The sequence below is a fragment of the Rhodococcus sp. NPDC004095 genome (assembly GCF_053604015.1).
This window is the reverse complement of sequence record NZ_JBSGGS010000019.1, coordinates 1-56,638: the sequence shown is the minus strand read 5'-3', so window position 1 is coordinate 56,638 and position 56,638 is coordinate 1. Positions and strand designations below refer to the sequence as shown.

General features: G+C 70.5%; 55 protein-coding genes, 1 pseudogene and 2 riboswitches (1 of these 58 cut by a window edge). Of the genes and pseudogenes, 26 read left to right on the top strand and 30 right to left on the bottom strand.

Features of this window, described 5'->3' with window-relative positions:
* From ACWEPG_RS25925 to ACWEPG_RS25910, 4 genes are all read left to right on the top strand, one after another.
* Positions 1-350, top strand: partial view of a CDP-alcohol phosphatidyltransferase family protein gene (locus tag ACWEPG_RS25925; RefSeq protein WP_450116661.1) — the end only. It extends 502 nt beyond the left edge of the window; the window shows 350 of its 852 coding nt (coding positions 503-852); the start codon falls outside the window, past its left edge; the stop codon is at positions 348-350.
* Between the two features lie 27 nt (positions 351-377).
* Positions 378-1,475 (top strand): serine aminopeptidase domain-containing protein, encoded by a 1,098-nt coding sequence (locus ACWEPG_RS25920; protein ID WP_450116662.1) that lies wholly within the window; start codon positions 378-380, stop codon positions 1,473-1,475.
* 23 nt (positions 1,476-1,498) lie between these two features.
* Positions 1,499-3,676 (top strand): AAA family ATPase, encoded by a 2,178-nt coding sequence (locus ACWEPG_RS25915; protein ID WP_450116663.1) that lies wholly within the window; start codon positions 1,499-1,501, stop codon positions 3,674-3,676.
* Positions 3,677-3,738: 62 nt separating this feature from the next.
* Entirely contained in the window at positions 3,739-4,746 is a 1,008-nt protein-coding gene (locus ACWEPG_RS25910; protein ID WP_452595689.1) for a DUF3089 domain-containing protein, read from the top strand.
* A 233-nt stretch (positions 4,747-4,979) separates the two neighbouring features.
* Here ACWEPG_RS25910 and ACWEPG_RS25905 read toward each other — a convergent pair whose 3' ends face one another.
* Positions 4,980-5,732, bottom strand: a complete 753-nt coding sequence (locus ACWEPG_RS25905) for an isocitrate lyase/PEP mutase family protein (RefSeq protein ID WP_452595688.1) — start codon at positions 5,730-5,732, stop codon at positions 4,980-4,982.
* Between the two features lie 97 nt (positions 5,733-5,829).
* On the opposite strand from ACWEPG_RS25905, the gene ACWEPG_RS25900 reads away from it, so the two are divergent.
* Entirely contained in the window at positions 5,830-7,179 is a 1,350-nt protein-coding gene (locus tag ACWEPG_RS25900) for a hypothetical protein (RefSeq protein ID WP_452595687.1), read from the top strand.
* Complete coding sequence (locus tag ACWEPG_RS25895; protein WP_452595686.1) at positions 7,176-8,459, top strand: hypothetical protein; 1,284 nt, start codon at positions 7,176-7,178, stop codon at positions 8,457-8,459. Before ACWEPG_RS25900 ends, ACWEPG_RS25895 begins: the two co-directional genes overlap by 4 nt.
* A gap of 27 nt (positions 8,460-8,486) precedes the next feature.
* Here the strand turns inward: ACWEPG_RS25895 and ACWEPG_RS25890 are convergent, their stop codons facing one another.
* The gene (locus ACWEPG_RS25890; RefSeq protein ID WP_452595685.1) at positions 8,487-9,155 is read right to left on the bottom strand and encodes a TetR/AcrR family transcriptional regulator; all 669 of its coding nucleotides are present in this window, start codon (positions 9,153-9,155) and stop codon (positions 8,487-8,489) included.
* A 185-nt stretch (positions 9,156-9,340) separates the two neighbouring features.
* Here ACWEPG_RS25890 and ACWEPG_RS25885 point away from each other — a divergent pair, with 185 nt between their 5' ends.
* Positions 9,341-10,834 (top strand): MFS transporter, encoded by a 1,494-nt coding sequence (locus ACWEPG_RS25885; protein WP_450117099.1) that lies wholly within the window; start codon positions 9,341-9,343, stop codon positions 10,832-10,834.
* Positions 10,835-10,855: 21 nt separating this feature from the next.
* On the opposite strand, the gene ACWEPG_RS25880 is transcribed toward ACWEPG_RS25885, so the two are convergent.
* The 3 genes from ACWEPG_RS25880 to ACWEPG_RS25870 are packed head-to-tail and all read right to left on the bottom strand — an operon-like array spanning position 10,856 to position 12,781.
* Complete coding sequence (locus ACWEPG_RS25880; RefSeq protein WP_452595684.1) at positions 10,856-11,689, bottom strand: O-methyltransferase; 834 nt, start codon at positions 11,687-11,689, stop codon at positions 10,856-10,858.
* A 26-nt stretch (positions 11,690-11,715) separates the two neighbouring features.
* Positions 11,716-12,336: a hypothetical protein gene (locus ACWEPG_RS25875; RefSeq protein ID WP_452595683.1), complete on the bottom strand. Its 621-nt coding sequence runs from the start codon at positions 12,334-12,336 to the stop codon at positions 11,716-11,718.
* A gap of 37 nt (positions 12,337-12,373) precedes the next feature.
* The gene (locus tag ACWEPG_RS25870) at positions 12,374-12,781 is read right to left on the bottom strand and encodes an NUDIX hydrolase (RefSeq protein ID WP_450135730.1); all 408 of its coding nucleotides are present in this window, start codon (positions 12,779-12,781) and stop codon (positions 12,374-12,376) included.
* 120 nt (positions 12,782-12,901) lie between these two features.
* Here ACWEPG_RS25870 and ACWEPG_RS25865 point away from each other — a divergent pair, with 120 nt between their 5' ends.
* From ACWEPG_RS25865 to ACWEPG_RS25835, 7 genes are read left to right on the top strand one after another with little or no spacing between them, the layout of a single operon-like run.
* Positions 12,902-15,745 carry a Na+/H+ antiporter subunit A gene (locus tag ACWEPG_RS25865; RefSeq protein WP_452595682.1) on the top strand — a complete coding sequence of 948 codons (2,844 nt, stop codon included), beginning with the start codon at positions 12,902-12,904 and terminating at the stop codon, positions 15,743-15,745.
* Positions 15,742-16,338 carry a Na(+)/H(+) antiporter subunit C gene (locus ACWEPG_RS25860; RefSeq protein ID WP_450117094.1) on the top strand — a complete coding sequence of 199 codons (597 nt, stop codon included), beginning with the start codon at positions 15,742-15,744 and terminating at the stop codon, positions 16,336-16,338. Before ACWEPG_RS25865 ends, ACWEPG_RS25860 begins: the two co-directional genes overlap by 4 nt.
* Positions 16,335-17,963, top strand: a complete 1,629-nt coding sequence (locus tag ACWEPG_RS25855; RefSeq protein WP_452595681.1) for a Na+/H+ antiporter subunit D — start codon at positions 16,335-16,337, stop codon at positions 17,961-17,963. The genes ACWEPG_RS25860 and ACWEPG_RS25855 overlap by 4 nt, the downstream gene beginning before the upstream one ends.
* Positions 17,960-18,532, top strand: a complete 573-nt coding sequence (locus tag ACWEPG_RS25850) for a Na+/H+ antiporter subunit E (protein WP_450117092.1) — start codon at positions 17,960-17,962, stop codon at positions 18,530-18,532. The genes ACWEPG_RS25855 and ACWEPG_RS25850 overlap by 4 nt, the downstream gene beginning before the upstream one ends.
* Positions 18,529-18,789 carry a monovalent cation/H+ antiporter complex subunit F gene (locus ACWEPG_RS25845; protein ID WP_450117091.1) on the top strand — a complete coding sequence of 87 codons (261 nt, stop codon included), beginning with the start codon at positions 18,529-18,531 and terminating at the stop codon, positions 18,787-18,789. Before ACWEPG_RS25850 ends, ACWEPG_RS25845 begins: the two co-directional genes overlap by 4 nt.
* A complete protein-coding gene (gene mnhG / locus ACWEPG_RS25840) occupies positions 18,786-19,130 on the top strand; it encodes a monovalent cation/H(+) antiporter subunit G (RefSeq protein ID WP_450117090.1) in 345 nt (114 codons plus the stop codon). Before ACWEPG_RS25845 ends, mnhG begins: the two co-directional genes overlap by 4 nt.
* A gap of 21 nt (positions 19,131-19,151) precedes the next feature.
* The gene (locus ACWEPG_RS25835; protein ID WP_450117089.1) at positions 19,152-19,445 is read left to right on the top strand and encodes a DUF6191 domain-containing protein; all 294 of its coding nucleotides are present in this window, start codon (positions 19,152-19,154) and stop codon (positions 19,443-19,445) included.
* Between the two features lie 15 nt (positions 19,446-19,460).
* Here the strand turns inward: ACWEPG_RS25835 and ACWEPG_RS25830 are convergent, their stop codons facing one another.
* The 5 genes from ACWEPG_RS25830 to ACWEPG_RS25810 all read right to left on the bottom strand — a co-directional run bounded on the left by ACWEPG_RS25830 (position 19,461) and on the right by ACWEPG_RS25810 (position 23,771).
* Complete coding sequence (locus ACWEPG_RS25830) at positions 19,461-20,780, bottom strand: DUF5933 domain-containing protein (protein ID WP_452595680.1); 1,320 nt, start codon at positions 20,778-20,780, stop codon at positions 19,461-19,463.
* Between the two features lie 32 nt (positions 20,781-20,812).
* Positions 20,813-21,937: a glutamate--cysteine ligase gene (locus ACWEPG_RS25825; RefSeq protein ID WP_452595679.1), complete on the bottom strand. Its 1,125-nt coding sequence runs from the start codon at positions 21,935-21,937 to the stop codon at positions 20,813-20,815.
* A 124-nt stretch (positions 21,938-22,061) separates the two neighbouring features.
* Positions 22,062-22,736: a superoxide dismutase[Cu-Zn] gene (gene sodC / locus ACWEPG_RS25820; protein ID WP_450117086.1), complete on the bottom strand. Its 675-nt coding sequence runs from the start codon at positions 22,734-22,736 to the stop codon at positions 22,062-22,064.
* 109 nt (positions 22,737-22,845) lie between these two features.
* A complete protein-coding gene (locus ACWEPG_RS25815; RefSeq protein WP_450135722.1) occupies positions 22,846-23,406 on the bottom strand; it encodes a LytR C-terminal domain-containing protein in 561 nt (186 codons plus the stop codon).
* 38 nt (positions 23,407-23,444) lie between these two features.
* Positions 23,445-23,771, bottom strand: a complete 327-nt coding sequence (locus tag ACWEPG_RS25810; RefSeq protein ID WP_450116853.1) for a DUF3263 domain-containing protein — start codon at positions 23,769-23,771, stop codon at positions 23,445-23,447.
* Positions 23,772-24,029: 258 nt separating this feature from the next.
* On the opposite strand from ACWEPG_RS25810, the gene ACWEPG_RS25805 reads away from it, so the two are divergent.
* From ACWEPG_RS25805 to ACWEPG_RS25795, 3 genes are all read left to right on the top strand, one after another.
* A complete protein-coding gene (locus ACWEPG_RS25805; RefSeq protein WP_450116852.1) occupies positions 24,030-24,620 on the top strand; it encodes a peptide deformylase in 591 nt (196 codons plus the stop codon).
* Between the two features lie 265 nt (positions 24,621-24,885).
* Positions 24,886-25,842 (top strand): N-acetylglutamate synthase, CG3035 family, encoded by a 957-nt coding sequence (locus ACWEPG_RS25800; protein WP_450136022.1) that lies wholly within the window; start codon positions 24,886-24,888, stop codon positions 25,840-25,842.
* Positions 25,843-25,914: 72 nt separating this feature from the next.
* A complete protein-coding gene (locus tag ACWEPG_RS25795) occupies positions 25,915-26,730 on the top strand; it encodes an exodeoxyribonuclease III (protein WP_450116851.1) in 816 nt (271 codons plus the stop codon).
* Between the two features lie 112 nt (positions 26,731-26,842).
* Here the strand turns inward: ACWEPG_RS25795 and ACWEPG_RS25790 are convergent, their stop codons facing one another.
* The 3 genes from ACWEPG_RS25790 to ACWEPG_RS25780 all read right to left on the bottom strand — a co-directional run bounded on the left by ACWEPG_RS25790 (position 26,843) and on the right by ACWEPG_RS25780 (position 28,207).
* On the bottom strand, positions 26,843-27,271 hold the full coding sequence (locus ACWEPG_RS25790) for an SPW repeat protein (RefSeq protein WP_452595678.1): 429 nt from the start codon (positions 27,269-27,271) through the stop codon (positions 26,843-26,845).
* Positions 27,272-27,378: 107 nt separating this feature from the next.
* The gene (locus ACWEPG_RS25785) at positions 27,379-27,759 is read right to left on the bottom strand and encodes a GNAT family N-acetyltransferase (protein WP_450116849.1); all 381 of its coding nucleotides are present in this window, start codon (positions 27,757-27,759) and stop codon (positions 27,379-27,381) included.
* 106 nt (positions 27,760-27,865) lie between these two features.
* A complete protein-coding gene (locus ACWEPG_RS25780; protein WP_450116848.1) occupies positions 27,866-28,207 on the bottom strand; it encodes a GNAT family N-acetyltransferase in 342 nt (113 codons plus the stop codon).
* Positions 28,208-28,373: 166 nt separating this feature from the next.
* A riboswitch (TPP riboswitch) is annotated at positions 28,374-28,500 on the top strand.
* On the opposite strand from ACWEPG_RS25780, the gene thiC reads away from it, so the two are divergent.
* Both thiC and thiD read left to right on the top strand, forming a co-directional pair.
* Positions 28,491-30,143, top strand: a complete 1,653-nt coding sequence (gene thiC, locus ACWEPG_RS25775) for a phosphomethylpyrimidine synthase ThiC (protein ID WP_452595677.1) — start codon at positions 28,491-28,493, stop codon at positions 30,141-30,143. (Overlaps the previous riboswitch by 10 nt.)
* Before the next feature lie 10 nt (positions 30,144-30,153).
* The gene (gene thiD / locus ACWEPG_RS25770) at positions 30,154-31,020 is read left to right on the top strand and encodes a bifunctional hydroxymethylpyrimidine kinase/phosphomethylpyrimidine kinase (RefSeq protein ID WP_450116846.1); all 867 of its coding nucleotides are present in this window, start codon (positions 30,154-30,156) and stop codon (positions 31,018-31,020) included.
* Here the strand turns inward: thiD and ACWEPG_RS25765 are convergent.
* The 8 genes from ACWEPG_RS25765 to thiO form a co-directional block, all read right to left on the bottom strand.
* The gene (locus ACWEPG_RS25765; protein WP_450116845.1) at positions 31,008-31,193 is read right to left on the bottom strand and encodes a hypothetical protein; all 186 of its coding nucleotides are present in this window, start codon (positions 31,191-31,193) and stop codon (positions 31,008-31,010) included. The two genes, thiD and ACWEPG_RS25765, sit on opposite strands and share 13 nt — an antisense overlap.
* 43 nt (positions 31,194-31,236) lie before the next feature.
* Positions 31,237-32,061 carry an adenylate/guanylate cyclase domain-containing protein gene (locus ACWEPG_RS25760; protein WP_452595676.1) on the bottom strand — a complete coding sequence of 275 codons (825 nt, stop codon included), beginning with the start codon at positions 32,059-32,061 and terminating at the stop codon, positions 31,237-31,239.
* Between the two features lie 89 nt (positions 32,062-32,150).
* Positions 32,151-32,945: an ABC transporter permease gene (locus tag ACWEPG_RS25755; RefSeq protein WP_452595675.1), complete on the bottom strand. Its 795-nt coding sequence runs from the start codon at positions 32,943-32,945 to the stop codon at positions 32,151-32,153.
* A complete protein-coding gene (locus ACWEPG_RS25750; RefSeq protein ID WP_450116842.1) occupies positions 32,945-33,880 on the bottom strand; it encodes an ABC transporter ATP-binding protein in 936 nt (311 codons plus the stop codon). The genes ACWEPG_RS25755 and ACWEPG_RS25750 overlap by 1 nt, the downstream gene beginning before the upstream one ends.
* Before the next feature lie 132 nt (positions 33,881-34,012).
* Entirely contained in the window at positions 34,013-34,960 is a 948-nt protein-coding gene (gene ppk2 / locus ACWEPG_RS25745) for a polyphosphate kinase 2 (protein ID WP_450116855.1), read from the bottom strand.
* A 120-nt stretch (positions 34,961-35,080) separates the two neighbouring features.
* Positions 35,081-35,836, bottom strand: a complete 756-nt coding sequence (gene thiG, locus ACWEPG_RS25740; RefSeq protein WP_452595674.1) for a thiazole synthase — start codon at positions 35,834-35,836, stop codon at positions 35,081-35,083.
* Positions 35,829-36,044, bottom strand: coding sequence for a sulfur carrier protein ThiS (gene thiS / locus ACWEPG_RS25735; protein WP_450116840.1), 216 nt, complete (start codon positions 36,042-36,044; stop codon positions 35,829-35,831). The genes thiG and thiS overlap by 8 nt, the downstream gene beginning before the upstream one ends.
* Positions 36,045-36,051: 7 nt before the next feature.
* Entirely contained in the window at positions 36,052-37,128 is a 1,077-nt protein-coding gene (thiO, locus tag ACWEPG_RS25730) for a glycine oxidase ThiO (protein WP_452595673.1), read from the bottom strand.
* Positions 37,125-37,236, bottom strand: a riboswitch (TPP riboswitch). Its footprint overlaps the gene before it by 4 nt.
* A gap of 26 nt (positions 37,237-37,262) precedes the next feature.
* On the opposite strand from thiO, the gene thiE reads away from it, so the two are divergent.
* Positions 37,263-37,970, top strand: coding sequence for a thiamine phosphate synthase (gene thiE / locus ACWEPG_RS25725; protein ID WP_452595672.1), 708 nt, complete (start codon positions 37,263-37,265; stop codon positions 37,968-37,970).
* A gap of 100 nt (positions 37,971-38,070) precedes the next feature.
* Here the strand turns inward: thiE and ACWEPG_RS25720 are convergent, their stop codons facing one another.
* Complete coding sequence (locus tag ACWEPG_RS25720; RefSeq protein WP_450116837.1) at positions 38,071-38,943, bottom strand: NUDIX hydrolase; 873 nt, start codon at positions 38,941-38,943, stop codon at positions 38,071-38,073.
* 199 nt (positions 38,944-39,142) lie between these two features.
* Between ACWEPG_RS25720 and ACWEPG_RS25715 the strand changes: the two genes are divergently transcribed.
* From ACWEPG_RS25715 to ACWEPG_RS25705, 3 genes are read left to right on the top strand one after another with little or no spacing between them, the layout of a single operon-like run.
* Complete coding sequence (locus ACWEPG_RS25715; protein WP_452595671.1) at positions 39,143-40,465, top strand: hypothetical protein; 1,323 nt, start codon at positions 39,143-39,145, stop codon at positions 40,463-40,465.
* On the top strand, positions 40,462-41,448 hold the full coding sequence (locus tag ACWEPG_RS25710) for a transporter substrate-binding domain-containing protein (RefSeq protein ID WP_452595670.1): 987 nt from the start codon (positions 40,462-40,464) through the stop codon (positions 41,446-41,448). Before ACWEPG_RS25715 ends, ACWEPG_RS25710 begins: the two co-directional genes overlap by 4 nt.
* 8 nt (positions 41,449-41,456) lie before the next feature.
* Positions 41,457-43,742, top strand: a complete 2,286-nt coding sequence (locus tag ACWEPG_RS25705) for a tetratricopeptide repeat protein (protein ID WP_452595669.1) — start codon at positions 41,457-41,459, stop codon at positions 43,740-43,742.
* Between the two features lie 22 nt (positions 43,743-43,764).
* Here ACWEPG_RS25705 and ACWEPG_RS25700 read toward each other — a convergent pair whose 3' ends face one another.
* Together ACWEPG_RS25700 and pta are read right to left on the bottom strand one after the other, a co-directional pair.
* Positions 43,765-44,955, bottom strand: coding sequence for an acetate kinase (locus ACWEPG_RS25700; protein WP_450116833.1), 1,191 nt, complete (start codon positions 44,953-44,955; stop codon positions 43,765-43,767).
* Positions 44,952-47,048, bottom strand: coding sequence for a phosphate acetyltransferase (pta, locus tag ACWEPG_RS25695; RefSeq protein WP_452595668.1), 2,097 nt, complete (start codon positions 47,046-47,048; stop codon positions 44,952-44,954). Before pta ends, ACWEPG_RS25700 begins: the two co-directional genes overlap by 4 nt.
* A gap of 818 nt (positions 47,049-47,866) precedes the next feature.
* Between pta and ACWEPG_RS25690 the strand changes: the two genes are divergently transcribed.
* Positions 47,867-48,052: a hypothetical protein gene (locus tag ACWEPG_RS25690; RefSeq protein ID WP_450116831.1), complete on the top strand. Its 186-nt coding sequence runs from the start codon at positions 47,867-47,869 to the stop codon at positions 48,050-48,052.
* A complete protein-coding gene (locus ACWEPG_RS25685; RefSeq protein ID WP_452595667.1) occupies positions 48,039-48,647 on the top strand; it encodes a hypothetical protein in 609 nt (202 codons plus the stop codon). Before ACWEPG_RS25690 ends, ACWEPG_RS25685 begins: the two co-directional genes overlap by 14 nt.
* A gap of 45 nt (positions 48,648-48,692) precedes the next feature.
* Here ACWEPG_RS25685 and ACWEPG_RS25680 read toward each other — a convergent pair whose 3' ends face one another.
* The 5 genes from ACWEPG_RS25680 to ACWEPG_RS25660 all read right to left on the bottom strand — a co-directional run bounded on the left by ACWEPG_RS25680 (position 48,693) and on the right by ACWEPG_RS25660 (position 55,724).
* On the bottom strand, positions 48,693-50,054 hold the full coding sequence (locus tag ACWEPG_RS25680) for a serine-threonine protein kinase (RefSeq protein ID WP_452595666.1): 1,362 nt from the start codon (positions 50,052-50,054) through the stop codon (positions 48,693-48,695).
* Positions 50,055-50,090: 36 nt separating this feature from the next.
* Positions 50,091-51,926, bottom strand: coding sequence for a S8 family serine peptidase (locus ACWEPG_RS25675; protein ID WP_452595665.1), 1,836 nt, complete (start codon positions 51,924-51,926; stop codon positions 50,091-50,093).
* Between the two features lie 45 nt (positions 51,927-51,971).
* A complete protein-coding gene (locus ACWEPG_RS25670; protein ID WP_452595664.1) occupies positions 51,972-54,608 on the bottom strand; it encodes a LuxR C-terminal-related transcriptional regulator in 2,637 nt (878 codons plus the stop codon).
* Between the two features lie 107 nt (positions 54,609-54,715).
* A complete protein-coding gene (locus ACWEPG_RS25665; RefSeq protein ID WP_452595663.1) occupies positions 54,716-55,318 on the bottom strand; it encodes a suppressor of fused domain protein in 603 nt (200 codons plus the stop codon).
* Between the two features lie 28 nt (positions 55,319-55,346).
* Complete coding sequence (locus ACWEPG_RS25660; protein ID WP_452595662.1) at positions 55,347-55,724, bottom strand: TetR-like C-terminal domain-containing protein; 378 nt, start codon at positions 55,722-55,724, stop codon at positions 55,347-55,349.
* Here ACWEPG_RS25660 and ACWEPG_RS25655 point away from each other — a divergent pair.
* Positions 55,663-56,472 (top strand): tyrosine-protein phosphatase, encoded by an 810-nt coding sequence (locus ACWEPG_RS25655; RefSeq protein WP_452595661.1) that lies wholly within the window; start codon positions 55,663-55,665, stop codon positions 56,470-56,472. The genes ACWEPG_RS25660 and ACWEPG_RS25655 overlap by 62 nt on opposite strands.
* Before the next feature lie 66 nt (positions 56,473-56,538).
* On the opposite strand, the pseudogene ACWEPG_RS25650 reads toward ACWEPG_RS25655, so the two are convergent.
* Positions 56,539-56,638, bottom strand: a pseudogene (locus tag ACWEPG_RS25650) (F420-dependent glucose-6-phosphate dehydrogenase); the annotation flags it as partial.

The following is a 56,638-nucleotide window of genomic DNA, read 5'->3' as shown; positions in this document are numbered from 1 at the left end:
TGGTGTCCGCGTGGACCGTGCTGTCGGCGGCGCTGATCGTCAGCCGCGTTCCGACGCTGGCGATGAAGACGTTCTCGGTGCCCCGCCGGATGGCCGCGGTCCTGCTGGTCGGGGTCGCACTGACGGCCGCCGCGCTGATCACCTATCCGTACGTGCTCCTGATCGTGCTCGTGTTCGCATATCTGGTGCACATTCCGTTCGCGGTCAGGTCCAAGCGGTGGGTCGCCGCCCGGCCGGAGGTGTGGGACGTGAAACCCGCCGAGCGGCGCGCGATCCGGCGGGCGCCCGGCAACGCCCGCACCCAGCGCTCGGCGGAGCGACTCGGGCTCCGCCGGCCTCGATCGCGCTGACATGGGCCTCCGATAATGTCGGTAGCCATGCGAACGACAAAGCGGTTGCTGGTCGGTTCGGCCCTTCCGGTGTTGGTGGCGGCCGGGTTGGCCGGCGCGCCCGCGACGGCCGCGCGCCTGCCGCTCCCCGCGCCGATTCCGGCCGCGGGATCGTCGGCTCCGCAACCGGGCGCGGACACCGAGGTCACGTTCGAGTCCGGAGGCGTGACGTTCCACGGCAGCCTGCGCACCCCGGCCCTGCCCCGCGCGGGGGCCGCAGCCCTGCTGTTGCCGGGCAGCGGCCCGACCGACCGCAACGGCAACCAGCCCGGACTCACCACGAACACGATCGCCCGGATCGCCGACGACCTCGCGGCGCAGGGCGTCGCCAGCCTGCGCTTCGACAAGCTCGGCAGCGGGGCCACCGGCCTCGCCGGGCTGACCCCGGACCAGCTCGCGAACATCGGGTTCACCGCCCAGGTCGACCACGCGGCCGCGGCCGCCGCCCTGCTCGCCGAGCGCACCGGCGTCCCCGCAGGCCGGCTGTCGGTGATCGGCCACAGCGAGGGCGGATTCACCGCCCTCGCGCTCGCCCAGCGGGACATCGGCAGAGGCGGCCTCGGACTGCTCGCCCCGCTGCCGATGCGTTACCTGGACCTACTGACCGCGCAGCTGAACACGCAACTCGACCAGGCGGTGCGCCTGGGTCAGATGACCGGCGAGAACGCCGAGGGCGCCCGCGCGACCCTCCGGGACAGCGTCGAGTCGCTGCGCGAGACCGGCAGCCTGCCCGCCAAACCGGATCCGCTGCTCGCGAGCATCGGACTGGTCCGCACGAACGCGAAGTTCCTCGCCGAGGCCGACGCCCTGGATCCGGTACGCCTGGCCGCCGCCGTCGCCGAGGACACCCCGGTCCTGCTCACGTGCTCCGACAAGGACCTGAACGTCAGTTGCGATCAGCTCGTCCCCCTGCGTGACGCGGTCGGCCACACCGAACTCCGGTTCGCGCGTTTCGCCAATGCCAACCACCAGCTCGACGAGCTGGGACCGCTTCCTCCGAGCACGGTGGACCGGATTGTGGCACTACCGGAGTCGGCCGAGTTCGCCGCGACACTGCAGCAGTGGTCGGTGCGGCTCGTCCGCTGAACGTCGCCACTAGGGTGGATCTCGTGACGTCTCCGGAACTCGCCCTGACCGCCCGGTTGAACACCTCGGCCTCCGATGCCCGCCGCGGGGTGGTGCGCCTGCACCCCGAGGCGCTGGCCGCGCTGGGGCTGCGGGAATGGGACGGGATCGCGGTGGTCGGCGCCCGCCGGACCGCCGCCGTGGTTGCCCTCGCCCCGGCCGGGATCCCCACCGGCACCGCCCTGCTCGACGACGTCACCCTGTCCAATGCCGGCCTGAAAGAGGATGCGCGCGTTGTCGTCTCGCCGGTGACCGTGTACGGCGCGCGCGCCGCGACGCTGAGCGGGTCGGCACTGGCCACCCGCTCGATCTCCGAAACCACCTTGCGCCAGGCCCTGTTGGGCAAGGTGCTCACCGTCGGGGACACCGTCTCCCTTCTTCCGCGCGACCTCGGGCCGGGCATCTCGACCAGTGCGGCAACACAGTCGCTCTCCCGCACCTTCGGGGTGGCGTGGACGTCGGAACTGCTGACGGTGGTCTCCGTCGACCCGCCCGGACCGGTGAGCGTGCAACCCAATTCGGCGATCGGCTGGGGAACCTCCCCCGTGGCCGCGGTGCCGGAAGCCACGGAATCGGCACCGTCCGCAGACCACCCGGCGCCGCGTCCGGAACCGGTGGCGGTGCAGGACCTGGTCGGGGTCTCCGCACAGGCGGCCAAGCTGACCGAGTGGCTCAAGCTGGCCCTCGACGAGCCGGAACTGCTGCACACCCTCGGCGCCTCCGCGCATCTCGGCGTCCTGATCACCGGGCCGGCCGGAGTCGGCAAGGCGACCCTGGCGCGGGCGGTGCTCGCCGACCGCACGGTCGCCGAACTCGACGGCCCGACCGTGGGCGCCCTCGAGTCCGCGGCCCGGCTGCAGCGCGTCGCCGACGCCGTCACCCGCCTGCGGCACGATCGCGGGGTCCTGCTGATCACCGACCTGGACGCCCTGCTCCCGGCCGAACCGGAACCCGTGTCGGCGCTGATCCTCGACGAGCTGCGCCGCGCGGTGGACACACCGGGGGTCGCCTTCGTCGCCACGACCGCCCACCCCGATGCCCTCGACAGCCGCGCCCGCGGGCAGGACGTGTGCGACCGGGAGCTGACGATCCCGCTGCCCGACGGCGGCACACGCCGCGCCCTGCTCGAGCAACTGCTGCGCCGGGTGCCGACCTCCACCCTCGACCTCGGCGAAATCACCTCCCGAGCACCGGGGTTCGTCGCCGCCGACCTGGCGGCACTGGTCCGGGAAGCGGCCATGCGGGCGGCGTCACGGGCCAGCAGTGAGGGCACCGAACCGCGACTCGAGCAGTCCGACCTGGTCGGTGCACTCGAGGTGATCCGTCCACTGTCGCGGTCGGGCACCGAGGAGCTGGCGGTCGGGTCGGTCACCCTCGACGACGTCGGGGACATGGTGGAGACGAAGCAGGCGCTGACCGAAGCGGTGCTGTGGCCGCTGCAGCACCCGGATTCGTTCGCCCGGCTCGGCGTCGACCCGCCCCGCGGCGTACTGCTGTACGGGCCGCCCGGCTGCGGCAAGACGTATCTGGTTCGGGCGCTGGCCAGTTCGGGTCAGTTGTCGGTGCACGCGGTGAAAGGCGCGGAGCTGATGGACAAGTGGGTCGGCGCATCGGAGAAGGCGGTGCGCGAGCTGTTCCAGCGGGCCCGCGATTCGGCGCCGTCGATGATCTTCCTCGACGAGGTGGACGCCCTGGCACCGCGGCGCGGACAGTCCACCGACTCCGGCGTCACCGACCGCGTGGTCGCCGCACTGCTCACCGAACTCGACGGCGTCGAGCCGCTGCGCGACGTCGTGGTGGTCGGCGCGACGAACCGTCCCGACCTGATCGACCCGGCCCTGCTGCGGCCCGGCCGGCTGGAGAAGCTGGTGTTCGTGCCACCGCCGGACTCCGACGCACGGCACGAGATCCTGCGCACCGCAAGCCGATCGGTGCCGCTGGCCGCGGAGGTCGACCTGGCCGCGCTCGCCGTGGACCTCGACGGTTACTCGGCGGCGGACTGTTCGGCCCTGCTGCGGGAGGCGGCGCTGGCGGCGATGCGGCGCAACGTCGACGCCGCCGACGTCACCGCCGACGACGTCGCCACCGCCCGTGCGGCCGTCCGCCCGTCCCTGGACCCGGATCAGGTCGCGCACCTGGAGGCGTACGCGCAGAACCGGTAGGCCCCGTGGGGGCGCGCAGTTCACCGGGTGGGGACCCGCAGACCGACCTACACTCGGCTGTCATGAGCGCTCGATTCGCCGCCGCGGCGGCGCTCCTGTGGACGGTGCTTCTCGCTCTCGTGGCCGCGCCGCCGGCATCGGCCCAGACCACGACCACGTGGCTGTGCCGGCCCGGCCAGCCGGACGATCCGTGCGGTGGCCGCTCCGGCGCCCCGGTCGACTGCTTCTACGTGTACCCCACCGCCTCGCTGCAGCAGGGCACGAACGCGAACCACGACCGCTCCCCCGAGCTGCAGGCGGTTGCGCGGCTGCAGGCGGAACCGTTCGGCACGTCCTGCGACGTGTGGGCGCCGGTGTACCGGCAGATGACGCTGCGCGCACTGAACGGCGCGTCGCCGGAGGTCCGCTCCGCGGCACTGGACCTCGCGTACGACGACCTCGAGCGAGCCTGGGACGACTACCTCGCACAGCACAACCACGGCCGCGGTGTCGTCCTGATCGGACACTCGCAGGGCACCCGGATGTTGCGCACGCTCATCCACAACCGGATCGACGGGCAGCCCTTGCAGTCTCGACTCGTTTCCGCCCTGCTGATCGGCGGGAACGTCCTGGTCCGCAAGGGTGAGACCGTCGGAGGCGACTTCACGTCGGTACCCGCCTGCACGGACCGCGACCGGACCGGCTGCGTCGTGGCGTATTCGGCGTTCTCCCGGACCCCGCCGCCCGACACCCGCTACGGCCTCTCCCCCCAGGCGTCCGCCACCTCCGGCACCCGCGCCGACCTGCCGTACGGTCCGGACTACGAGGTGCTGTGCACCAATCCCGCTTCCCTGCACGACAACTCGGAGGCACCGCTGCGGGGGACGATCGGCGGCCGCGACGTCGACGCGTTCCGCGCCCGCTGTACCGGCGGAAGCGGGCCCCACGTGCTGATGGTGGACGGCCCGGGTGCGTCCCTGCTGCCCGCCGTCCCGAACGAGACCTGGGGCCTGCACGTGATGGACGTCAACCTCGCGCAACGCGACCTCGTCGACCTGGTCGCCACCCAATCCCGGGCCTATCTGCGCTGACGCGCCCGTGCGTGAGTTCCTCCCCAGAGGGGGCCCCACCCGGTCGGGGTGGAACTCACGCACAGGGCGCAAGGGCGTGTCTCCTAATCCCTCTCGGATGCACCTGGCGAAACAATCGTCGTCCGGCAAGGCGGAGGAGAAGCCGATACCGCTGTTGTATCGGCGCCGACGACAACGCAGCAGGGCGGCGATTGGGCGCCAGGGGCGCCGAAACGGGGATTGGGAGACATGCCCTAGCTCCAGCGGGCGAGGATCTCGTTGGCCCGCACCGCGAGCGCGGCCTGCAGCAGTGGCCCGAAGCTGACCCGGCCCACGCCGAGCGCCGCGTAGTTCGCCTTGTCACCTCGCACGGGATCGGCGATCGCGTTCACGGGCAGCGGCAGCGCCGCCGTGAGCTCGCGGTACACCTCGTCGGTGTGGAAGCCGACCGGGTACAGGGAGTCGGCGCCGGCCTCGGCCGCGAGCGTGAGCCGGGCGATGGCGCGTGCGGTGCGATCGGACTCGTCGCCGACCTGCTTGAGGAACAGGTCGGTACGGGCGTTGATGACCACGTGCACACCGACCGCGTCCGCGGCGCGACGCAGTCCCCCGACGAAGTCGGCGTGCTCCTGCGCCTCCCGCAGCCGCCCTCCCTCACTGTGCACGGTGTCCTCGATGTTCAACCCGACCGCCCCGACCTCGACGAGACCGTTGATCAGGGTCTCCGGGCTCTGGCCGTAGCCGGACTCGATGTCCACGGACACCGGCAGTTCCACGGCCCCGGTGATCTGGGCGACACGGGCGAGCAGTTCACTGAACGTCATGCCCTCGTTGTCGGGCCGACCGATGGAATCGGCCACCGGGTGCGAGCCGACGGTCAGCGCGGCGAAACCGGCCTGCGCGGCCAGGTTCGCCGACCAGGCGTCCCAGACGGTCGGGAGGATCACCGGTTCCCCGGGCCGGTGCAGCCCAAGGAGCGTGGTGGCCTTCTCGGTGATCGATGCCATGGTGGGTTCCTCGCCTCGTATTTGTGGTGTGAACATCGTGGCACGCCGGGGCGTTCGGCTCAGCGCGTGCACGGTCGTCGTCGGTTAGCGTCGGGCAATGCCCGTCACTCCCCGCGCAGCAATCCCCGTGCCTGCCGGACTGCTCAGCGCCTTCCTCGCGGCGTTCGTGCTGACCGACCCGCCCGGCGGACGGTGGGCCGTCCGCACCTCCGGCCGTGAACTCGACCGGTGGCTGAGCGGACAGCCGACCGGGATCGCGGTCGGTGTGGTGGTGGCCGTCGCCGGGTGCGCCGTGCTGCAGCAGGGCGGTTCCCGGCGGATCGCGTGGGCGGTCGGTGCGGCCGCGACCGCGGTGCTGTTCGCGGTCCGGTTCGCGGTGCCCGACGTCGCGGGTGTCGACGCCCTGATCGCCCTGCACGTCCTCAAGACCGTCGCGGCCGGAGCCCTGCTCGGCGCGGCCGTCGCCGCGGTCTGGGGCCATCGGGGTGCGCAACTCGCCCTCACCGCAGGCGCCGTCACCGGCTTCCTGTCCGTGTCCGCGTGGGGTGCGACGGTGTCCGTGAAGAGCACGTCGACGCTCGGGGAACCGGCCTGGTGGCTGCTCGGGGCAACGCTCGTCGCGACGGCGGCGGCCGCCGCGGCCGCGAACACGGCTTCGCGTATCCAGCGCGTCACCGGTCCCGAGGCAGGGGCCGCGTTGCTGACGGTCGCGGCGATCGCCCTGATCAACAGGCTGCAGATCGCGTGGATCGGCCAGGACGGCAACCAGACCCGAACCCACCAGTGGGTCGTCGTCGCGGTGGCGATGGTGGTGGTCCTGGTGGCGACGGAGGTGTGCGCCCGGCTGATCGCCCGCCGCACGGGCCCCGGCGAAGGTGTGATCGTGTTGGTGGCCACCGGTGTCGCGGCGGCCGCGATGCCGGTGCTGGTGGACCTGCGCAGCCCGTATCGGGACGTGCCGGCGTGGGCTGCCGTGGCGGTCGCCGGTGCCGCGGTGCTCGTCGGCCTGATCGTCGCCGCGCGCCGCCCGGCCCCGATCGCGGGACTGGCGGTGGCGGCACTGGTTCCGGTGGTCGGCGCGATCTTCCCCGACTTCGGCGATCACGGCCCGTGGCTGCTGGTGCGACTGGGCGTGCTCGGTGTCGGCGCCGGGCTCGCGCTCGCCCCCGCACTGCCCGGGTCGGCTGCGGTCGCCGCCGCCGGGTTGTCGATTCCGTTCGTGTCCATGGTCTTTCACGCGGCGGCGACAGTGATCGTTCACCGGACCGCACCCGACGCCGTCCTCGTCCCAGATGGAATCGGATACCAGTCGTTCCTCACCACCGAGCAGTTCGTCCAGTTCGTCGGGACACCCGTCTACGACGACCGCATCGCCGGCATCGCGCTGGCAATCGCGGTGGCCTTCTGCGCGTGGGGCGTCCAGAGCCTGCGGCGGACCCGCCGGTGACAACGGCCCGGCGCACCGTCGAGCTCCTCGCGGCGCTGCTGGTCGGTGCGGCCGCGGGCTGGGCGCTGCTCGCTCCGATCGCACCCGGCTTCGCCCTCGGCGGCTCCGACGCCCGGTTGACGGTGCTGGCGACGAGCCGACCACTCGCGACGGCACTCGGGGTCGTGCTGGCGGCGGTGGTCGCGGGATGGCTCTCGCGGCGCGGCTCCGTGCGGGTGGCGCGGCTGGTGGTGATCGTCGGGCTGGGCGCCATGGTGGCGATGGCTTTCGCCAACGAGAGCGCCCGGCAACTGGAATGGCTGACCGCATCGAGTTACCTCACCGGTGTCGCCGCGGGACTCGCACTCGGTGGTGCCGCTGCGACGGCTTCCGACGCGGTTGAGTCGGCGACGGTGGCCGCTGGGGCGCTTGCCGCCTTCCTGCTCACCGCACCGGTCACCGCGCGCCTCGGAGAGATGGCCGAGCGCGGGTGGACGGAGTACACGCTGCCGAACGACTCCGGCACGTTCACCGTCGCGCCGCCGTGGTGGCTGCTGCTGCCCGCAGCGGCCGCCACCGCCGTCGCGCTGCTGCTCGGCGGAGCCCGTGCCGCACGACCGTCGAGTCGGGCGGGCGCGGTCACGACCTCGGTCGTGGTGGCCGCACTGGTGACGAACGCGGCGATCGGCGCCGTGCCGGAGAACCGGCAGCTGACCTGGGTGCTGCTCGCTGTGTTCGTCGCGGTGACGATCGCGGGGGCGGCCGCGCTCGACGGCCGGGACGGCACGCTGCTGCTGGTGACGACGGCGGTGGTTGCGACGGCGGCCCCGCTGAGCGACTGGTCGGACACCACGTGGATCGGCGTGGTGATCCTGGCGGTGTCGCTGGCCGTCGGGGTGGTCGTCGGGACGAGGTGGCCGAGCGTCGTCGTCGGCCTGACGCTGCTCGCGGCCGTGTCGCTCGCCGGCCTACTTCCCGATGTCGCCGACGGGATGGGTGACGCGGTGCGCTGGCTGGCCCTCGCCCCGATCGCCGGCTACACCCTGGGCTCGTGTGGCGGGGCGCGCTCGGGGGCGACCGTTGCGGGCGTGTCGGTGCTGTTCGTGCCCAGCGCGCTCACGGTCGCCGGTCAGGCCGCGACGTCCGGGCCGCTCGCGGAGCTGTCACCGTTCACGGAGTTGCCGCGCGGCGTGCTCGCGTACGGGTCCCCGCCGGATCCCTGGATGCTCAACCTGACGATGACGGTGGTGGTGCTCGGGACGATCGCCGCTGCCGGAGTGCTGCGACAGCGGGTCGACTGACCGCTCACGCCGGTCGACCCCTGGGCGTCAGCCCCGAGCGGCGGATGCGACCTTGGCCGCCTCGACCTGCTCGTCGGTCAGCGACGGTTCGGTCAGCGGCGCACGCGGCACACCCTCGGCCCGCAGGCCGTCCAGCACGATCCCGAGGTAGCGGCGCCAGGCGTCGGGTGCGACGGGTCCGGCGAAGTCGATGACGGCCTCGACCATCTTGGCGACCGTGAACAGGTCGTTGGTGGTGACGTCGGGGCGCAGCGCGCCGGCGTCCTTGGCGCGGGTGACGAGCTGTTCGGCGAGAGGTGCGACGCGTTCGCGGGCGCACGCGATCTGCTCGCGGCCTACGTCGCAGCTGAAGAAGACCTCGCCCATGCCGCGATTGGTTGCCATCTGTTCGCACGTGAAGGCCAGGAAGTCGACCAGCCCCTGCCACGGGTCCTCGACCTCGAGAGCCTTGGTGGCGCCCGCGGCCATGTCCGCCATGTGCTGCTCGAAGACGCCGTCGACGAGCTCCTGCTTGCAGCTGAAGCGCCGGTAGACGGTGCCTACGCCCACCTTGGCGTGCCGTGCGACGTCGTCGAGGGTGATGTCGATGCCGCGTAGCGCGAACAGCTCGGCAGCCGCATCGAGGATCTTCCGGCGGTTGCGTTCGGCGTCGGCGCGCAGCTTGCGCCCTCCTGTGACGGTGCTCACGAAACTCATTCTGTCATCCCCGAGAATCCGACAAACCCGGCCCGAGAATCCGACAAACCCGGGCAAACCTCGCGACCCCCCGAAATTAAGTGGAGACATCTCCTCCACTTAGGCGTACGGTGGCCCAAGTGGAGCCTACTCCTCCACTTCGTTCGAATCGACGACGCCGACCCACCTCTAGGGGGCTGCAGATCATGACCACGACCACACTCGACCGGCCGGCGGCCGCATCGGGATCCACCGGAAGGGAACACCGCCTGCGCTGGTTCGTCATGGCGGTCATCGCCCTGGCCCAGCTGATGGTCGTGCTCGACGCGACCATCGTGAACATCGCACTGCCCGCAGCCCAACGCGGACTCGGCTTCTCCGACGGCGACCGGCAATGGGTGGTCACTGCCTACGCCCTCGCCTTCGGCAGCCTCCTGCTCCTCGGCGGACGAATCAGCGACTTGTTCGGCCGCAGAAACGCTTTCGTCGTCGGACTGGTCGGATTCGCGGCCATGTCGGCGGTCGGAGGCGCAGCCGTGAACTTCCCCATGCTGGTCGCCGCGCGTGCCGGACAGGGCGTGTTCGCGGCCCTGCTGGCCCCGGCCGCCCTGTCGCTGCTCGCGACGACCTTCACGCAACCGGAGGAGCGGGCCCGCGCCTTCGGCATCTTCGGCGCCGTCGCCGGCGCAGGCGGGGCGATCGGCCTGCTCCTCGGCGGCGCGCTCACCGAATGGACATCGTGGCGGTGGAGCCTGTACGTCAACCTGATCTTCGCGGCCGTCGCCCTGGTCGGCGCCCTGACGATGATGGCGCCGCACCGGTCCGAGCACCGTCCGCAACTCGACCTGCCCGGCGCGATCACCGTGTCCGCCGCGCTGTTCGGCATCGTCTACGGCTTCTCGCACGCGGAGTCGCACGGCTGGTCGGACCCCGCCACCGTGGCCTGGCTCGTCGCCGGCGCGATCCTGCTGGCCGTGTTCGTGGTGATCGAGACCCGCGTGGCGCACCCGTTGCTGCCGCTGCGGATCGTGCTCGACCGGACCCGCGGCGGGTCCTACCTGGCGATGTTCCTCACCGGCTCGGGCATGTTCGCGGTGTTCCTGTTCCTGACCTTCTACCTGCAGACGAACCTGCAGTACTCGCCCATCGTCACCGGGGTGGCGTTCCTGCCGATGGTCGCCGCGATGGTGATCTCGGCGACCACCTCGACCGCGGTCCTGCTGCCCCGGATCGGGCCGCGTCCGCTGATGACCACCGGACTCGCATTGGGCGCGAGCGGTCTGGCGGTGCTCGCCCAACTCCAGATCGACAGCACCTATGCGCCGCACATCCTGCCCGGCCTCGTGCTGCTCGGCGCCGGCATGGGCATGGTCTTCGCGCCCGGCATGCAGGGCGCGGTGACCGGTGTCGATCCGGACGACGCCGGCGTGGCGTCCGCGACGGTGAACACCATGCAGCAGGTCGGCGGTTCGATCGGCACCGCCCTGCTCAGCACCGTCGCCGCGACGGCCGCGGCGAACTTCCTGTCGGGCCGGACACCGAGTCCGGAGAGTCAGGCGCTGGCCGCGGTGCACAGTTACACGACGACCTTCTGGTGGGCGGCCGCGATCTTCGTTGCCGGCGCCGTCATCTCGGCGTTCCTGCTGCCCGGGGGCAAGCTGCCCGAGTCGACCACGACGCAGCCGGCGACGGTGCACTGACCGACACCTCGGCACCGGCGATCATTCGTCGCCGGCGCCGAGGTACGTCGACTCCAGCACCAGATCCGGCAGCAGCCGTTGGTATTCCACGTGTGCGTGATGCTCGTGAGTGCGCCACTCCAACCCCTCGGTACGGCGCATGTAGGCGAGATAGTCGGGGGCGCCGGGGATCCGGACGTTGTCGGCGACGACCACCGACCCCGGGTGCAGCCAGTCCGCGTCGATCATCGACTGCAGATCCGGAAGGTATGCCGACTTGAGATGGTCGAGGAACACGAAATCGACTGCGCCGGAATCGAAACCCAGCCCATGCAGGGTCCGGCCGCCGTCGCCGATCGAACCGACGACCGCGGTGATCCGGTCCGCCGCACCGGCATGCGCCCAGACCCGACGCGCGACATCGGCATTCGCCGCGCTGATCTCCACCGAGTACAGGTGGGCGTCCGGCGGGGCGGCACGGATGGCACGCAGCGCGCTGTAACCGCAGTACGCCCCGAGTTCGAGCAGCACCCGAGGCCGCGCCCGTCGCACCGCGTCCTCGAGAATGACGCCCTTCTCGTCGCCGACGTTCATCAGGAAGCTGGTGCGGCGCGCGAAGACGTCGATCGCGGCGATCACCGCGTCGATGTCACCGGTGGGTGCGGCGGTGACGACGGACCGGGCCAGGGCTTCCTCCCGACCGTCCCCGACCCGACCCTCCCGCAGCAACCGGCGCCCCGACAGCAGGAACCGCAGCACGGACCAGCGCAGGAACGGAACCGGTGTGCCGGCGAGGCGGTTCGCGAGCACCGCGGCGGTTACCGCCGCGGCGCCGAGTCCGATTGCCGCGCCACCGCGCAGAGCACGCCTCGACATCCGAGCCGAGTCCATGCCAACCGAATCTAGTCCTCCGAGAAGGAGGCCGTGCCGTTTCCCGGCGCCTGCCCTCCCCCGTCCCACCGATTCAGCAGTGCCTGTCCGCGCGGACTGATCCGGTAACCGACGTCGAGGCTTTCGGTCAGCCCCAGCTCCTTCAGGCGGCGCACCCGCTGTTTGAACGTCGGCCGGTCCATCCCGACGACGGGAGCCAGTTCGGTCGAGACGACCGCCGGGCGGGAAGCGATCAGCCGCAGGGTCGCCTCGGTCCACGGGCCGTTCGCATCCAGCCGCGCCATCCGGCGGCGAAGTACGGCGAGGTCATCGGTGGTCAGCTCTGCGTCCTCCCGCAGCGCGGCGCGCGGATCCGGACCGGCGAGGCGTACCCGGATCCGGTACAGGTGCGGACCGTGCGCCTTCTTCTCCACGAACGCAAGCAACGCGGCCGCCGAGCCGAAGCCCGCCGCCCGCGCGTCGGCGTCGGTGACGTCGGCGGGTTCGACCCGGTCGACGGAATCGAACGCGACCACTCCGATCGACGTGCGCTGGCTGCCGCCGGTTCGGACCCGGGGCCGGTCCCACCGCCGGTAGGCGACCGTCACCGCACCGGTGACGATCCCGTCGAGCGTCGCGGCCGTGAAGATCATCCGTCACATCCCTCCGTCGCTCCGCTCGCCCGGCCGCTCAGTCCACGAGGCCGCGCGACCGGAGATGCTCGAACACCAACCGGGATCCGGGCGCGGACTCGGGCATCGCCGCGTACTCGTCGGTGGTGAAGTACCGCAGCTCCGCGATCTCGCTCGTCGGGGTCGGCTCGGTGGTGAGGGTCGCCAGATAGCAGGTCATGTGCAGCCGGGTGCCGGTCGGGTGCCCGAACGCCTCGGCCTCGAACACCCCGAGGCGTTCGAGCGTGCCCGCCACGATCCCGGCGTCGAGTTCCTCGCGAATCTCCCTGTGCAGGGCCTGTTCCGGAGTCTCGCCCGGGTCGATCTTGCCGCCGGCCATGTAGAACGCGGTCTTGCCCGCCGATCGCGCCTGCAGCATCCGCCGGTCCTTGATGTGGGCGAGCGCCACGGTTCTGATCTCGGCCATCACCACAGGGTAGGCGCATGCAAAAAGTTCGCGTCCCCTAAACTGGACATCGGACGTCCGGATACTCCCGGGCGTATCGACACCCCGCCGCCACCCGCACACGACACCGACGGAGTGCCCTTGCTCGCTATATTGTTCGCCCACGCAATCGCTGCCGTCCTGGCGCCTGCTGTCGTGCGAACAATGGGGCGCAACGCATTTCTCCCACTGTCCCTGGTGCCCGCCGCGTCGCTGGTGTGGGTGATCGCGAACTGGAACACCGAACAGTCCTTGCACATCACCTGGGCGCCGGGGCTGTCGATGGACATCGACATGCGGTTCGACTCCCTCGCCGCGATCATGTCCGCGCTGATCCTCGGTATCGGCGCCTTGGTGTTGATCTACTGCTCCCGCTACTTCGAGAGCGACGAGCCGCGGCTGGGCATCTTCGCGGCCGAGATGGTCGCCTTCGCCGGTGCCATGTTCGGGCTGGTCACCAGCGACAACATGCTCATTCTCTACACCTTCTGGGAACTGACGACGATCCTGTCGTTCCTGCTGGTCGGGCACTACGCCGAACGCGCGTCGAGCCGCCGCGCCGCCACCCAGGCACTGCTGGTGACCACCGCGGGCGGACTGGCGATGCTGGTCGGCTTCATCATCCTCGGCCAGGTCGGCGGCAGCTACCAACTGTCGGTGCTGGTGGCGAACCCGCCCGGCGGCTGGCTCGCCGGGGTCGCGGTGGTGCTGGTGCTGGCCGGTGCGCTGTCGAAGTCCGCGATCATCCCGATGCACTTCTGGTTGCCGGGCGCGATGGCCGCCCCCACCCCGGTCAGCGCGTACCTGCACGCCGCCGCGATGGTCAAGGCCGGCATCTACCTGATCGCACGACTGGCACCCGGATTCGCCGACTCCGGGCCATGGCGGGTCACCGTCATGACCCTCGGGCTCGGCACCATGCTGCTCGGCGGCTGGCGCGCGATGCGCGCATTCGACCTCAAGCTGATCCTCGCGTTCGGCACCGTCAGCCAGCTCGGCTTCCTGACCATCCTCGTCGGCACCGGTACCCGCGACGCCGCCCTCGCCGGCATCGCGCTGGTCGTCGCGCACGCGATGTTCAAGGCCGCGCTGTTCATGGTGGTCGGCATCATCGACCACACCACCGGCACCCGCGACATCCGCAAGCTCGCGCACCTCGGCAAGGCCGCGCCGGTGCTCTGTGTCGTCGCGATCGCGGCGGCCGCGAGCATGGCCGGACTACCCCCGTTCTTCGGGTTCGTCGGCAAGGAAGGCGCACTCGAGGCGATCGCGACCGCGTCGGTGCTCGACCCGACCGTCCGCACCCTCGAGCTGGCCGGCATCGTCGCCGGCTCGATCCTCACCGTCGCGTACAGCATCCGCTTCATCTGGGGTGCGTTCGGCCGCAAGCAGCTCAAGCGGCCCAGCCCGGCGGTCGCCAACATGCACCCGGCCGGACCACTGTTCCTGACGGTGCCCACCCTGCTGGCCGCTGCCGGCCTGGTCACCGGCCTGATCTCCCCGGTGATGGACAGCCTGCTCAGCGCCTACGCGCGCAGCCTGCCCGGCGGCGACCACGACTACCACCTCGCGCTGTGGCACGGGCTCGGTCTCGCACTGTGGTTGACGGTGCTGGTGGTCGCAGGCGGTGTCGCGCTGTACCTGATGCACCGCAAGATCAGCAGGCTGCGGTTCGAGCACTCGCTGCTCGGCAACGCCGAACGGATCTACGACGCGACGCTGCGGGGCATGGACACCGCGTCCATGCGGCTGACCGGTGTCACCCAGCGCGGTTCGCTGCCGCTGACGCAGGCGACGATCCTGGTCACGCTGGTGCTGTTGCCGACGATCCTGCTGGTCCTCGGCACCGACACCGTGACGCGGATGCGGCTGTGGGAATCGCCGATCCAGTTCGCCGTCGGCCTGATCATGATCGCCGCCGCGCTCGCCACGACGGTGATGCGCAACCGGCTCGCCGCGGTGATTCTCGTCGGTGTCACCGGCTACGGCTGCGGCGTCATCTTCGCCCTCGACGGCGCCCCCGACCTCGCGTTGACGCAGTTCCTCGTCGAGACCCTGACCCTGGTGATCTTCGTGCTGGTGCTGCGCAAACTGCCCGCCGAGATCGACGAACGCCAGTCCGTCGGCTTCAAGCCCGCGCGGGCGCTGCTCGGCGTCGCGGTCGGCGCGACGGTCACCGCGCTCGGCGCGTTCGCGATGAACGCCCGCTCCACCGAACCCATCTCGGTGCACATGCCGGACCTCGCGTACCACGTCGGCAACGGCAAGAACGTCGTCAACGTCCTCCTCGTCGACATCCGTGCGTGGGACACCCTCGGCGAGATCTCGGTGCTGCTGGTCGCCGCGACCGGTGTCGCCTCGCTGGTGTTCCGCACCCGCCGATTCGGCACCGCACCCCGCATCGCGGACGCACCGTCCTTCGCGCCGACGCCGGAGACCACGTGGCTCCTCGGCGGCGACCTGATCGACCCGAGGCACCGGTCGCTGATCCTCGAGGTCACCACCCGGATGATCTTCCCGACCATGATGGTGCTGTCGGTGTACTTCTTCTTCTCCGGCCACAACGCACCCGGTGGCGGGTTCGCCGGCGGGCTGACCGCCGGTCTGGCCCTGGTGCTGCGCTACCTCGCCGGTGGTCGGTACGAGCTCGGAGAGGCCGTCCCCATCGACGCGGGCAAGATCCTCGGCCTCGGACTGATCTTCTCCGCGGGCACCGCACTGGCCTCGCTGTTCCTCGGCGCACCCGCGCTGTCGTCGGCGACGATCGAGGTCACCCTGCCGCTGCTCGGGCACATCAAGCTCGTCACCGCGATGTTCTTCGACCTCGGCGTGTACCTGATCGTCGTCGGCCTCGTCCTCGACGTGCTGCGCAGCCTCGGCGCCCGCCTGGACGCCGAGGTCGAGAACCTGCCGGTCCGTTCCGGCGAGGAGGTACCGGTCCGATGAGCGTTAACCTCGGATTCCTCATCGTCATCGGCGTCCTCGTCGCCTGCGGTGTCTACCTGCTCCTCGAGCGGTCGATCACGAAGATGCTGCTGGGGCTGATGCTGTTCGGCAACGGCGTCAACCTGCTCATCCTCTCGGTCGGCGGCCCGCCCGGCAGCGCCCCGATCGTCGGCCGCACCAACGACGTGTACGACACCATGGCCGATCCCCTCGCGCAGGCGATGATCCTGACCGCGATCGTCATCACCATGGGCATCGCCGCGTTCGTGATGGCGCTCGCCTACCGGTCCTACAAGATCAACACCAAGGACGCCGTCGAGGACGACCCCGAGGACACCAAGGTCAAGACCCGCCGCAGTCCCGCGGAGGCCCCCGACCACGACCGCTCCGACGACCCGATCACCGGCGACTCCACGTTCAGCGGCGACGCCTTCGACGACAAGGGCAACCCCATCCCACTCGAACAGCTCAAGAACCTCGAGGACCTCGAGGTGTACGAGGACCTGCGCGAAGGCGACTTCGACGAGTTCGACCCCAACGGCGACGACGACCCCCGCGAGTCGGTGCGGACCCCGGGCGGTGACGGCGCATGACGTGGCCGGACAACCTCGTCCAGTACCTGACGCCGTTGCCCGTGCTGGTACCGATGCTCGCCGCGGCGGTCACGCTCGTCGGCGGCAGGCGGCCCCGGTTCCAGCGCACCGTCACCATGACGGCTCTCGTCGTCGGGCTCGGCATCTCCCTCGTGCTGCTCTATCTGGCGGACCGGGACGGCATCTCCACGCTGCAGGTCGGCGGCTGGGACTCACCGATCGGCATCACCCTCGTCGTGGACCGGCTGTCGGCGATCATGCTGGTCGTCTCCTACACCGTGCTGCTCGCGGTCATGGCGTTCGCCGTCGGGCAGGGCATCCACGACGGCACCGAACGCCAACCGGTGTCGATCTTCCTACCGACCTACCTGGCCCTGTCCGCGGGCATCTCCAACGCGTTCCTCGCCGGAGACCTGTTCAACCTGTACGTCGGGTTCGAAGTGCTGCTGGCGGCATCGTTCGTCCTGCTGACCCTCGGGGCCAGCGCCGACCGGGTCCGCGCCGGTGTCTCGTACGTGATGGTGTCGATGGTGTCGTCGCTGATCTTCCTGATCGGCATCGCCCTCGCCTACGGCGCGACCGGCACTCTGAACATGGCGCAGATGGCGGTCCGGCTCGACGACATCCCCGAGGGCACCCGGATGGCGATCTTCGGGGTCCTGCTCGTCGCGTTCGGCATCAAGGCGGCGGTCTTCCCGCTGTCGACGTGGCTGCCGGACTCCTACCCCACCGCGCCCGCGCCGGTCACCGCGGTGTTCGCGGGCCTGCTCACCAAGGTCGGCGTGTACGCGATCATCCGCGCCCACACACTGCTGTTTCCGCAGGGCGAACTCGACGACGTGCTCCTGGTGTGCGGCCTGCTGACGATGATCGTCGGCATCCTCGGCGCCATCGCCCAGTCGGACATCAAACGACTGTTGTCCTTCACCCTGGTCAGCCACATCGGCTACATGGTGTTCGGCATCGCGCTGTCCACCGAGCAGGGCCTGTCCGGGGCGATCTACTACGTGGCGCACCACATCGTCGTGCAAACCACACTGTTCCTCGTCGTCGGCCTCATCGAACGCCAGGCCGGCTCGTCGTCGCTGCGCCGCCTCGGCGGCCTCGCCGCCGCCAGCCCGGTGCTCGCGATCGTGTTCCTGATCCCGGCGCTCAACCTCGGCGGCATCCCGCCGTTCTCCGGGTTCATCGGCAAGATCGCGCTGCTGCAAGCCGGTGCCGCGCACCCGAGCGTGCTGTCCTGGATCCTGGTCGCGGGCGGCACGATCACCAGCCTGCTGACCCTGTACGTCATCGCCCGGGTGTGGACGAAGGCGTTCTGGCGGGCCCGCGCCGACGCCCCCGAGGGCGACCTCGCGGACGTCAGCCCGTCCGCCCTGATCGACGAGTCCGAGGAGGACATCGCGTTCGTCGACCGCGAGGACGTCGGCCGGATGCCGGCGCTGATGCTGCTGCCGACGGTCGCGCTGGTCGGGGTCGGCATCGCACTGACGGTGTTCGCCGGCCAGATCATCGCCGTCACCGACCGCGCGGCCACCGACCTGCAGGACCGTTCCATCTACATCGACGCGGTCCTCGGTCCCGGCTACCACGAGCAGGCGACGGCGTCCGGAGGTGACCGATGACCCGGGAGCTGGCGTTGCGGGCCGGTTCGCTGGCCTGGCTGGTGCTGGTGTGGATCCTGCTGTGGGGCAACCTGTCCGTGGCGAACGTCGTCGGCGGACTGATCGTCGCCGTCCTGATCACGGTGCTGCTGCCGCTGCCGCGGGTCCCAGTCGAGGGACGCATCCACGTGTGGTCCATCGTGAAACTCATCGGGCTCAGCATCTGGTACGCGGCGCAGTCCAGCGTCCAGGTCGCGTGGCTGGCCGTCCGGCCCGGCCCACCGCCCGTGACGGGCGTGCTTCGGGTGCGGCTGTCGATCAAGTCGGATCTCGTGCTCACCCTGTGCATCGACGTGCTCAACCTGATCCCCGGCACCATGGTGCTCGAAATCGACCAGGTCAAACGCACCGTGTACGTGCACGTCCTCGACGTCGGGACCGACAAGGCCGTCAAGCACTTCTACCGGACCGTCCGCCAGCTCGAGCGGCTGTTCATCGCGTCGTTCGAACGCGACGCGGAGTGGAAACCGTCCCCGTGGCACGTCGACGATCCCCTCCACGACCCGTCCGCCCGAAAGGAGATTCCGTGACGACCGTCCTCGTGATCGCCGGGGTGATGCTGTCGGTCGCCGCGGTGATGACCTCCTACCGACTGCTCGCGGGTCCGGGGACCCTCGACCGTCTCGTCGCGATGGACACCCTGGTCGCGGTCGCGATCTGCGGCCTCGCGGTGTGGGCGGCGTTCAGCATGGACACCACGCTGGTGCCCGCGATCGTCGCGCTGTCGCTCGTCGGTTTCGTCGGCTCGGTCTCGGTGGCCCGGTTCCGGGTGCGTGACGACCAGTGAAGACCGCACTCGACGCCCTCGCCGCCGTCCTCCTCCTGCTCGGGGCGCTCCTCGCGATGACCGCCGCGATCGGCATCGTCCGCTTCCCCGACACCCTCTCCCGCATGCATGCCGCCACCAAGCCGCAGGTCATCGGCCTGGTGCTGGTGCTCGCCGGTGCGGTGATCCGGCTGCGCGGCAACGTCGACATCTGGATGCTGGTGCTCGTCGGCCTGTTCACCCTGCTCACCGCACCCGTCATCGCGCACACCGTCGGCCGCGTCGCCTACCGGGAGCAGCGCGGCAAGGACGGTCTCGGCATCGTCGGCGAACTGGACGGCGAGCAGCCGCCACGCCGATGATCCGCCGGTAACCTGGTCGCCGTGACCGCAGTCGTGTGGGTGCTCGTGCTGGTGGCCGGGGCGGTGTTCCTCGACCGGGTCGCGCTCTGGGCCGAGCGCCGCGGCTGGATCTACTGGCGCAAACGCAAGCCGGAGGTCGACGGGGGCGCGATCACCGGTGCCTTCGGCGAGATCCAGTCGGTGCTGTCACCGTCGCACCGGCACGTCGTCGACGAGCAGCGGACGCAGAAGTCGCTCCGCCACGACGCTGCGACGGGGGACGACACCGGGGTCCGCGTCGACCTCGACGGCGGGACGGTCCGGTTCGACGGCTGACCGGCGACGGTGCCCTCAGACCGTCACGAACTGCCCGGCACTCCGCCCGCCCCACCTGCCCAGCGCCGACTCGGGTGCGGCGAAGAAGGTGGAGTAGAAGCCGACGACGACGGCGGCAAGGACGCCGAGGATCACCGGCACCGACACGACCGGCACGGCGGCGATCGGCGCGGCCAGGTACCGGTAGCTCGCGAGCAGCGCGGCGAACGCGACGGCGCCGCCGACCACCAGCCGGATCCGGAACCGGTCCCACCCGCGTTCGGGGTCGCGCAGGGCCGCCTCGATGGTCAGGCACAGCACGGCACCGGCGACCAGGTCGACGCCGTAGTGGTAGCCGAAGCCGAGGGTAGCCATCAGCGTGCACACCAGCCAGAAGGTGCCACCCCAGCGCAGCCACCGTGGCCCGCGCCGCGAGTGCACGAAGATCGCGAGCGCCCACGCGGTGTGCAGGCTGGGCATGCAGTTGCGGGGTGCGGGACTGTCGAAAACGAACGACGCCGGATCGGTGCCGGTCGGGATCACCGTGGGCCAGTAGTCACCCAGCTGCGCGCCCTGCCCCGCGGTACCGAACGCGAAATCCGGTCCGACGACGGGAAACATCAGGTAGAACAGCGGCCCGATCAGGCCGATCGCCAGGAACGTGCGGACCAGGTGGTGCGCCGGCCAACCGTTCCGCAGCTGGTACAGCGCGACGACGATCGCCGCGACGGGCAACTCGATGTACACCCAGTGCAGGACTCCGTAGCCGACCGGCCCGAGGGCATCGACCACCTGCCCGAGCACCCACGACGGGCTGCCGAAGGCGCGGTCGGCGAGTTCGACGTACTCGTCGAGGACCGCGGGCCGCGCCATCACCGTGATCTGCAACCAGACGTCGCCGATCTTGGTTGCGACGATCAGCAATGCCCCGAGCCCGGCACCGAGCAACGCGCTGCCCCGACGGTCCCCGGTCCAGCGCGCGGCCGCGACGACGGCGATGCCGAGGAGCACCCAGGTCGGTCCGTTCCCGACCGCGACGGGGCCGCCGTCGAGCAGTCGGACGGCGAGAGCCACCAGGTCGATGCCGATCGCGGCGGCGACCGCGACGATCCGCTGCCGGTTGGTCAGCCCGACGAGCCCCAACGCCAGCCCGGCCCACGGCACGGACATCGACTTGGGGGTGCCGACGAAGTCACGGGCCAGGGACTGCAGCGGCCCCTCGAAACCGGAGCGGGCGGCGATCACCTGGAGGATCAGCATCGCGGCGACCACCGCGACCGTCGCTCCGACCGCGACGACTCTCGCTCCACCCGGCCGTCGCCAGGGCGTGGAAACGGGTGAGTCGTCGATCAGCACCCGTACATAGTAAACCGCGCGTGAACAGCGCCTTAACGGTCCAGTTCGTGAACCAGCGAGTCGACGACCGCGGTCAGGTCACCACCGTGCGCGGCCGCGACCGCACGCTGCCGCTGATAGGACGCGCCGTGCCGCGGGATGTCGGCGACCCGGGACAGTTCGTCCGCACACCCGAGTTCCGCGGCGAGCGGGGCCAGCTGCTCGAGCAGGTCGTCGAGGTCGTCGGTGACGAGGCGTTCGTTGCTGTCGGCGTCGAGGATGATCTCGGCGTCGAGGCCGTAGCGGGCGGCCCGCCACTTGTTCTCCTGCACGTGCCAGGGCGGCATGCCCGGCAGTTCCACACCGGCGTCGAGTTGCCGGTCGAAGTGCACGACCAGGCAGTGGATCAACGCGACGAGCGACTCCAGCTCCGCTCGCGTGGACACGCCGTCGCAGACCCGGACCTCGATGGTGCCCCACTGCGGCGCGGGCCGGATGTCCCAGTGCAGCGCCCCGAGCCGCTCGATCACCCCGGTCTTCATCTGGTCGTGCACGAAGCCCTCGAACTGCGCCCACGTCTCGAACTGGAACGGGAGCCCGGCGGTCGGCAGCTGCTGGAACATCAGCGCCCGGTTGCTGGCGTACCCGGTGTCGACGCCCGCCCACATCGGCGACGACGCGGACAGCGCCAGCAGATGCGGGTACTTGACCAGCAGGGCGTTGATGATCGGGAACACCTTGTGCGCCGAGGACACCCCGACGTGCACGTGCACACCCCAGATCAGCATCTGACGACCCCACCACTGGGTGCGTTCGATCATCTCGTCGTAGTGCGGGTTGGGGGTCACCTGCTGCGCAGACCACTGCGCGAAGGGGTGTGTGCCCGCGCACATCAGCTCGACGTTCTCCCGGGCGGTGGCCCGGCGCAGCAGCGTCATCGTCTCCCGCAGATCGTCCATCGCCTCGGCGGTGGTGTCACAGATCCCGGTGACCAGTTCCACGGTGTTGCGCAGGAACTCCTTGTGCAGCCGCGGCGTGGCCCCGTCCGCCAGCTCGTCGGCGGCGGACAGTACCTGCGCGGCGCTGTTGGTCAGGTCGCGCGTGATCGGGTCGACCAGTGCGACCTCCCATTCGACGCCGATCGTGGGCCGGGGCGAACCGGCGAAATGGACTGCCACAGCCCGAATCCAACCACAGTGCAGACGACAACGCCGCGACCGGGAACCGACCTGTGGTCGAGGTCATCCGGCCGCGGCGTCGCGGGTGTTCGGGGCGGAGCCCCCGATCGACTCGGCGGTGGTGTTACTTGATCACACCGCAGGCGACGCGGGAGCCGGCGTCACCGGTGTCGAGGGTGGTCTGGTCGGGTGCCGGCGCGTACCGGGTGGGGATGTTGGCGAAGTTGTCGGCACCGGAGTGCACGACGATCGCGCGGCCCTCACCGTGGTTCTGCAGGTCCTCGATCGTGAACGCATCGGTGGTGGTGGTCAGGTTCCCGTTGCCGTCCTCGCGAACGAACAGCGACGGCAGGTCACCGCTCGACGGGTGGCCGCTGTGCCCCTCGACCTGGAGATGTCCGCCGGCGGACGCGAAGTCGCCCTCACAGGTACCGACCGTGTGGATGTGCAGGCCGTGGAAGCCCGGCTGGAGGCCGTTCGCGGCGACGGTCACGACGACGTTGTCGCCGGAGCCGACGAAGGTCACCGTGCCGGCGGCCTTGCCGTCCGCGCCCTTGAGCACGGTGTTGAGACGATCGGCATGCTCGGCGCCGTGGCCCTCGGCACCCTGACCACCCTCGGGGGCCGCCACACCGGTCCACACCGCCGGGGTGGTGCCCGGGACGTCGCTCGCGACCTGGTTGGGCGGGCTGCACGCGGTGAGGCCCGCGGCTGCGATCGCAACCATCGGGGCGACGACGCGCAGGGACACGCGGCCCGACCGGGTCGTCTGCGAATCGCGTCGGGTAAGCAAGGCCATCAAACCGCTCCTTCGAGATGGGCTGGAAGTGCACTGATCATAGCCAGCCGGTGGAACCGACCGACCGGTGGTCTACGACGCCGCATAGTTGAACGGCAGCGGGGGTCGCCTATGGCGAGGTGACGATCACGATCACGCCCGGCGATGCGGTCGCGATGCCGGCGAAACGCTGCTCGGCGGTGATCCCGAGTTCCGCGGCGATCTGCTGCGCGGCCTGCTTCTCGGTCGCGGAGTTCGCGCTGTAGAAGGCCGTCGTCTTCGCAACGTTGCCACTGCTGTAGTTGCCGGTCTCGGACACCGTCCAGCCGTCCGACTCGAGGGTCCCGGCGGTCTCGGCGGCCAGCCCGCTGACGGTGCTGTTGTTGAAGACCCGAACCTGGACCGCGGACCGATCGAAGGTCGATGCTGCGGTCGGCGCGCCGGCCGAGGCCACGACCGCTGCGGCGCTGGTGACCGGCGCCGGGGTCGTCGGGCGAGCCGACGCGGCGGGGCTGTTCGGGGCCGCCTTGACCGGCGCGACGCTGGGCACGACATCGGCTGACTGCGGGTCCGAACCCGAGTTGGACAGGGTCATCGCACCGATGCCCGCGAAGGCGATCGCCAGTGCGATGAGAACCATCGCGAGCGCGCGTAGTGGGGGTCCCGACGGTGCCGGCTGCGGGGTGCTCACGGTCTCGACCTTACGGGTCCGGACATGGTCGGCGGCATCTAGGTGACGTCGAAACCGAGACGGCGGGCGGCGCGGGCCTTCTGCCGGCTGGCACGCAACCGGCGCAGGCGCTTGACCAACATCGGATCCGCGGCGAGCGCCTCCGGGCGGTCGACCAGCGCGTTGAGGACCTGGTAATAGCGCGTCGCGGACATGTCGAACAGTTCCTTGATGGCGTCTTCCTTTGCGCCGGCGTACTTCCACCACTGGCGCTCGAAGGACAGGATGTCGTGATCGCGACGGGTGAGTCCGTCCGCGCCGACCTCGTTGGCGTCCCGGTCGTCGGTGGGCTGCGAATTCCGGCTACGCGCGACTGCGCCGTCCATCTCACTCCTCAACTTCGAGCTCTCGCCCCATACTTCGGCGAAGCGTGAAGCTCCCCGGCCGCCCGATCGGGTCCATTTCACCGGACGACGAATTACAACCCTGTACTTCTGCGCGTCCATTCAACCACGGTCGCCGCGCTCACCCAGGGCTTCGCGCCGACGGCGCGTCGCTCGCGGATCCCACGACCCGACAACACGCCCCGGCATCGGGGCAACCGGGAAACGGCCGGGCCGATCGCCACCATTATTCTTTCCCGCATGGCAATTCTTCCGATCGTGATCGTGGGCGACCCGGTACTCCACCAGCCGACCAAGCCGGTGACCCAGCCGCTGTCCGAGATCGCCGAACTCGTGGCCGACATGTACGACACGATGGACGAGGCCAACGGCGTCGGCCTGGCCGCCAACCAGGTTGGCGTCCCGCTGCGCCTGTTCGTCTACGACTGCCCCGACTACGACGCCGACCCCAAGGGTGCGCGCCGTCGCGGCGAGGTGATCAACCCCGTCCTCGAGACCTCGGAGATCCCCGAGACGATGCCGGACCCGGAGGACGACGACGAGGGCTGCCTGTCGGTGCCGGGCGAGCAGTTCCCGACCGGCCGCGCCGACTGGGCGAAGGTGACCGGCGTCGACGTGAACGGTGAACCCGTCGAGATCGAGGGCACCGGATTCTTCGCCCGGATGCTGCAGCACGAGGTCGGGCACCTCGACGGCTTCCTCTACACCGACGTGCTGATCGGGCGGCACGCACGCGCCGCGAAGAAGATCATCAAGCGGTCCGGCTGGGGCGTGCCGGGGCTGACCTGGACCCCCGGCACGGTCGAGGACCCGTTCGGACACGATGACTGACGCCCCCGCGGGCACCGGTAGACATCGCCGCCGCGAGGCGACCGAACGCGACGCAACCACCCCCGAACCGAGTGGTGGTCCCACCCCCGAACCGACCGGTGGCCCCACACCCGAACCGAGTGCCGGACCCGACACCGAGCCGACCGGCGGCGCAAGCCCCGAGCCGACCGGTGGCCCCACACCCGAGCCGACCGGTGGCCCCACACCCGAGCCGACCGGTGGCCTCACCCCCGCGGACGAGGGCGCGTCCGCGGCGACCGTGCAATTGCCCACCGCGCCGCGACTCGGCAGCCGGGTCGTCCTGCGGTACAAACTGCCGCCGGGCTATCCCCAACCGTTGACCGACATCATCGGGGAACTCGTCGCCCTGACGCCGGCCGTGGTGGTGCGCGCCGAGGACGGCCGGGTGGTTCAGGTGTCCGCGGACCAGGTGGTGGCGCTCAAGGCGATCGGGCCGCGCCGGGTCACGACGCGGGAGATCCGGGCGCTCGAACTGGCGGCCGCGGACGGCTGGCCGGGAACCGAACAGTCGTGGATCGACGGCTGGTTGGCCCGCAGCGGCGGGGGGTTCACCCGCCGTGCCAACGCCGCGGCGCCGCTGGGGCGGGCGCACCGGATCGGTGACCTGCATTCGGGCGACACCCTGGACCGGCTGCGGGCCTGGTACGCCGACCGCGGGCAGCCGCTGACGCTGCTGCTGCCCCACCGGCTCGGCGCGGCGCCGGAGGGCTGGACGCTGTCAGCGGAGGTACAGGTGATGGCCGCCGACATCACGAACCTGACGCTGCCGGAAGGCGAGTCACTGGTGACGGTCTCCCCGGAACCGGGGCCCGGGTGGCTTCCTCTGTACCACTACCGCGGCGCGCCCCTGCCGGAATCGGCGCCGGCAGTGCTGGCGTCGGTCCGGGACGGCGAGCTCGGGTTCGGTGCGCTCGGCAGCCCGGAGACCGAACTGCTCGCAATCGCCCGCGCCGCGATCACCGAGGCCCCCGACGGGCGGCGCTGGGTGGGGCTTGCGGCCGTCGAGGTCGCCCCGGCGCACCGCCGCCGCGGACTCGGCATGCTGATCTGCGCGGAGATGATCCGGTGGGGCCGCGGCCGTGGCGCCACCCACGCCTACGTTCAGGTCGAGGCCGACAACGCGCCTGCGATCGAGCTGTACCGCACCCTCGGGCTGATCGACCACCACCGCTACCGCTACGCCACCGCACCCGAGCGCTGAGCCGCCGTGCGGGTGGAGATTCCCTTCCACCCGCACGGTCGCGATGTCGGTGGGCGGCACTACGCTGCGGGCATGCGATTGGCGACGTGGAATGTGAACTCGGTGCGAGCCCGGACGGACCGGATCGTGGACTGGCTGACCCGCACCGACACCGACGTGCTCGCCATGCAGGAGACCAAGTGCCGGGACGACCAGTTCCCGACCGAGCGGTTCACCGAACTCGGCTACGAGGTCGCGCACGTCGGCCTGAGCCAGTGGAACGGGGTGGCGATCGTCTCCCGCGTCGGGCTCGAGGACGTGCAGGTCGGGTTCGAGGGGCAGCCCGGGTTCGCCAAGCAGGCGCCCGACACACTCGACGTCGTGACCCCGGTCGTCGAGGCCCGCGCGATCGGCGCGACCTGCGGCGGGGTCCGGGTGTGGAGCCTGTACGTGCCGAACGGCCGCGAGCTGTCGGACCCGCACTACACCTACAAGCTGGACTGGCTCGCGACACTGCGGGACGACGCCGCGAAGTGGTTGGCCGAGGACCCGAACGCGCAGGTCGCCCTGGTCGGGGACTGGAACGTCGCCCCGACCGACGAGGACGTGTGGGATCCGGCGCTGTTCGAGGGCAAGACCCACACGTCGCAGCCGGAACGGGACGCGTTCGCCGCGTTCGAGGAGGTCGGGTTCGCCGAGGTGACCCGTCCGCACACCCCCGGCCCGGGTGTGTACACCTACTGGGACTACACGCAGTTGCGGTTCCCGAAGCGGCAGGGCATGCGGATCGACTTCCAGTACGCCTCCCCCGCGTTGGCCGCCCGCGTCACCGGCGCCTCGATCGACCGCGAGGAGAGAAAGGGCAAGGGCGCCAGCGATCACGCGCCCGTCGTCATCGAACTCGACTAGCGCGGAATTCGGGTCAACGAAGCCGTTCGGGTCAACGAAGCCGGCCGGGGACGGTCAAGACCGTCCCCGGCTGCTCGACAACCCGGGCCGCCGACGGGGTTGCTGCGGTTCCTCACCTTCTGGTGCGCATGAATCCGATACCCATCAGGCCGAGTCCCAGCACCAGGACCACGGCACCACAGACCACGTTCGACCAGATCATCCCGGTCGTCGTCGACACTCCGGTGACCACCCACGGCGAGATGATCATCCACACGCCGAGGACGGGCAGTGTGAATGTGACTCCGTGAAGGCGGCCGAAGGCCGACGCGAGTCCAAACGCGAACACGGCCGTCGCGAGTCCGGCGATCAGGTTGCTCATCATCAGCGTGGTTGTGCCACTGAATCCGATGACCCACGGCGACGCGGCCATGTAGAGGCCGGCCAGCATGAGCAGACCCTCGTTCGTCTGCGCGAGCGGGTCGCCCGCGGCCTGGTCGTACTTGTCACGTAGCGCGGCGATGTCCGGGTGCTTCTCAATGGGCAGGTTCGCTGTCGACATGATGCCCACACCTCCTCGAGATGGAGAGGGAACACGTCCTCCCTCTCCCCTCGATTCTATTGCGAGACAGGGGCCAGGGACCGCCGCGAGCTGGACCGATGTGCCGATCAGCCGGCGTCGTCGAGCAGCCCCAGGTACTCGGTGTGGGTGCCGAGGTAACGCTGCACGTAGGTGCAGACGGGGTGCAGTCGCCACCCCCGGACCCGGGCCTCCTCGAGGACCTCGCGCACGAGCACGGCCGCCCAACCGCGGCCGCCGTACTCCTCCTTGACGACGGTGTGCATGAGCGCGACGGCGGCGCCGTCCTCGGGAGCGCCGTCCCGGTCGTCGAGCCGGCGGTAGCCGAGAATGCCGATCAGATCGCCGTCGACCCAGAGGTCGAAGCGCGCGTGTGCGGGATTGTGCTCGACCTCGGCCAGGGCGGGGTCGGCGGGCGCAGCGACGGGCGTCGTCACCGCCGCTGCCTGGTCCGGGTGTCGCTTGAACATGGCGTCATGCAATCAGCATTCGGGTCGATTCGCCGCCCGGCGCGGGCCCGACAGACAAGTTGTCGCTCATCCTTCGTCGAATCGTGGCCGAATCGCCGCCGGGCGATCACACCGGCACCAGCATGTCCCGGTACTCGGGGTTCGCCACGACGAATCGCTGCAGGTAGGTGCACACCGGGCGGATCTTCCAGCCGTACCCCCGCGCCGCGTCGAGGGCACGTCGGACCATCACGGCGGCCAGGCCGCGGTGCCCGAAGTCCTCGACGATGACGGTGTGCAGGAAGGACACCACCGGCGCTCCCGCCCGCCGTTTGGCGCTCACCGCTCCGCCGTTCGACTCCAGGTCGTAATACCCCAGGATGCCGACGAGGTCGCCGTTGAGCCACAGCTCGAAGCGGTTCTGAGCTGCATTGTTCATCACCTCGGCGGTCGGTGTGTCCGCGAACATCGGCCTTGTCTCCTTGCCCACCCGTAACGAAAATGTGATCCACGCCACTATAGGTCGGTGCCGGTTTGCGCGACAGGGAACGCGCAGAAAACTCGCCAACCGGACAGGTGCGCCTCCCCGGCCCGCACCCGCGGGAGGCGCCCGGCTATCGTCGGCGGCGACAACTCAACAAACCCACGGGGGCTCGCACCAGCGGGCTGAGAGGACGGCTAGCTCTCCACGAGCGGACAGGGCCGTCGACCGTATGAACCTGACCGGGTAATGCCGGCGTAGGGAGATTTCGATGAGGGACACCTCAACCTTCGACGGCGCCGTCGCCACGACTGCCGTCACGACCGGTCCGATCGCGGGCAGCAGCAAGCGGTACCTCGAGGTCGACGGGCTGTCGATTCCGGTCCGGCGCGTACAGCTGACCACCGGCGACCACCTCGACCTGTACGACACCTCCGGCCCGTACACCGACGAGTCCGCACGGATCGACCTCGACGCCGGCCTGCCGCCGGTACGCGCGTCCTGGCCACGCCCGGAGGGCGCCACCACCCAACTCGGCTGGGCCCGAGCCGGGGTGATCACCGACGAGATGCGCTATTGCGCTGCCCGCGAAGGGGTTTCCCCGGAGCTGGTGCGCGAGGAGGTCGCGGCGGGGCGGGCGGTGATCCCCGCCAACCGGCGCCACCCGGAACTCGAACCCATGGTGATCGGCAAGCGGTTCGCGGTGAAGATCAACGCGAACATCGGGAACTCGGCGGTGACCTCCTCGATCGCCGAGGAGGTGGAGAAGATGGTGTGGGCGACCCGCTGGGGCGCCGACACCATCATGGACCTGTCCACCGGCCGCAACATCCACGAGACGCGGGAGTGGATCCTGCGCAACTCCCCCGTCCCGGTCGGCACGGTCCCGATCTACCAGGCACTCGAGAAGGTCGGCGGCGACCCGACGAAGCTGACGTGGGAGCTGTACCGCGACACCGTGATCGAGCAGTGTGAGCAGGGTGTGGACTACATGACGGTGCACGCCGGGGTGCTGCTGCGGTACGTACCGCTGGCGGCGAAGCGGGTCACCGGCATCGTCTCGCGTGGCGGGTCGATCATGGCGGCCTGGTGCCTGGCACACCACCGGGAGTCGTTCCTGTACACGCACTTCGAGGAACTCTGCGAGATCCTCGCCCGCTACGACGTCACCTTCTCGCTCGGCGACGGACTGCGTCCCGGCTCGATCGCCGACGCCAACGACGAGGCCCAGTTCGCCGAGCTGCGGACCCTCGGCGAACTGACGAAGGTCGCGAAATCCCATGGCGTGCAGGTGATGATCGAGGGTCCCGGGCACGTGCCGATGCACAAGATCGTCGAGAACGTGCGACTGGAAGAGGAGTGGTGCGAGGAGGCGCCGTTCTACACCCTCGGCCCCCTTGCCACCGACATCGCGCCCGCCTACGACCACATCACGTCGGCGATCGGCGCGGCGATGATCGCCCAGGCCGGGACCGCGATGCTCTGCTACGTGACCCCGAAGGAGCATCTGGGACTGCCGAATCGCGACGATGTGAAGGTCGGTGTCGTCACCTACAAGATCGCCGCGCACGCCGCGGACCTGGCCAAGGGTCATCCGCGTGCCCAGGAGCGTGACGACGCACTGTCCACGGCCCGTTTCGAGTTCCGCTGGCACGACCAGTTCGCGCTCTCCCTCGACCCGGACACCGCCCGCGAGTACCACGACGAGACGCTGCCCGCGGAACCGGCGAAGACCGCGCACTTCTGTTCGATGTGCGGCCCGAAGTTCTGCTCCATGCGGATCTCCGCCGATGTCCGGGCCTACGCCGAGGAGCACGGCCTGACCGACGCGACCGCGATCGAGGCAGGCATGGCGGAGATGTCCGACGAGTTCACCCGTTCCGGCGGGCAGGTGTACCTGCCCGTCGTCTCGGCCGATCGATAGGCTTTTCGTTGTGAACCTGCTGCCACTGACCCCCGACGGGCAGACGCCCGTCCGCGCCCTCACCATCGCCGGGACCGATTCCGGCGGCGGTGCGGGAATCCAGGCCGACTCCCGCACGATGGCGATGCTCGGTGTGCACGCATGCGTCGCCGTCGCGGCGGTGACGGTGCAGAACTCCGTTGGGGTCAGTGGTTTTCACGAGATTCCGCCGCAGATCGTCGCCGACCAGGTGCGCAGCGTGGTCGGCGACATCGGGGTGAGCGCCGCGAAGACCGGCATGCTCGCGTCCACCGCGATCATCGAGTCCGTCGCGCAGGTGTGCACCGAGGTGGGCATCGGCAAGGGGCAACCGGTCCCGCTGGTGGTGGACCCGGTGTGCGCGTCCATGCACGGCGACCCACTGCTGCACGCGGAGGCCCTCGACGCGGTGCGGCACACGTTGATCCCGATCGCGTCGCTGGTCACGCCGAACCTCGACGAGGTGCGGCTGATCACCGGTGTCGACGTCGTCGACGACGCGACCGCCCGTCGCGCCGCCGAGGCGCTCCACGGATTGGGGGCGCAGTGGGCCCTCGTCAAGGGTGGGCACCTGCGCACGTCGACCGAATCGACCGACCTGCTGTTCGACGGTGAGCGCTTCCACGAGTTCACCAGCCCGCGGATCGACACCGGCAACGATCACGGCGGCGGTGACACCCTCGCCGCCGCGGTGGCGTGCGCGCTGGCGCACGGCCGCACGATGCCCGAGGCCGTCGAGTTCGGGAAGCAATGGGTGACCCGCTGCCTCGCGGCGTCCTACGACCTCGGCGCGGGACACGGGCCCGTCTCGCCGCTCTGGCGCCTGCACGTGGGCGCGGAGGAAGGTCAGCGCGAGTAGTCCCTGAACGTCATCACGAACCCGACCGCGACCACGGCCGCCGCCACGAGATACACGGCGATACGGAACCAGTAGGCCCCGTAGCCGTAGTAGTTCACGGCGAACGCACCCGCCATCGCGGCGAGGATCAGGACGAGTCCGTAAAAGGGTGTGCGTTGTTCCCGATCAACCATGCCTCCAGTGTCGGCGCCGTGGGCACTGGAGGCAATGGTCGCGTCACAGCGGCCGAACGGTGTACATCTGGAGGTCGTTCGGCACTCCGCGCGGGGCGCTGGCGAACAGTCCGCGGCGGTAGGGACGGACCCGCAATCCCAGCTCGTCGAGGCGGTCGGACCCCAGGGCGTCGACGGTGGCCGCCGACGCCATCACCTTGCCGTCGGCCCCCGCCTGCATCACTCGCGCGGCGACGTTGACGTCCACGCCGAGCCAGTCGGCACCGACCTGCCTGGGCATGCCCGTGTGCACGCCCACCCGCATCCGGGGCCGGTGGCCGTGACACTCGACCGTCGCGAGTGCGGCGCGGGCCTCGAACACCGCCTCGAGCGCGCCATCCGGTCGGGCGAAGACGGCCATCATGCCGTCGCCCATCCGTTTGACGACGTGGCCGCCGTGGTCGGCGACCGGTGGTTCGATCGCCCGCGCGACCGCGCGGAGCAGCTCGACCGTCGCCTCGTCGCCGGCGGCGAGCGCGAAGTCCGAGTAGCCGACCAGATCGGTGAACACGAGCGTCATCGCGCGGGTGCCGCGGCCGCGGCCGGTGCGTTCGAGCAGCGCCTGCCACACCTGCAGCGCGCCGAGGCCGACCTCCCGGGAGACCCCGGGGTGGTCGTCGAGGAGTCGGTCGGCGACCCGGGCGACGGCCCGCGCCCCGCCCGGTCCGGCGGTGGAGAGCGGGTCCCCGAACCCCGGATCGCCGGGCAGCGCCCGGCGCACCCGGCGGACTGCGTCCACCGCGGCGGGCGCCCTGTCGACCGCCAACGCCCAGGCCAGGGCCGACGCGACGCGGCCGCGGCCGTCACCGTCCTCGGGTTGCTCGGTCATCGACGAAGTGTAACCACCGGTCACACACATGCGCCGCTGAGTCCTTTTGGCCCGTGTGCGGGCCAAGAGGACTCACCGGCACGAAGTGCCTACGCGTCGCGGCGGTTGACGACGAACAGGGCCGCCCCGAACACGACCGCGACGACCACGGTGAAGTACACCAGGCTGCCCCACGGACCCCAGTGCCAGTCGATGCCCTGATCGGAGCCGAGGAAGTGGTTGGCATTCGCGAATGGCAGGAACGGCTGGATCTCCCGGCCCACCTTGCCGAACAGGCCGAACAGCGACTCGATCAGCAGCGGCCACAACAGCAGCAGGGTGATCGCGCCGGCCGACTGCCGCACCAGCGACCCGACCGCGACGGCGAGCACGACGCACAACAGCGCGTAGATCGGCACGCCGTAGATCGCACGCCAGGCGTCGGATCCGGAGAGCTTCAGGAGGGCACCGGCCTCGCTGCCCGCGGTGGTCTTGGCGATCGCGTAGGCGCCGAAGGTCAGCACGAACGTCAGCACGGCACCGAAGATCCCGATCAGCCCGGCCTTGGTGATCAGCACGGTGTCGCGCTTCGGCACCGCCTGGAAGGTGGTCCGGATGATCCCGAACCGGTACTCGCTGGTCACCGCCAGCGCCGCCAGGATCATCAGGACGAGCACGCCGAATCCGGTCACGCCGCCGACCGCGTCGGCCAGCGTGGGCAGGAACGGGTCCATGCCCGGATTCTCGCCGTTCGCGAGCTGGTCGTTGTACGCGGTCAGGCTCACCTTCGCGGTCAGGCCGATCACCGCGGCCAGGCCGAGCCCGAGCGCGATGATCGCGACGGTGCACCACAACGGCGACTTCGTCGAGGTGAGCTTGATGCGTTCCGCTGCCACGACACCCATCAGAGCGCCCCTCCCATCACGTCGGCCTGGTACTGCACGTCGTCGCCGGTCATCTTCATGAACGCGTCCTCGAGCGAGCCGCGCTGCGCGGACAGCTCGTGCAGGACGATGCCCTGCCCACCGGCGATCTGCCCGACCGTGTCGGTGGTGGCGCCACGAACGATCAGCACCGCGGCCCCGTTCTCCCCGACGCCGTCCGACTGCACGGCCAGACCCTGTGCGACCAGCGCGGACTTCAGTGCGTCGAGCTGCGGGCTGCGCACCCGCACCGACGACTCGGAGGACCGGTCGACGAACTCGTGGACCGGCGAGTCGGAGACGAGTCGGCCGCGACCGATCACGACGAGATGTTCCGCGGTCAGCGCCATCTCGGACAGCAGATGGCTGGACACGAGGACGGTGCGCCCCTCCGCGGCCAGCTGCTGCATGAACTTGCGGATCCAGACGATGCCCTCCGGGTCGAGACCGTTGACCGGCTCGTCGAAGAGCAGCACCTTCGGGTCACCGAGCAGCGCACCCGCCAGCCCGAGCCGCTGCGCCATGCCGAGCGAGAACCCGCCGGCCTTCTTGCCCGCGACCTCGGTCAGGCCGACCAGCCGCAGCACCTCGTCGACGCGCGAGCCCGGGATCCCGTTGGATGCGGCCATCCACTGCAGGTGCGCTTTCGCGGACCTGTTGGGGTGCACCCACTTGGCGTCCAGCAGGGCACCGACGGTGCGCAGCGGCTGCTTCAGGTCGTGGTACGGCTTACCGTCGATCAGCGCGACACCGGCGGTGGGCCGATCCAGACCGAGGATCATCCGCATGGTTGTCGACTTTCCTGCGCCGTTCGGGCCCAGGAAGCCGGTGACGATTCCGGGACGCACGGTGAAGGTCAGGTCGTCGACCGCCCTCACGTCCCCGAATGTCTTCGTCAATCCCCTCACTTCAATCATGCCCGCCAGCATTCCGGAAAAACCCGGCGCGCACATCCTCCACAGGTCGTGCGTCGTGTCGTCCTCAGGGATGACACGCCGGTTCCGCGCCGGGGCCGCGACGTCGTCGCGACACGGCGCCCGTCGCCGGTGTCAGGGTCGGACCTGACCGTTCCCGCTCACCGGATCGGGGATGGTCGGGAACCGGTCGGCAGGCATCTCGCCCTCGTCGTACACCGTCTGCGGCGGACCGATGATCAACGGATCCGGGGTCCCGACGACCCGCGGGTCCTTGCCTGCGTAGTCGAACTTCGACAGCACCCAGCGCATCGCCTCGAGCCGCGCCCGCTTCTTGTCGTTGGACTTGACGATCGTCCACGGCGCGTGCGGAGTGTCGGTGTAGAACAGCATGTTCTCCTTGGCCTCGGTGTAGGCGTCCCACTTGTCGAGGCTCGCCAGGTCGGTCGGCGAGAGCTTCCACTGCTTGACCGGGTCGGTGCTCCGGGCCACGAACCGCGCGTGCTGTTCCTCCCGCCCGACCGAGAACCAGAACTTGACCAGACGAATGCCCGATTGCACCAGCATGCGTTCGAATTCCGGTGCCGATCGGGTGAATTCGAGGTACTCGGTGGGCGTGCAGTAGCCCATGACCCGTTCCACGCCGGCCCGGTTGTACCAGGACCGGTCCATCAGGACGATCTCGCCGCCGGCGGGCAGGTGCGCCACGTACCGCTGGAAGTACCACTGGGTCCGCTCGCGTTCGGTGGGCTTCTCGAGCGCCATCACGCGGGCACCACGGGGGTTGAGGTGTTCGGTGAACCGTTTGATCGCGCCACCCTTGCCCGCCGCGTCCCGGCCCTCGAAGATGATGACGATCTTCTCGTCGTTCTCCTTGACCCATGCCTGCAGCTTGAGCATCTCGATCTGCAGGGCACGTTTGCGGAACTCGTACTGCCGCCGCGTCATCTTCTTGTCGTACGGGTAGCCGTGCCGCCACGGCGCGTCGGGGCCCTCTTCGGGCCGGGCGCGACCGGACTTGCGCAGCAGCTCGCCGATCTCGTCGATCTCCGGGGTGACGTCGATGGTTTCGGGTGCGGCCAGCTCGAAGTTCCCGTCGGCTCGTTGCCCGTCAGGATGTGCGTGACCGGATTGCTGCTCGTTCACGTTGTCGAGACTACCGCCGCGCGACCCGTCCGGCAGGCCGCGCGGCGGACGAAAATCCTATAGTTCGGGTGACGACGCCTGCGCCCAGAACCGCTTCGGGATCCGGCCGGCCCGCCGCGCCTGGTACCCGGCGGTGACGGCCGACGCCATCGCGGACGCCATCAGGGCAGGATCCTTGGCACGGGTGACCGCGGTCGCCAGCAGCACTGCGTCGCAGCCGAGTTCCATCGCACGGGTCGCGTCGCTGGCGGTGCCGATGCCGGCGTCGAGGATCACCGGCACCCCCGCCGCCTCGACGATCATCTCGATGTTCTGCGGGTTGCAGATGCCCAGCCCGGTGCCGATCGGTGCGCCCAGCGGCATCACCGCCGCACAACCGACGTCCTCGAGCCGCTTCGCCAGCACCGGGTCGTCGGTCGTGTACGGCAGCACCGTGAAGCCGTCGTCTACGAGTTGCTCTGCGGCACTGACCAGTTCGATGGCATCGGGCAGCAGGGTACGGTCGTCGGCGATCACCTCGAGCTTGACCCAGTCGGTTTCCAGAGCCTCCCGGGCCAGCTGCGCGGTCAGCACCGCCTCCGCCGCACCACGACAACCCGCGGTGTTCGGCAGCGGCGCGATGTCCAACCGGCGCAACAGGTCGAGCACGCCGGTGCCACCGGCGGCATCGACCCGGCGCATGGCGACGGTGGTCAGTTCGGTACCGGACGCGACGAGCGCCTCCTCGAGCACCGTCAGGTTCGCCGCACCGCCGGTCCCCATGATCAGCCGGGACCCGAAGGTGCGACCGGCGATCGTCAGCTGCTCACCCACCCTGCACCGCCGTGAGGATCTCGATCTCCCAACCCTTTTCGACCACGCGGTCCCACGTGGCGCGCGGGACGACGGCACCGTCCACCGCGACCGCGATGCCCTTCTCGGGCAGGCCGAGACGGGCGAGAAGCTGCGCCACCGTCGTCGGTTCGGACAGCTGGTGGTCCTCGCCGTTGACGGTGATCCCGATGTTCACCATGTCTGTCATCGATTCCTCATTCGTGCGTCGAAACCAGTGTGCCGAAGCGTTCCGGGCGGCAGGACGTCGCCTCCGGCAGCGGCGTGCCGTTCAGTTCGGCGACCACCGCGTCCGCGGACAGCGGGGTCAGCAGGATGCCGTTGCGGCCGTGCCCGGCGGCGAGCACCACCCGGTCGGTGACCCGGCCCAGGATCGGCAGGTTGTCGGGACTCATCGGGCGCAGACCCGCGGCCGTCTCGTGCAGTTCGTACTCGCCGATGCTGGGCATCAGGGCCTGCGCGTCGGCGATCAGGTCCCGGACCCCGGCCACGGTCACGGCGGTGTCGTCACCGGACTCGTGCTGGGTTGCGCCGACGACCAGTCCGTCGCCGCGGGGTACCAGGTACACCGGCCTGCCGTGAACGCTGGCGCGGATCGTCCGGCTCGGCGCAGGCGCCACGCCGGGCCGATACCGCAGCCGCAACACCTCCCCCTTGACCGGCCGCACCGGCAGCCCCGGCCACAGCCGCGCCGCGGCCGTGCCTGCGGCGAGTACCACCTGATCGGCGGGCAGCGCGTCCACGTCCGCGACGGCCTCGGCCACGAATGTCACCCCGGCGGCGGTACACGCGGACCGCAGCGCCCGCACCAGCGCGCGGTTGTCGACGGCGAACTCCGCGGCGGCGAGCAGCGCCAGCCGAATCGTCGGGGCGAGGGACGGTTCCGCTTCCCGGATCTGCGCGCGGGTCAACAGGTCCAGCCGGTAGCCGCGCCCGTCGAGCCACTCGGCGACGGTGCGCAGGTCCGTCGCGTCGGCGGCGTCCAGCGCGACGGTCATCGAACTCTGCGAGGTGAACAGCGTCTCGCCCGTCGCCCGTTCGAGTTGGGACCCGAACCCCGGCCACCGGTCCAGGGACGCGGCCCCGGCGGCGAGCACCTCGTCCTCGCCGGGCCAGCCCTCGGACAGCGGGGCGAGCATGCCGCCCGCCACCCACGACGCCCCCGACCCGACGGCCGGGTCGTGCAGGGTCACCGCCCACCCGGACCGAGCCGCGCGCCACGCGATCGACAGTCCGATCACGCCGCCACCGACCACCGCGACGGTTCCGTTCACCACTCCACCTCACTCCCTGCGCCGGCATGATCCGGGTCAGGTCTGACGGTCGGGGCTCGCGAGCCCCCTCTCAGCCCCGCGTTCGCCGGGACTCCCGTGTCACTTTCGTTCACCCAGAGACTACCGTTGGCCCCGTGCCCACCTCGCAAGCCGGTCATCACCCGACACCGCGCGAACGCCTCGCCACCGCGCGCCTGTACCTGTGCACCGACGCCCGACGGGAGCGCGGCGACCTGGCGAAGTTCGCCGACGCCGTCCTGTCCGGCGGTGTCGACATCATCCAGCTCCGTGACAAGGGCTCGGCAGGCGAACGCGAGTTCGGCCGGATCGAGGCCCGCGAGGAGCTGGCGGCGCTCGCCGAACTGGCGGCCGCGTGCCGACGACACGGTGCACTGCTCGCCGTCAACGACCGCGCCGACCTCGCGCTGGCGTCCGGGGCCGACGTGCTGCACCTCGGGCAGGGCGACCTGCCGGTGCACTATGCGCGCGAGATCGTGGGGCCGGACGTGGTGATCGGCCGCTCGACCGGCAGTCGTGCGCAGGCGCAGCTCGCCGCGATCGAGGAAGGTGTCGACTACTTCGCCACCGGTCCGGTGTGGGCGACCCCGACCAAGCCCGGCCGCAGCGCCTCCGGTCTCGAGCTGGTCCGCCAGGTCGCCGAGTCGGATCCGACGATGCCGTGGTTCGCGATCGGCGGCATCGACGAGGAGCGCCTGCCCGAAGTCCTGAACGCGGGCGCCACCCGGGTCGCCGTGGTACGGGCGATCACCGAGGCCCGCGATCCGCAGGCCGCGGCCCGCTCCCTCGCCGACGCCCTCGACCGCAACGCCACCGCCCGCTGACCCCGTTCCCCCCTCGCCAGCTGTTCCCTAATGTCACATTGGCTCACTTGGCGATACCCAATGTGACATTAGGGAACCTCGGCGAGGGTGGGCGAAGCGGTCAGTCCAACCAGGACAGCACGGTGGAGGGCGAGAAGCGCAGCACCGTCTCCGGCAGCCTGTCACGCAAGCCGCGGTCGGCGGTGACGACGGCGGTCAGTTCACCCGCTACTCCGGTCAGGGTGGTCGCCCCGCCCGGGCCGGTCGCGAGGAGTGCGAGGGTGTCGTCGCCGCTGCCCGACGCGACGTGCACCGGCACCCGCACGTCCGCCTCGGCGACGGCCGCGGCCTGACCTTCGAGCACCGCCTCGACCCGCGGCAGCCAACCGAACCCGCCGTCCGGGAGCTCGATCGTCCGCGGCAGGGTTGCCGCGATGCCGGCGAGTAGCCGCCCGGTCGCGCCTGCGCGGTCCCGCCACCAGCCGTCGGGACGCGACCCGACGACGTTGGCGGTGTCGAGGAGCAATCGCACCGGGGCGGCCCGCAATCCCGGCCAGCTCGCCTCGAAGCCCGGGTGCAGCGGCAGGTCCGTCACCTGATCCTCGGGCACCCAGCGCAGTTCGGTGCTCTCCCCGTTCGGCACGGTGTCCAGTGTGAACTCGGCGTCCGCGATCACCGTCGTGTACGTCCAGTCCCCGCCGGCGGCGCGGGCGGTGACTCGTTCCGCCCGCACCCGTAGGTGGGCGGAGTCGATCCCGGCCTCCTCCTCGGCTTCCCGAACCGCGGCGTGGGTGGTGGTCTCGTGCGAGTCCCTCGCTCCGCCGGGCAGGGCCCATGTTCCGCCCTGATGGCTCCACGCGGCCCGGTGTTGGAGCAGCACGGCCGACCCGCCGCCGGGCATCGGGGCACGCAGCAGCAGACCGGCAGCGCCGTACCGTCCCCAGTAGCGGCTGCCGTCTCCGCTCTTCGCCCAGCCGTCCCCGTCACCGCGCATCGACTTCGCTCACCTACCCCGTGTACTCGGATCACCTCGTACCGGGCCGACGAGCCGGGTACGAGACGCATCATGCGCCTTCGGAACCGCGCGCCTCGAACTTAGCCAGTCGATCGAGCCGAAGCACGGTTACTGCTTATATGCTGCCCTCTGTCCGGCGATCGAGCCAGGTGCGAAGGGATGCGCGGTGGTTGTACGGGTGGCCCCCTCCACGCAGCCGCGTGGCGCCGGGCCGGACGGCGATCCGGTCGGCCCGTCCGCGCGGCTGCGATCGCGGCTGCGCACCAGCCCTTCCCGGATCACGATGCTCGGCATCGGACTGGTCATCGCGGCGATGGTCTCCGGAACCGTGGCCGCGGCACAGGTCACGGACCGGCAGCGCACCCTCGACGCCCTGCAGTCGGAGGTCGAACCACTCGCCTTCGCGGCCCAGGACATCTACAGCTCGCTGTCCATCGCCGATGCCGCGGCGACGACGGCCTTCCTGTCCGGCGGCGTCGAGCCGATCGCCGTCCGCGACCGCTACACGCAGGCGATCACCGACGCGGGCGCCGACCTGGTCGACGCCGCCGCGGGGATCGACACCTCCGACACCGCCTCGCACGACCTGCTGGCGAAACTGTCGGTGGGGGTGCCCGTCTACACCGGTCTGATCGAGACGGCCCGGACCAACAACAGAGACGGTCATCCGGTGGGATCGGCTTACCTGAGCGAGGCGTCGACGATGATGCAGTCGACGTTGCTGCCGATGGCACAGCAGTTGCATGCCGCACAGGCCGCGCGGGTCGTGCAGACCCAGGCCGAGTTCGCGACCCCGCCGTGGCTGTCGATCGCGTTGCTGATGGCAACCCTGGCCGCGCTGCTGCTGGCACACGTGCTCCTCGCCCGCCGGACCCGCCGACGCCTGAACGCGGGGCTGATCGTGGCGTCGCTGGCGGTCACCGCGTCACTGGGGTGGCTGGTGATCGCCGGGGTCGTCTCCGCGACGTCCACCGCCCGCGCGCTCGACCACGGCGCGCGGCCGCTGACCGAGCTGACCACCGCGCGGATCCTGGCGCAGCAGGCCCGCGCCGACGAGACGCTGGGACTGGTGCGCCGCGACTTCACGGGACGCTACAACAGCGACTTCGAAAGACACCTCGACGAGCTCGGGTCGACGCTCGACGGCGTCGCACGCGTCGGTCCGCAGGTCGGGTCCGACGAGGTCGCGGCCGCGGGCCGGGCCCGCTCGGCATGGGCGAGCGCGCACACCCGGTTGATGGCGCTGCTCGCCCGCGGCGACTGGCAGGCGGCCGTCACCGTCGCCGTCGCACCCGGTGGTGACGGCTCCGCCGCGCAGTACGCCGCCGCCGACACCCAGCTGACCGATGCGATCGGGGCGACACGGACGGAACTGCGGCGGGGTGTCGACCGGGCGCTGTCGATGCTGACCGGCCTGGCGCCGGGCATCCTCGGGTTGGCCGCGGTGGCGGTCGCCGGTGTGGCGATCGGCCTGTGGCCCCGGCTGCGGGAGTACCAGTGACGCGCCGCCGGACTGCCGCCCGCCGGTGGGGGGCGGTGCTGGTCGCCGTCGCCGCGGTGGTCAGTGGGTGCGCTACCACCGCCGAACCCGACTCGTCCGAGCCGTCGTCGACGTACCTCGAGCCGCCGCTGCCGACGGGTGCGGCGATCGCCGCGTCGCCCACCTCGACCGCTCCCACCCCGGACTGCGGCGACCCGACCGCGAGCCTGCGCCCGGCCCCGGCGGGCTCCACAGCGCCGACACCCGCTCTCGACCGGATCCGGGCGCGCGGCAGGCTGCTCGTCGGCCTGGACACCAGCAGCAACCTGTTCAGCTTCCGCAATCCCGCGACGGGCACCATCGAGGGCTTCGACGTGGACATCGCCCACGAAGTCGCCCGTGACCTGTTCGGCGACCCGGACCGGATCGAGTTCCGCATCCTTTCGTCGGCGGATCGTGTTGCGGCGCTCGACGACCGGACCGTCGATGTGGTCGTGAAGACGATGACCATCACATGTGAACGGCGGGCGAAGGTGGGGTTCTCGACCGTGTACTACGAAGCCGGGCAACGGGTCCTCGCAATGAAGGGGTCCGGCATCCGGGACGCGGCAGACCTCTCCGGCCGCCGGGTGTGCGCGGTCGCGGGCACGACGAACCTGCAGCGCATTCAGCAGGTGCAGCCGGAGGCGACGGTGTTGTCGGTGCCGAACTGGGGCGACTGCCTGGTGGTGTTGCAGCAGCGTCAGGTCGACGCGGTGACGTCCGACGATTCGATCCTCGCGGGCCTGGCCTCCCAGGACCCCAACCTCGAACTCGTCGGCCCCGCACTGAGTTCCGAGCCGTACGGGATCGGTGTCAACAAGTCGGACACCGATCTGGTGCGGCAGGTCAACGGGACCCTGGAGCGGATCCGCGGTGACGGGACGTGGCAGCGCATCCACAACCGCTGGCTGGGCACGATCGGTCCCGCCCCCGCACCTCCGACGCCGCACTACGAGGACTGAACGAGGCGATGAGCGAGACCCCCGACGAGGTGCCCCCCACTCGGGCCGCACGGCCCACCCAGGGAGCACGGCCCACGCAGGCGACGCCCGCGCCGGCCCCCGCCGCCACCCCCGGTGAGGAGGACACGTCGGGCCGGTCGGGCTCGGCGCGCAGCAGCAGGCGCAGCCGGTCCGGGCGGACCCGCACGAGCGCGCGTCGTCGTATCGGCGGCGGACTGGTCGAGGTCCCGTCCGTTGCGATGCCCGATCCTTCCACCGCGGTGATGACGGAACCCGTTGTCGCCGTGAACAAGAGGTTCTGCTGGAAGTGCGGCAAGCCGGTGGGACGCGGAGGACTCGACGACACCACGGGCACCTGCCCGGCCTGCCACGCCGGGTTCGACTTCTCGCCACGGCTGGCGGCCGGGGACATGGTGGCCGGCCAGTACGAGGTGCAGGGCTGCATCGCGCACGGCGGGCTGGGCTGGATCTACCTGGCCATCGACCGCAACGTCAGCGACCGATGGGTGGTGCTCAAGGGCCTGCTGCATTCCGGGGATTCCGAGGCGCAGGCGGTTGCGCTGGCCGAACGGCAGTTCCTCGCCGAGGTCGAGAGTTCGAGAATCGTGAAGATCTACAACTTCGTCGAGCACCCGGAACCGGACGGCAGCAGCGTCGGCTTCATCGTGATGGAGTACGTCGGCGGACACTCCCTGCGCGACGCGCTTCGCGCCCGGCCGCGCCCCGAACGACTCCCCGTCGACCAGGCCATCGCGTACCTGCTCGAGGTGCTGCCCGCGTTGGACTACCTGCACTCGATCGGCTTGGCGTACAACGACCTCAAGCCGGAGAACATCATGATCACCGACGATCAGGTCAAGCTGATCGACCTCGGTGCGGTGGCAGGCCTCGAGGACTTCGGCTACCTGTACGGCACCCCCGGCTACCAGGCCCCGGAGATCCTCCGCACCGGTCCCACCGTCGCGACCGACATCTACACCGTCGGACGCACGCTGGCCGTGATGTGCCTGAACATGCCCTCGGAGAACGGGCACTACCGGGCGGGTATCCCGGCCCCGGCGGACGCACCACTGCTCGCCGAGCACGAGTCGCTGTACCGGTTCCTGTTGCGCGCCACCGACCCCGACCCCGATCGCCGGTTCGGCGGCGCCGCCGAGGCCGCGGGGCAACTGATCGGCGTGCTCCGCGAGGTGCTGGCCCAGCAGAGCGGGGAGGAACGCCCCGGCCTGTCGGAGGTGTTCAGCCCCGGACGCACCGTGTTCGGCACCGAGTGGGCGGTCCGGGGCACCGACGTCTACCTCGACGGGCGACAGCACGACGGCACCATTGAGGCGCGGGATGTCGTTGCCGCGCTGTCCGTTCCACTGATCGATCCGTCCGATCCCAGTGCCACGTTGATCGCGGCGACGGTGCACGCCGAACCGGCCCAGAGCCTCGACGCGATCCGCCGCGCCCGCGCGGGCGGCCTCGAACGGACCGCCGACGGCGGGCCCGGATTCACCACGGAGATCGCGCTCGCCGAGACGAAGGCCCTCCTCGACCTCGGGGACGGGGAGTCCGCAGGCCGGGTCCTCGACACGGTCCCCGAGACGAAGAGCGGCAACTGGCGGGTCGACTGGTACCGCGGCATGGTGGCGTTGCTCGTCGGCGAGTACGAGGCCGCGATGACGTACTTCGACGTGACGCTGGCCGCGCTGCCCGGGGAGATCGCCCCGAAGCTGGCGCTGGCCGCGACCGCCGAACTGATCCTGCAGCACTGGCACACCGACGATCCCCACCAGTGGCGCACCTTCGCCGAGAAGTACTACGGCACGGTGTGGCGCACCGACCGGGGAGTGGTGAGCGCCGCATTCGGCCTGTCCCGGCAGCTCGCCGACCGGGGCGACATCGCCGGCGCGGTCGCCGCGCTGGACCAGATCCCGCCGACGTCGCGCCTCTACTCCACCGCCCGGATGACCGCGGCCCTGACCCGGCTGTCGGGGGCACCGATCGCAAGGCTGGACGAGGCGGCGCTGCGGGACGCCGCGGGTCGCGTGGAGGCGCTGCCGCCCGACGAGGGCCGAGCGCTGCAGATGCGTGCGGTGGTCCTGGGCACCGCCCTCGACTGGGTGCTGTCCGGCCATGTCGCCGACCGCGACCGTGGCCCCGTCCTCGGCGCCGAGTTCACCGAACGGGGCCTGCGCGCCGGAACCGAGACCGTGCTGCGCGCGTTGGCCCGCAACACGTCCAGCCGTGCGCACCGGAACACCCTCGTCGATCTCGCCAACCGGACCCGCCCGCGCACCTGGTGGTGAGCCGCGGTATCCCCCGGAACGCCTAGCCGGCGAACTCCCGGGCGAAGCGGGCGATCGCGAGTTCCTCGTTGGTCGGCACGACGAGAACGGTGACCGCGGAGCCGTCGGTGGAGATGACGCGGGGTTCGTGACTGCGCACGGCGTTGCGTGCGGGGTCGATCTCGATGCCGAGCCGGTGCAGGCCGGACAGCGCATCGGCCCGCACCTCGACCGCGTTCTCCCCCACGCCCGCGGTGAAGGTGATCGCGTCGACGCCGCCGAGTGCGACCAGGTAGGCGCCGATGTACTTGCGCAGCCGATGGACGTAGACGTCGTAGGCCAGCGCCGCGGCGGCGTCGCCCTCGTCGATCAGGCGGCGCAGTTCCCGGAAGTCGTTGACGCCGCACAGCCCCTTGAGTCCGGACCGCCGGTTGAGCAGGTCGTCGATCTCGTCGACGTCGAGTCCGGCGCTGCGCCGTAGGTGCATCACGAGCCCGGGGTCGATGTCGCCGCTGCGGGTACCCATCACGAGCCCTTCGAGCGGGGTCAGTCCCATCGACGTGTCGACTGCCCGCCCGCCTGCGATGGCGGACGCCGATGCCCCGTTGCCCAGGTGCAGCACGATCTGGTTCAGCTCCGTCAGATCGCGTCCGAGCACCTCGGCAACCCGCGCGGACACCCACTCGTGGGAGGTGCCGTGAAAACCGTAGCGGCGCACACCGTGTGCCGCCGCGACGGCCGCGTCCACGGCGTAGGTGCGGGCCCGCGCGGGCAGGGTGTGGAAGAACGCGGTGTCGAACACTGCGACGTGCGGCACGGACGGCAGGGCGAGCATCGCGCTCTCGATGCCGATGGCGTTCGCGGGGTTGTGCAACGGTGCGAGCGCCGAGAGCCGGGAGATCTCGGCGAGTACGTCGGGGGTGATGAGCGTGGGCCGGTAGAACACCTCGCCGCCATGCACCACCCTGTGCCCGACCGCCGCGATCCCCGCCGTGGCCAGATCCACGCCGTCCTCGGCGAACATGCCGAACGCCAACCGCAGACCGTGCGCGTGATCGGTGATCGGGCCACGGTGTTCACGGTCCGCGCCCCGGTAGCGGTGGGTGATCACACCGTCGGGCTCCCCGATCCGCTCGACCAACCCGGCCGCGAGCGCGTCCCCACTGTCCGGGTCGACGAGCTGGTACTTGATCGACGATGATCCCGAATTGACAACCAGTACCGACCCTTTCACGCGCTCTCCTCCCCCGTCGCGATGCCCTGCGTCTGGATGGCGGTGATTGCCACCGTGTTGACGATGTCCTGCACGAGCGCGCCCCGGGAGAGGTCGTTGACCGGCTTGTTCAGCCCCTGCAGCACCGGCCCGACGGCGACGGCGCCGGCGCTGCGCTGCACCGCCTTGTAGGTGTTGTTGCCGGTGTTCAGGTCCGGGAACACGAAGACCGTGGCCCGACCGGCGACCTGCGAGTCCGGCAGCTTCGTGGTGGCCACGCTCGGCTCCACGGCGGCGTCGTACTGAATCGGCCCCTCCACCAACAGGTCCGGACGGCGCTCCCGGACCAGCGCCGTGGCCATGCGGACCTTGTCCACCTCGACGCCGGCACCGGAGTCGCCGGTCGAGTAGGACAGCATCGCGATCCGGGGGTCGATGCCGAACCGCGCCGCCGTGCCCGCAGAGGAGATCGCGATGTCCGCGAGTTGCTCGGCCGTCGGATCGGGCACCACGGCGCAGTCACCGTAGGCGAGGACCCGATCCGCCAGGCACATCAGGAAGATGCTCGACACCGTCGACACCCCGGGTTCGGTCCTGATGATCTCGAACGCAGGGCGGATGGTGTGGGCGGTGGTGTGCACGGCGCCGGAGACCATGCCCTCGGCAATTCCGGTGTGCACCATCATCGTTCCGAAGTAGGAGACGTCGGTCATCACCTCCCGGGCGCGTTCGACGGTCATGCCCTTGTGTGCCCGCAGCCGCGCGTACTCGACCGCGAACCGCTCGGTGTACTCGCAGTCCGGGGGATTCAGAACCGCGGCGCCGTCGAGGTCGACACCGAGTTCCGCGGCCCGCCGGCGCACCAGCGCCTCGTCCCCGAGGATGGTCAGGTCCGCCACCTTGCGTTGCAGCAGCCGTCCGGCCGCGCGCAGGATCCGGTCGTCGTCCCCCTCGGGGAGCACGATGTGCCGTCGATCGGCGCGAGCGCGTTCGATCAGTTGGTACTCGAACATCTGTGGGGTGACCACCTCCGGACGTTCGACCTGCAGCCACGCCAGCAGGTCCGCGGAGTCCACGCGCCGCTCCATCAGACTCAGTGCGGTGTCCACCTTGCGCTGCGAGCCGACGGCGACCCGGCCACGGGTACGCGCAGCCGCGGACGCGGTGTCGAAGGTGCCCAGGTCGGTGGTCAGGATCGGCAGGCTCGGTCGCAGGCCGGCCATCAGCTTCGCGATCGCGGGGTGCGGCCGCAGTCCGCCGTTCATGATGATCCCGGCGATGGACGGGAATCCTTCCGCCTCATGGGCGTTGACCACCGCGAGCAGGACGTCGGACCGATCCGCCGGGGAGATCACCACCATGCCGTCGGTGAGCCGCTCGAGGATGTGCTCGGCGGTCATCCCCCCGACCATCACCTGCAGCGCCTCCCGTTGCAGCAGTTCGACGTCGCCGCTGTAGAGCTCCCCGTCGATGGCGTTCTGCAGTTCGGCCACCGTCGGCGCCACCAGCAGCGGGATCTCCGGCAGACTCCACACCGGTACGTGCATCGGAACCAACGCGACCACCACCGCATCGAGATCCTCCGGTTCGCACCGGTTCACCACGACACCCACCAGATGCGCATGCTGGGAACGCAACTCGGCGGCACAGATCTGCCCGAGCTGGTACACCTCGTCGGGGGTGCGGCCCGCCCCACGCAACGCCAGCAGCACCGGTGCGTCCAGGTTCACGGCGATCCGCGCGTTGAACTCGAGCTCGCTGGGGCTGGCGATGTCGGTGTAGTCGCTGCCGACGATCACCACGGCGTCGCAGTACCGGGCCATCGCGTGGTATCGCGAGACGATCTCCGCGATCGCCAGCTCGGGGTCCTCGTGCACCTGCTCGTAGGTGACGCCGAGGCACTGGTCGTAGGCCAGGTCCGCAGTGGTGTGTTCGAGCAGCAGTTCGAGGATGTAGTCGGGCTCGTCGGTCGAGCGCGCGATCGGCCGGAACACCCCCACCCGGGCGGTCGACCCGCAGAGCATCTGCAGCACGCCCAGCGCGATCGTCGACTTGCCGGTGTCGCCCTCCGGGGAGGCGATGTAGACGCTCGAGACTGCCGCTGCGGGTGCCATGCGACCAGACTAGGGCGTGACCGCGTAATCCCTCCCGATGCGCCCACCCGGATTCGGGTAGCCGGCTACGCATGGCGGGACGATCCCCGAGTGGCACCGTCGACCGTGTCCGATCCTTCGGTCCACGACCAGCGAGGCCCACCATGTCACCCGACGACACGCGCATCCGGAATACCACCCGATGCCCGTGGAGCACCCTTTCCCGGCGTCGCTCGGTCCGGCGGTTCGCGGTCCGGCTCGCCGCCGCTGCCCCGATCCCGGCCCTGCTCCTGCTCGCGCCGGCTGCTGCTGCCGCGGTGGTGGACCCGGGCGTGAGCATCCCGGGCCCGGACGGCGGATACCCGAGCCCGGGCGACCTGGTGAACTTCTGCCAGCGGCATCCGGACCTGTGTCCGACCTCGGGCTACACACCTCCGACGATCCCGACCTGGACACCGCCCCCGCCACCGCATCCACCGCCGCCCCCTCCACCGCCTCCGCCTCCGCCTCCGCCTCCGCCTCCGAGGATCTCCAGCTCGGAGGGCGCCCCGACACCGACGACGTCGGCCTCGAAGCCGGCAGCCGAACGCCCCCGCCCCGAAAGGCCCGGCCCCGAAAGGCCACCGGCACCGGGCGTCCCCGCGCGAACGACGCCGCCACCATCGATCCCGAAGCCCGGGCCGACCACCGTCGCGACGAGGCCCGGCCCGCCGACGGGCGCCCTGCCCTCTCTGCCCCCGACCAGCACGGGGCCCGCCCCCGAATCGAACGACGACGAACCGCAGGTCGGCGCCCTCGCCCTGGCCGCGGTCGCGTCCGTCTCCACCGCAGCGGTGGTGGTGACCACCCGGGCCGGCCGGGGCCGCCGGTGGGTGAACGCACACGCCGACACCCGGCCGACCCTGGGCCCCGCCGCGATCGCGGCGGAACGGGCCGACGAGGCGCCGGACCACACGGTTCGACTGGACCCGCGCGACGATGCCGGAGTCCAGATGTTCGAGGAGGATCACGATGACCGGGACTGACCACAACAACGACGCCAGCCTGCGCACGGCAGTGTTCGAACACGCACCCGACAACGTGCTCACCGGCCGGATGCGGCCGAAGGTGCCCGCGGACGGACTGGTGTCCGGTTGGGTGCGGAGCGCGCAGCCGCTGCCGCGATCTGCGTGCCGTCTCCTCGACTCGCGTGTCCTCGAGGCCGCGCTGCGGTTCCTCGACCAGGACCCGCATCCGCTGCTCCTGACGGGACTGGCGAGGTATCGCGCCCTGACCGACGCCGCCCGGCAGACCCTCGCCGCGCCGGAGAAGGACGTGGTCGTGACGCTCGCCAAGCCGTATCACGTCACTTCCGAGCATCATCCGGAGGTCGCGGTGCTCATCGACGGGACCGAGGCCGGCACGATCGAATTCGATCTCGATGTCGCGTTCGACATGGGCGAGACGTCGCTGGCCGTCAAGAATGGCGCGATCGCGGGGGTCGACTGTGTGGCCGGGGCCGTGACCCTGGACCTGTCGCTGGCGAAGGGAGAGAGTCTCCTGCACGGCCGCAGGAGTTTTCCGGTGCACCGGGACGTGGATCCACCGATACCGATCCCCGTGCCGCCCCAGGGTCTCTGACCGGCGGGGCGATGCGCGGGCCCAGCACGGCCGCCACCCGAGCGGCTATCGACCTGCCAGCCCACCGGCCCGCGCGACCACCCAGGCGAGTTCCTCGTGCACGATGTCGCTGTGGGCTCCTGAGGGCGGCCGTCCCGCCTTGACGATTTCCGAGGCGTCGATGTTGAGCAGATGGCCCGCGTCGAACGGGTAGTCGGAGTCGACCTTTCCCAATGTGACCATCGGGGTGGCGTGCGCACCCACCGCGCCGAGGGCGCTCCACCGGGACCTGGCGTCCTCGGCCGCGGCCGCGTCGGATCTCGATACGGCCGAGGCGATCGGGTAGAGCACCCCGAGTGCCGAGTCGTGGCTCGAGTAGCACACCGAGATCGGTCCGTCGACGCGCGCGGCCCTGCCGGCGAGCGCGCCGCTGCGCCCGGAATCGAAGGGCAGTCGGTCGGCGAACGCGAACGCCGAGAAGGCCGGTTGCAGCAGCGTCACCGACTTCACCGGCGAGGGGTCCAGGTGCTCGGGGAGACCGGCCAGCGCGAACGACACGACGCGCCCACCGAAGCTGTGCCCCACGAGGTGGACCCGAAGGCCCGGCAACCGGTCGTGCAGTTCGCCGATCAGCGGGCCGAGCCCACGTTCCCCCACGACGCCTGCGCGATTCTTCATCTCGTAGTACGTCAACTGGCGCAGCGCCTCTTTCGCGCCGTTCCAGACCGTGCGCACCATGTCTCCGAGGCCGGCGGCTCCACCGACCTCGTCCGAGTCGAACTCCACCCCGCAATCGGACAGCGCGACGACGAAGTCGTCGAACACCGTCCTCGGATCGTTGTCCGCGGCGAGCATTCCCGGCATCACCGCGCCGTCACTCTCACCGTCGTCGAACCCACCGGCGGTGTTCTCGGCGAACGACCGCAACTGCAGGAACAGCTCGTCGACGGCGTCGGGATCCGGTGGGGCCGAGAGCAGTTCGGCGATTCTGTGCAGCTGCGGCGCTCCCTCCGGAAACATCGATTCGAGCTGCGCGACGTCGGCCGGGTCCAGTTCGGGGTCGCCGGCGGACACCGTCGTGCGCTGCTGCAACGCCGCCCCTCCCTCCGTGTGTGACGGACCGGCCGCCGGTTCGAAATCCGGGATCGGTTCGTCGCTCCACCGCGCCGACGGCCAGAACAGCCCGACCAGACCTGCCTTCCGGGTTGCCCCGTCCCGTAGTTGGGGCGCAAGCAGATCGAACCAGGCGTGGTAGAGCCTGTCCGCAACCCGCCGATCGTTGTTCCAGCCGTGCGAGAAGAACACCAGATCGGTCAGTCCCGCTTCGCCCGCCTCCCGGACCACGGTCTCCACGGTGGCACGGTCGACGTCTCCCTCCTTGTCGAAAACAATGTTCCAGTACGGCTTTCCACCAATGGGCTCGGACATCTGCGTTCCTCTCGTCGGATGCGGTGCGAACTTCCCTCACACGGCTTGCATCGCCCGCATCAGGTCGACGAGGCCGGCGCCCTGACAGTTGGCGTCCCGGCCGAGCGACGTCGCGGACTCCACGAACACCCGCTTGACCTCCTCGGGGTCACCGATGAACTCGCGGCGCACCGACAGGAAGGCCGCCACCGCACCCGACACGTGCGGCGCGGCCATCGACGTGCCCCGCGACGAGACGTACACCGCCGCGCCGCTCTGCTCGGGAGTCAGGACCACCGGCTTGGACATCTCACCGGCCGCCGCGGACACGACTCCGTCACCCGGAGCAACCAGATCGGGTTTGCGGCGGCCGTCGCTGGTGGGGCCGCGGGACGAGAAGTACGACACCCCGTACCGGTGCGGACAGTCACGGTGAGTGGACCCGACGGTGATGGCCCGCGCGGCGTTTCCCGGATCGTTGATCGTCATCCCCATGCTGAATCGGCGCGGGCTCGCGAACGTCGGGTTCACGGTGACCGACCCCGAGTTGCCCGCAGCGACGACCACGACCACACCCGACCGCACCAGCTTGTCGATCTCCATGCACAGCGGGCTGCGTCCGCACGCGTCCCATTCGGCGTCGAACTCGTAGCCGAGACTGAGATTGACTCCGTGGATGCGCGGTTCGCTCCCAACGTTGATGTCCCGCACGTAGTTCAGTGCCTGCACGACCCGCCCGACCCGGGACGCCGCAGGCCCCGACCCGCCGAGCACCTTGAGGCTGACCAGGCGGGTCCGGGGCGCCATTCCGGCGAGGCAGTTCGGATCGGGGACCGAACGCGGTTTGAGGATCGGATTGTTCGGGGCGGCCATGCTGTAGCGCTCCTCGGCCACCACCACGTCCCGCTTGGGCTGCCAGAGTTCGAGTCCGCCGGCGATGATCCCCGCGACATGCGTCCCGTGGCCCAGGTCGTCCACGAGCGCGCCGTCCGACACCGGGACGTCGCCGGTGAAATTGCGATGCAGATCTTTCACCGAGTCGTCGTCGAGCGTGTGGTAACCCTGGAAGTGCGGGTGCTCGCCGGAGATGCCGGAGTCGACGACCGCCCACACGATCCCGTCTCCGTAGCAGTTGAACGATCGGTGGGCGGCGTCCGCTTTGATGGTGACGACGCTCCGATCGATCAGCCGGTGCATCTTGAAGTCCGGCCACATCTGAATGATGCAGCGGTCCGCCCAGTCGACGGCGGCGCCGTTGGCGGCCTCGAGCCGCCCGATCTGGTCGGCACTCAGCACGCCGGTCACGTAGTTGCCGGACACCCGGAGGGGTTCGCCCGGTCCGTCGACCAGTTTCCACAACTCGCGTAGCCGATCGAACGCGCGCTCCGGTCCGGCCCGGAAACCCGGGTTCAGCTCGATCATGATCGACACCTCGGCGCCTCCCGGTTTCGGCGCCACCGCATCGCGCAACGCGGGGGTCAGCACACCGGCCGGTGGCGGTGGCACGTCGATTCCCGCAGGAGCACCGACCTCGGGCGTCGGCGGTGACGCGTCGGTGGCCACTGGGGGACCGATCCCGAGCCTCGGCGGTGGGTCCTTGTCCTCCTGCGCGCACGCCCGCTGCACCCGATCCTGACCGGCCTCGGTCAGCCGAAGACCCGGCACGCTGCTCACCAGGCCGTCGGATTCGAGGTCGCCGGCCGCCGACCTGGTCGCCCTGTACCAACGCGGTTCACCCTGCACGTACTTCCAGTCGTCGGCGTCGAAGAGTCGTCCGTAGCGCGCGCCGATCCGTTCGAGCAGCCCGTGTTCGTCCACCTCCGAGATCCCCGGTCCCAGCGATCCGAGCACGCACAGCACCCGGTCGGACCAATCCGTTCGCTCGTCGCTCATGGATCCACCCTGGCCCCCTCGCGAGTGGGCGTCACGAGTAGTGCACTACTCGCCCTCGTCGGGGGGATCGGTGTGCCGCTCGCGCAGCGAGTCCCCCAGCTCGTTGCGGTCGGCGACGCCGAGTTTCATGCAGGCGCGGTAGATGTGCCCCTCGACGGTGCGGACGGACACCACCAGGCGCTCCGCGATCTCGCGGTTCGACAGCCCGACCGCGACCAGCGAGGCGATCTCACGTTCACGGCTGGTCAATGGCAGCGGGCGCGCGGCCTCGAGGATCGCGGGCGTCGACGCGTGGTCACACCGCTGCGCGAGTGCGTTGGCGGCCGCGGCGGCATCGAGTGCGTCGCGTCGGCGATCGAAAGCCGAGTACGCGACCGCGGCCTGCGCGGCGGCGTCCGCGGCATCCAACAATGCACCGATCCCCTCGAACTCCCCTGAGATTCTGGACAGTTCGTCACCGTCACCGGACGCGAAGGCGGCGGCCTGCGCCGCGGCCAGGGAGACGTACGGCCCGTCGCACCGCTCGGCGAGTTCCGCGAGACGCGGCGCCGTCGTCGCATCACCGAGCCGGGTCGCCAGATGCAGTGCCACCGCCTCGACGGCGAACTGGCCGGATTCGCGTGCCGCGTCGGCGGCGCCGTGCGCGGTGGCGATCCCGCGGGACACCTCCCCCTGGCCGGCCGCCGCCCACGCCGCGCCGATCTCGAAGATCGGCCCGAAGACCGCGACATGCCTGCCGTAGCGGTCCCGTCCCGCGGCCACCACCTTTGCCGCGTCCGCCATCCGGCCCAGGACCGAATACGCCTGCGCCAGGTACGGATAGGCAGGGAAGCTCCATGCGAGAGCCGATCCGGAGTCTCCGACCGTCAGGGCCGCCATCGCCTGTTCGAGGCGCCCTGCCGCGTCCGCGAACCGGCCCGCCGCCAGATCGGCGGATGCGTACAAAATGTTCGCCTGCCCCCAGCCGATGTACTGGCCGGTGCCGGCCCCGTGGTCGAGGAACAACTGGGCGCGGCGCGCGGCACCGTCGAGGTCCCCGGTCAGGACCAGCGCGAGAATCGGCCCGATCGCGGCCGGGTAGCGGGTCAGCCCGTCCACCTGGTTCACCACGGCGTCCCCCCGCATCGCCAACGCCGCGACCGCGTGACCTCTGCCCGACAACGCGAGCGCCATCGACGCCGCGAAGGTTCCCCACTCCTCCGCCCAGGGCAACGGATCCTTTTCGGCGAGAACGGCTTCCGCCTCCCTCAACCCCTCGTCGAGTCGATTCTCGAACACGGCGACGACGGCGCCGAGGCCGCGGACCACCGAGACCGCGTGGGGGTCGTGCACCCGCCGCCGGACCTCGTCGAGTACCCGGTCTGCGCCATCCGCGTCGCCCGCCGCCCAGAGCAGGTTCGCGATCCGGGTCACCCCCCAGCGGACCAGCTGGGGCTCGTCGAGGGTGTCCGGGTCGAACCTGCGCAGCGCGGTTTCGGCCTCGGCGGCGTGTCCCTGCCACAGCTGTGAACGGGCCAGCAGGTTCGCCGCCCGGAATCCGCCGTCCCTGTCGACCGCGGCCTGGGCCAGCCGCTCACCCAGTGGCACGTTCGCCAGCGCGATCGCGTCCTTCGCGGCGTGCACCAGCAGGTCGAGGTCGGGAGTCTGGTCGCTGTCGAGGGCCAGTTCCGCCAGCCGGATCCGGTCGCTGGGGCTTTCGGTGGGACGCGTCCGCAACGCCTCCACGAGGTTGCCGCGCAACCGCCGCGCCGCGGCCCTGCCAACCCTGCGGCGGACGACCTCGCTGAACATGGGGTGGTTGTAGTGCACCTCGACCTTCGGCCCCTCCTCGACGATCTGAACGAGCCCGCGCTGCTCGGCGTCCTCGACGGCCTCTTCCCCGGCAAGGTCGACGAGGGTGTCGAGCGCCAGCGGTTCGCAGAAGGTGAGCAGTTCGAGCACCCGCATCACATCCGGCGGCAGGTGTTCGATGCGATCCTCGAGGAGGGACGCGAGTTCGGACGTGATAGCCGCCCGACCCCGCAGCTGCCAGACACCGCGGCACTCGCGCAGGGTCCCCGCCTCGAGCGCGCCCTCGACCAGATGGTGCAGGAACAGCGCATTGCCCCCGGAAGCGTCCCACATCAGATTGGCGCTGAGTCCCTCGAGCGGCCCACCGAGCACCGACTCGATGAAGGCGACGCTCTGCTGGCGCGTGAACGGGGTCAGCTCGAGACGCGTCAGATGCCCGTCCTTCCACAGCGACGTCACCGCGTCCGGTGCGGACTCGCCGCTGCGGATGGTCGCGACGATGTGCGCCGCCCGGTCGATCGCCAGTTGGTGCAGGAAGGTCGCCGAGAGCTGGTCGAGCAGGTGCGCGTCGTCGACACCGATCACGACCTGCCCGGACGCGCCGAGCAGCGCCTCCCTGGCCGCCGACATGAAGGCCACCGGGTCACGTGCCGTCGAGGGGCCGACGAGGTGGGCGAACACACCGAGGGGGATGCTCCGGGCCGATTCCGTGCCCGCGACCCAGCGCACCTCGCCGGGGAGCGACCGTGTCGCGGCCCGCGCGAGGGTGGTCTTGCCGACACCGGCGTCGCCCGTCAGGACGACCCCGCACGCACCGGTGGCGGACGTCAACGCGGACCTGAGGGTCTCGAACTCGTGCTGCCGCTGAATCAGCGGCCACGGCCGATTCATGATCAAAAGCCTATGCCCGACGGCACCCCGCGACAGCGGTTTCACACAGATGGAACACGACCGGTCGGTGTCCGGTGTCTCGACGTGCGGCGATCGGCCGAGTGGTGTCAGACCACCGAGGCCCGGTCGATGTCGGAGACGTCGGCGCCGGCGGCCTCGAGCCGGGAGAACAGTTCACCGGTGCCGCGGCGGGAGGCGAACTCGAGCTCGGCGTCGGTGATCGGCACCGCCTGCAACCAGGTGGTGACGTCCTCGTCGCGGTCGACGAGGATTTCGAGGTCCGGCCAGATGAACGGGACGACCAGCAACACGTGCTTGGTGCCCCGGCCCGGGTCCGCCTCGTGGACCGCGTTGGGGACGATGGTGTTCGGGGTGACGTGGAAGGACCCGGACGCGACGGCGAACGCGCACTGCGCGAGGACGTCGGCGAGGCGCCGGTAGTCGGCGCGGCCGACGGTGATCAGCTCGGTGCGGATCGGCCGTCCGTCGTCGGTGGTGACGTTCGTCGGGTACCTGACCAGGTCGAGCGTGGCGTACGACGCGAAGCCGGGGCCGGGGCAGCCGTCACCGACCGCGATCGACACCTCGTCCGGCTCCTCGCCGTCGGTGTCCGCGTCGACAGCCGCCCGGAACCGCAGCACCTGCGGCATCATCCCGAACACCTCGCGGATGCGGCGGGCGGCCTGCCTGACGTCGTCGCTGGAATCCATGGGATGTGAGCCTAGTGCCGGCCCCCGGTCACGATTCCGCGGCGCTTGCGTCGGGGACGGACGGCCCGGGCAGGATCCCGTGCAGAACGATGTCGGTGAGTGCGCCTGCAAGCGCTTCGGTGTCCTCGACGTCGCGGATGCACAGCGCGAAGATCGCGGCACCGCCGAGGACGTCGAGGAGCGTGTCGGCGTCGACACCGCGGCGGATCTCCCCGGCATCGACGGCCTCGGCCAGACGCCGCCGCAGTTCCACTCGGACGCCGGCGAGCTGGCGGACGACGAGCACTTCGCGCAGCGCCTCGTCCGAGCGCGACTCGCTGATCAGCCCCGGTACGCCGGCCCGGGTGTGCGGTGCGGCGAACAGGGCGACCGCACCGTGGACGAGGTCACGAATCTGGTCGGGCATCGCGAACTTCCGCGACGTCGCGGGCAACACGGACGGCGGCTACATCACCGCAGACGGCGGGCACCTCCAGCGCGGCGTGTTCTTCCGCTCCAACGGGCTCGACAAGGCCTCCGACGCGGACCTGCAGACCCTCACCTCGCTCGGTGTCGCCGACATCTACGACCTGCGCGGCGACAGCGAGATCAGCAACCCGATGGTCGGCGGCCCCGACAAGATCCCGGCCGGAGCCGAGTACACGCACCTGCCGATCGAGTTCGGGGATCTGACGAGCCTGGCCAAGACGATCACCACGCCCGAGGAGGGCCGCGAGTTCCTGCGCGAGACGAATCGCTCCTTCGTCACCGACGCAGCCAAGCGAGCGACCTTCGGTCAGCTGCTGACCTCCCTCGCCACTCAGGACGGGGCACAGCTGTTCCACTGCTCGTCGGGCAAGGACCGCACCGGCTGGACGGCGATGTTGCTGCAGACGATCGCCGGGCTGCCCCGGCAGACGATCATGGACGACTACCTGCTGAGCAACACCTACCTGGAGCAGTCGAACAAGAAGACCCTCGGCTTGATCGGTCTGACGCTCGGGCAGAAGGCCGCGACGAACCTCGCACCGGTGGTGGCGGTCGAGGCGAGCTACCTGCAGGCCGGCCTCGATCAGATCGCCGCGGACTACGGCACGGTGGACGCCTACCTGACGCAGGGTCTCGGTCTGGACGCCGCCACGATCGCAGCCCTGAAGGACAAGCTGGTCGCCTGACCTCACCCCCTCGACGACTCCCTGTGCGTCCCGACCCGGCCCTCCCGCCGGGTCGGGACGTCGTCGTCAGGCGAGGGCGCGCAGCCGCGGCGCCAGATCCCGCTCGAACAACTCCAGGAACCGCCGCTGATCATGACCCGGCGCATGAAACACCAGATGATTCAAA

Coding starts and splice junctions, on each gene's coding strand:
- ACWEPG_RS25920 (WP_450116662.1), top strand. CDS start 378: ATGCGAACGACAAAGCGGTTGCTGGTCGGTTCGGCCCTTCCGGTGTTG.
- ACWEPG_RS25910 (WP_452595689.1), top strand. CDS start 3,739: ATGAGCGCTCGATTCGCCGCCGCGGCGGCGCTCCTGTGGACGGTGCTT.
- ACWEPG_RS25905 (WP_452595688.1), bottom strand. CDS start 5,732: ATGGCATCGATCACCGAGAAGGCCACCACGCTCCTTGGGCTGCACCGG.
- ACWEPG_RS25900 (WP_452595687.1), top strand. CDS start 5,830: ATGCCCGTCACTCCCCGCGCAGCAATCCCCGTGCCTGCCGGACTGCTC.
- ACWEPG_RS25890 (WP_452595685.1), bottom strand. CDS start 9,155: ATGAGTTTCGTGAGCACCGTCACAGGAGGGCGCAAGCTGCGCGCCGAC.
- ACWEPG_RS25885 (WP_450117099.1), top strand. CDS start 9,341: ATGACCACGACCACACTCGACCGGCCGGCGGCCGCATCGGGATCCACC.
- ACWEPG_RS25880 (WP_452595684.1), bottom strand. CDS start 11,689: ATGTCGAGGCGTGCTCTGCGCGGTGGCGCGGCAATCGGACTCGGCGCC.
- ACWEPG_RS25875 (WP_452595683.1), bottom strand. CDS start 12,336: ATGATCTTCACGGCCGCGACGCTCGACGGGATCGTCACCGGTGCGGTG.
- ACWEPG_RS25870 (WP_450135730.1), bottom strand. CDS start 12,781: ATGGCCGAGATCAGAACCGTGGCGCTCGCCCACATCAAGGACCGGCGG.
- ACWEPG_RS25860 (WP_450117094.1), top strand. CDS start 15,742: ATGAGCGTTAACCTCGGATTCCTCATCGTCATCGGCGTCCTCGTCGCC.
- ACWEPG_RS25855 (WP_452595681.1), top strand. CDS start 16,335: ATGACGTGGCCGGACAACCTCGTCCAGTACCTGACGCCGTTGCCCGTG.
- ACWEPG_RS25850 (WP_450117092.1), top strand. CDS start 17,960: ATGACCCGGGAGCTGGCGTTGCGGGCCGGTTCGCTGGCCTGGCTGGTG.
- sodC (WP_450117086.1), bottom strand. CDS start 22,736: ATGGCCTTGCTTACCCGACGCGATTCGCAGACGACCCGGTCGGGCCGC.
- ACWEPG_RS25810 (WP_450116853.1), bottom strand. CDS start 23,771: ATGGACGGCGCAGTCGCGCGTAGCCGGAATTCGCAGCCCACCGACGAC.
- ACWEPG_RS25805 (WP_450116852.1), top strand. CDS start 24,030: ATGGCAATTCTTCCGATCGTGATCGTGGGCGACCCGGTACTCCACCAG.
- ACWEPG_RS25795 (WP_450116851.1), top strand. CDS start 25,915: ATGCGATTGGCGACGTGGAATGTGAACTCGGTGCGAGCCCGGACGGAC.
- ACWEPG_RS25790 (WP_452595678.1), bottom strand. CDS start 27,271: ATGTCGACAGCGAACCTGCCCATTGAGAAGCACCCGGACATCGCCGCG.
- ACWEPG_RS25785 (WP_450116849.1), bottom strand. CDS start 27,759: ATGTTCAAGCGACACCCGGACCAGGCAGCGGCGGTGACGACGCCCGTC.
- ACWEPG_RS25780 (WP_450116848.1), bottom strand. CDS start 28,207: ATGTTCGCGGACACACCGACCGCCGAGGTGATGAACAATGCAGCTCAG.
- thiC (WP_452595677.1), top strand. CDS start 28,491: ATGAGGGACACCTCAACCTTCGACGGCGCCGTCGCCACGACTGCCGTC.
- ACWEPG_RS25765 (WP_450116845.1), bottom strand. CDS start 31,193: ATGGTTGATCGGGAACAACGCACACCCTTTTACGGACTCGTCCTGATC.
- ACWEPG_RS25760 (WP_452595676.1), bottom strand. CDS start 32,061: ATGACCGAGCAACCCGAGGACGGTGACGGCCGCGGCCGCGTCGCGTCG.
- ACWEPG_RS25755 (WP_452595675.1), bottom strand. CDS start 32,945: ATGGGTGTCGTGGCAGCGGAACGCATCAAGCTCACCTCGACGAAGTCG.
- ACWEPG_RS25750 (WP_450116842.1), bottom strand. CDS start 33,880: ATGATTGAAGTGAGGGGATTGACGAAGACATTCGGGGACGTGAGGGCG.
- thiS (WP_450116840.1), bottom strand. CDS start 36,044: ATGACAGACATGGTGAACATCGGGATCACCGTCAACGGCGAGGACCAC.
- ACWEPG_RS25720 (WP_450116837.1), bottom strand. CDS start 38,943: ATGCGCGGTGACGGGGACGGCTGGGCGAAGAGCGGAGACGGCAGCCGC.
- ACWEPG_RS25705 (WP_452595669.1), top strand. CDS start 41,457: ATGAGCGAGACCCCCGACGAGGTGCCCCCCACTCGGGCCGCACGGCCC.
- pta (WP_452595668.1), bottom strand. CDS start 47,048: ATGGCACCCGCAGCGGCAGTCTCGAGCGTCTACATCGCCTCCCCGGAG.
- ACWEPG_RS25685 (WP_452595667.1), top strand. CDS start 48,039: ATGACCGGGACTGACCACAACAACGACGCCAGCCTGCGCACGGCAGTG.
- ACWEPG_RS25680 (WP_452595666.1), bottom strand. CDS start 50,054: ATGTCCGAGCCCATTGGTGGAAAGCCGTACTGGAACATTGTTTTCGAC.
- ACWEPG_RS25675 (WP_452595665.1), bottom strand. CDS start 51,926: ATGAGCGACGAGCGAACGGATTGGTCCGACCGGGTGCTGTGCGTGCTC.
- ACWEPG_RS25670 (WP_452595664.1), bottom strand. CDS start 54,608: ATGAATCGGCCGTGGCCGCTGATTCAGCGGCAGCACGAGTTCGAGACC.
- ACWEPG_RS25665 (WP_452595663.1), bottom strand. CDS start 55,318: ATGGATTCCAGCGACGACGTCAGGCAGGCCGCCCGCCGCATCCGCGAG.
- ACWEPG_RS25660 (WP_452595662.1), bottom strand. CDS start 55,724: ATGCCCGACCAGATTCGTGACCTCGTCCACGGTGCGGTCGCCCTGTTC.